Below are 57671 nucleotides of genomic sequence, written 5' to 3' on the forward strand. Positions count from 1 at the left end.
GAGACATCTTTTGCATTTGCTCTACGGTCGGCATCTGAATGAGGACGCTCGAGTGACCGCTTGATGATACGCGATCACACGCTGACAGGAACATTCCAAAAGAAAAGACCGCAAAAAGTCCGATGAAATAGTTATTTTTCACACCTAATTATTCGGCGTAAAGTGAACAAAGCTTAAACAGTTTCTCCACACTTTGGATTACAAATGCGCCTCGACCTGAGACGCCGTGATCTTATGGGGTGGACGCGGGCAAGCGAATGTCGCCGCGAGTTTCTCCCAAGAGTTGGGGACGACTTAAAAGCGTTTCATACACCCGGAAATTGCGTCGAACCAAACGAACATACTCACGAGTTTCACTGTAAGGAATCATCTCTACAAAGAGCTCGATATTGTCTGTTGGATATCTTTTTTGCCACTTACGCACAATCCCCGGTCCGGCATTATACGCAGCTAGTGCCAATTCCACCGACCCAAACTCTTCGATCAGCTGCCCAAGGAACTGCGAACCCGCTTGAATATTCTGATCGGGCTTTAACAACAAAGAAGGACGAGGCACACCGAAACGACGCGCCGTCGGATAAATCAATTGCATCAGTCCACTGGCTTTTGCACGGCTTCGAGCTTGAGGATTAAAGGCACTTTCTTGACGTATTAAAGCTTTTACTAAAATAGGATCCATGTCGTGACTGTTTTCCACGATTTCGTTCCAATAACGAGTCGGGAATAAAAGGGTCGTCACGTCCGGAGAAACCATTTCTGGATGATCGGCGATGTAGCGATGTAAGGTTTGGAAAACCGCTAGGTCCGCCCCCGCGTATGTCATCATAACCAAAACGGACGCTTGAAAAGAGTGAGGCAAAGAGCGTAAAGTTTCGTAATTCAATTTGCTCGCAATATATTGAACTGTGCTCTTTTTACCTTTTAGATTTAAATCAACAAACGTGGCCAACAAACGATCCCAGTCTTCAGAACCACTTTGAGTTGTTAAATACCATGCCGCCGGAGTGCGATTTTCTTTAGGCGCATCTTTTAAAAGAATGCCGTAACCACTCCACGGATTGCGTTGACTGACTTCGGAAGCGCCCACGCAGAAACTCTTCACGTAAGCCAAACGGTCACTTGTCCCCCGCTCTGCCGGAGGGAAGTCTTTTAAGTAACCCATGGCACGCGCACAATCATTTTTTTGGATAGAAAAAATCGCCAAGCGGAAATAACTTTCGGCTTTAGCCGCGTAATCACAAGAGATGACTTTTTCATGCAGTTGTTGAGACAATGTCGTCGCTGTTTCGGCCGGAAAATCAATTTCTAGAGTAAAGCCCAAAGCTTGCGCTTCTGGCGCATGTTCACAAGTAAACGTGCTTAGAACTTTTTCGCTTTGGTGCGCGCGACGTTCCGCAGTCCACACGCGGTACTTACGGATAAATCCTTGAGTTAGAGATTTTTCTTTTGGCAGTGCCGGCGCCTTAGACGCACGCAAAGAATCTGGCAAATGAGACGCAGGATCTGCAGAGTTTGACACGTCATAAAGTTCAACGCCCGAAACATGTTCTTTCAAGTAGGCCGTCGTTTCTTCGGGAGTCTGATGCAATGCTTTTTCCAAGGTCATCGCCCCTGCCGGAGCTTTTACCGGATAGGAAACGGGTTTTGAAGCGCAGGAAGCTAACACCAATAATGAAAGAATAAGCGTTTTTTGCATGAGTTCTTATCGGGCATTCTAAACTTTTTTAGCGGCCAGTTTCTTGGTTTCTTAACACGTTCCTAACATTACAAACCCGACCCTGACCTATCGACATGGCGCTCGTCCAAAGTCATAAAAATTCTTTGCCCGAGGCGCTGGAACCTGATCTGATATCTGCATGCAGAATTTCTTATTCCAACGTCTTGGTTTATGCATATGTTTTTTGGGTATTTTCTCAGGCGGGGCCTTTAGCCCAACTTCGGCCCTGGCCTCGGGCGGTTTAAGAAAAGTCCAGGTTCCAGAAAAGCTGATGAAGAAACTAAAAACTTTTGAGCCGTCTTCAGCCCTTTATCTGGGCGACTTAAATCGTTACGTTCTTTCATCTGATGACACAGACAAAAATGAAACGCCCTATCTTTTCTTGATGGATGACCGTGGTCAAGTGGATGAAACTCCCCTGCGTGTTCAAAACTTATCGCAAATGACAGACATTGAGTCCATGACTCAAGACGGTCAAGGAAACATGTATTTATTGTCGTCATTAAGCATTAATAAAAATGGCGCTAATAAGTTTTCACGCAATCTATTTTCCAAGGTATCTCGCCAAGGAAAAGATCTGGTGCTTCTAGAAAAAGTGGAACTGAGATCTCTACTGCTCCACGCGATCAAAAATTCTGATATTCCGGATATTCAAGCCATTCAAAACCAAGTGGATCAATCTTTAGATATCGAGTCTCATTTTATTTTTGATGGACAACTTTACCTGGGACTAAAAAATCCTCAGCCTCGTCCTAATGAAGCTTTGATTTTAAACCTGGGCCGCATCGAAGTGCTTTTGAAAGAACAACGTATTGAAGAGCTCTCCGTTTGGAAAACAGTGAATTTTGGCGGAGCTGGCACGGAGTGCCTGCTTTCTGATCTGCAGATGAGTGGTGATGAAATTTACTTAAGCACGACTTCCGATCGCGGCGAACCTGGTTATCTTTGGCATCTGCAAATTTCAACAGACACGCTTTCGCGCGTCGATACCTTTGATGACGTAAAGCCCGAAGGTCTTGCTTTACGTGCGAAAGACAACAAATTGATGATCGTCTTCGATCAAGGCCTGGAACCTGCTTTATTCCACATGCGTCCTCGGTTATGATGGGTGAATGCATTTTATCCGAGCTCTGATTGCTAGCTTCATTTTTGCTTTGATTACTTTCCCCGATGCTTATGCCCAAGAAGACTCTTCTGAGGCCTATTGGGATTATGGTTTTGGGGTGGGTGCAGTTCACTACGAACACTACCCCGCTTCCGATCAGTTTTCCGATCTTGTTCTTCCGGCTCCGACATTTCAATACCGCGGAAAAATCCTGCGCGCGGATGATCGCGAAGGGGCGCATCTTTATCTTTTGAAAGCTAAAGATCTGACCTTGGAGATGTCGGGCGTGGGATATCCCGCTTTAGATTCCGCAAATAATGAAGCCCGCCGAGGAATGGATAACCTGCCATGGATGTTAGCACTAGGACCTCAGCTGGTCTCTAGACACATTCCTTATATAGAACTGAGCCTTGGAGCTTATCAAGCCATCACAACCGATTTTGATATGACTCGTTTTAATGGTGGCATTTTTGAAGTCCAAGCCCAATACACTCACGACTATGAGTGGATGGAAAGCCAGGGCAAACTTTCAGCCTCTGTGAAGTGGGGCACCGCCGAGCTGCAAGAGCTTTATTATGGAGTTCCCGCAGATAAGGCAACGGCCGAGCGAGCGGCCTATATTACTAAAGACGGACTATTAAGCCAGGATCTGACCTATTCCCATAACTTTAAAAGCGGTCGACTTTCTTGGGTGGTCGGAGCTTCTGTGGGATTTTACGGTCAAGCGGCGAACAGTGACAGCCCTTTGCATAAGTCCGATATGAATGTGACGGGCTTTGCCGGAATGAACTATGTCTTAGGGGAATCTAAAAAACCCGCGGTGCCTCAAGAAGACACCTCAGGCTTAATTAACAGAATCAAACAGCGCCGCGACTTACGCGAGTACTAGTTTGCCGGTGCCTCTTCGGCGACTGCCGGGAAGAATACCCCCTTCGGATTGATCTTGTGACCCGCGGGAATGCCCGTACCAAGTTCCTCGGCGCGGAAAACAGACTCTGGCAAGTTTAATGACTTACGAACCTCATTCATGGTGTCGGGAACAAATGGCGCCAGCATGATCATCAGATTTTTAAGCACATAGAAGCATGTGAAAAGAGCATCTTTTCTTTCGGCTCCCGGCGCACGATCGTCGTGGGGCTTATATTGCGTAAAGAGCGAATTTACTTGGCGCGCGTAATTTTCAATTTGCCCTAACAAAATGGCATAATCCCCTTTTTGCATCGAACGCAGATACATTTGCACCAGCTTGACGGTTTCAGCTTCCGCTTTGCCGATCAATTTTCCTTCTGGCACAATTCCATTAAATTTTGAAATACAAGCGGACAGCGGTTTTTCCAAGGCCGCGTTCATCGGACCTGCTAAGAACTTGTTTCTTTCAGCGAAATGCTCAAAATCAAAATTCGACGCTTTCACGGGCAAGCTTAACAAGGCCAAGAAATACCGAACTTGATCGTTAGAATAACCCATCTCTAACAACTGATCGCCGGTATAAAAGTTCCCCTTAGACTTACTCATTTTTTCGCCGTTCACCATCAAATGGAACACGCTTAAAATTTCCGTCATCTGCAAGTCCCCTTTTTGCGGCAATTGCAGAGGATGTTCCTGCTGACCCAACCACATCGAGCCTTGCATGATCACATAGAAAAAAACATTGTCCTGGCCCAAAAACTGAACCACCGTCGCTTCCGGATCACACCAGAACTCTTTATAAAGATCTTTACTGCGACCCGATTTTTCTAAAGCCACTTGAGTAAACACGATCGGCGCGATGAGGGAATCCGGCCAAACATAAAGAGTTTTCCCCTTCATCTCTGGATCGATTTCTGGCGGAACCGGAATCCCCCAAGAAACGTCACGCGTGATCGGACGATAGGCCCATTTGTCTGTCGCGACCGACGGAATGCCGGCCGCTTCCAGGGTGCCTTGAGCTTTCGCCAGATCGGCTTTGGAATCAAACAGGCACTCTACTTTTTTTCCAGCGACGTAGCGAGATTTATGCTTCGGCAATGTGTCTTTAATAGTTTTATATTTATCTTCAAACTGATTTTCAAAACGGCAACCGATAAGCACGGTATTGATCACTTCTTGAACCACACCGGCACGCCATGCTTTTTGCTTGGTCTCAATCCAAGTTTTCAGTGGATCGGCAGTCTTCCACATATTGAGCCACCAGTGAGCCGTATCTTTAAGTTCGGGAATCGCATCACTCAATTGACTGCGCGGATCTTTTAATTGGCTTGGATCAAATTGAGTTCCGCAAGCGTCACACTCATCAGAATAAGCCTCGGTGTTACCGCAGTTCGGGCACGTGCCGCGCACGAAGCGGTCTTGAAGGAATCGATTCATTTTGGAATCGAACCACTGCTTGGTCACACGCTTTTCCAGGGCTCCGTTTTTATACAGGCGACGCAGAAAATCTTGCGAGTAAGCTTCGTGCAACGGATAAGTCTCAGGACGCGAAGTTCCCGTGAACACGTCGGTTTGAATTGAATATTTTTTTAAAGTGTCTTTTTGTTGTTCATGAATCGTGTCGATAAATTCGCGAATGCTTTTGCCGGCCTTCACCGCCGCCACTTCGCTGGTAGACCCATGGTCATCGTTGCCATTCACGAACAGAACATTTTCAGCCCCGATCAACATCCGCATCCAGCGTGCGTAAATATCGGCCGGAACATGAGCCCCTGCTAAGTGACCCAAATGCAAGGGACCGTTCGCATACGGCATGCCTGCGGTGACCACGACCTTTTTAGGTTTTTTAGCCATGGCTAAAACAGATTTAACGTCGGTCGGTTGCACAAATTTATTTTCTGGTTTTGATCCTGGCTGCATAAATGTCCCCTAGGGGGTTAATTTAACGAAAACTCCGCGTTGATGCATCAATTTAGGAGCTAATAACACGAGATTTTTCGGTAAAATAACAAAAGCAGCTACGGAGGTTGCGATGCATTAAATTTGAAGATGGCTCATAGATACCTGGAGGTGCGTCCAGGAAAGGTAGGGCTAGCGCGGAAAATCCCAAAAACGACACATCATTTCACTAGAATAAGGATCAAGCACCTTAGACCGGAGAATGAAATGCCCAAATGGCTTAATGCCCTAAAAGCCCGCGCTATCAAATTGCATGAAACAATCAAAGCCCTTGATGAAATGCCGATGCGCATGATCCAAGGCGAGTTTTACGAAGAGAAAAAAGCCGAAGTTCGAGCTCCTCGCAAAACGACCACCTCGGTGGAAGATCTCAGACCCAAAAGATAAGCCTGGGATCAGGCTTAAATACCTTATCAAGAGACCACCAACACCAAATTCTCTTTAAGCTGCAGATGCCCCGCCGTCTGCAGCTCTTTTAAAAGCAATCCCGGATCTTCTGCATATATCTCGGCCAGAATCTGTTGCGCTTTTTCTAAAGAATAAGACTTCTTTCCTTGAAAGCTGTGGCTGACTTTTTCTAACACCCACTCCCGCTTCTTTTTTTGCGTGGGGATCTTTATAAGCTTTCCGTATTTAAAGAAGCTTTTCAGTGTTTTTTCTTTAAATTGCTCTTCTTCTTTATCCTGCGCTTTTAAGTCGACCTTGGCTTGCGAAAGCAGTTGTTTCACGGAAAGCTCTAACACGTCCGTCTTTGCTGAATAAATCGTGTAATACTGGTCGCGATAAGACGTGACCAGTCCCACTTCATTCAGTTTTTTCAGATGAAACGACACCGTCGAGGGCGCCAGTTTTAGTCTTTCAGAGATGACTTCGATATAAGCGTTCCGCTCTATCAATAACTGATAAATGCTTAAACGCGATTCATCGCTAAGTGCTTTTAAAATCCCAATGACGTTCATTTTATACCTGAAGTGACATTAAAGCCCGACGAACGCCATCTAAAAAAGCTATCTTGATCTTGCCGATTTCGACATTGCGATGAACATCGTGCTGAATGTCTTTGGCTAATTTCATCGAAAAGTCGCACTCCATGCGCTCCACAAGATCCGTCATCGCGGCTTTTCCCACAAGTCCATGAACAGTGGGTTCTGGACGCGCGAACTTTTCGGACATTTTCAGAAAGATAGCCTCTAGCTCAGAGATGATTTTAAATTCGATATCTGCCGGAAGATCCCCACGACCTGAACTTTTCATTGTGCCCGCCATGGTTTTAATTTTTTCTTTAAATTCTTGGGTGTTAAACATAAACCCTCCTAAAATCTAATTCTATATTTATAGAATTAGATTTTAGTGTCAATTTGTTTTTATGTTTGTCGAATTAAATTCCAGTTCACCACCGATGCGGTTCTGCATGGAGTCATTTTTCATCCCATTTGCACGGCATATATCTTGTTTCACAGGGGCTTCTAAAACCTTGGTGCCAGCTTAGCCCCCTTTCTCCCCTGCTTAAGGTCGCACCTCGGACAGCCTTCGGACAAGGAATGGGTGAATGGAATGATCAAGAAATTATCTGATAGCGAACTCGAAGCAAATTTGAAAATCCTAGTCGCCCACGAGCGCCGAACGTTGCACAGTATTTTAGAACATATTAACGAAATTGATGTCAGAAAACTCTATTTAGAAAAAGCTTACTCTTCACTTTACGATTATTTGATTCAAGAATGCTCATATTCGGGATCAGCCGCCATGCGAAGAATTTCCGCCGCCCGACTTATGAAAGCCGTCCCCGAAGTCGGCGCCCAAATCGAGTCCGGGCACTTAAATCTTTCTCAGGTGTCAGAGCTTTCTCGCGCTATTAAGGAAAAAGAAAAAACGGGCGCAGTGGTCTCAAATATCCAAAAAGCTGATATAGCCCGGGCTATATCACAGAAAAACATCGGACAGACTCAGAGAGAGATTTCCAGGAGCCTGGATCTTGAACTCAAAGCTCCCGAAAAAACATTTGTACAAAAAGATGAGTCTGTTCATCTTCAAATAACGCTTTCTAAAGAGCAGTATCAGCAACTTTTAGAGTGCCGAGACGAAGCCGCCTCGATTTTACTCTCCGAGAATGGAGACGTGAGTTTGGCGAGTGTCATTGGCTTATTGACATCTTCATTTCTTCACGAAAAAAAGAAAACCGTGTCTACCACGGAAACATCCCCGCGTGAAAACAAAACACTCACACCGAAAACCCGAAGAAACATCCTTAAAAAGAATCCCTGCTGCCAGTTTAAAGACCCCGTTACCGGAAAAATCTGTGGCAGTACCTTTAACTTAGAAATAGATCACCGACGGTCGCAGTGGGCGGGAGGGAATCACCATGTCGACAACCTGCAAGTGCTTTGCCGAGCCCATAACAACCATAAATACAGGAAGGAATCGATGGTCCGTTTACTTTAAAATTTAGAAATAAAATCGCAGGTACGTCATGATTCCGTAATAACCAGCGTAATCAAAGTCGCGATTGAAATTCAGGTAAGGAACGACTTCATAGCCGAACATGTTTTTATACAGCATATGATTCCACGAAGGCTGTAAGATGTATTCCGCGAGCTGATAATTAGGCTCATTTGAAAAATTAAAGAACACACCGTAGTTCATAAGCTTGGTGGCGCTAAATCTTTGTCCTAAGCTCACCCCGTTGGTCACGGCAAATTGATGGGAACGATCCTTATAATCGCCTTCATTGATGAAGGTCAGGCTTAGATTATGACTTAAGTGAAAATTAAAGTTGAAAGAAGAAAAAATACCGGCCCCTTCTGCGGCATCGGCATAAAACTCTAACTTGGGGTTGACCCGATAACCGTTTGGCCTTTCCGCCACACTTTCAAACGTCAGGGAATGCGAAATTTGAAAGCGACCTGCAAAACCTAAACGCGGCTGAAACGAAGTCCGAATGTTTCCTAACTTTTTAAAAAACCCGACACGAGCCCCGTAATTCCGTTCACGGGCCTCTTGTCTTAGATAAGTTTGCGTGGCGCTGCGTTCTTTGGTTTCATCGTAAGAAGAAAAAGTCAGATGCCAGTATTCTTCAACATTCGGTAAGCGCAGATTTAAATTAAAACTGGTCGCATCGGAAAAAGCGGTTTTTTCCGAATAAAAAAGTCCTGTTTCCACTTCAAAACGTGTATCATTTTTTCGCTCTGAATATTTCTTCCCGGCTAAAAAAAGATCTAAACCCTCAGCCATCCCGTCAAACCATTCAGAGATTGCGCGATTGTCATCCATCAAAGACTCATCCCAAGCTTTGCGATGGGGATCTTCTTTAAGCAGCTGCGCCATTGCCGGCGGGCTCACCAAAAAAAGTGCTGATAGAAGAAAAACAAGTCGTCGCATAATCTCCGCTGCTCTGAAACTGCAAAGGCGCAGTACTTTTTCATTGTATTTTCTGAGGGAGCTTTTAATCTTCCTCTATGAATGACTTTAAACTGTCTTTTGGGATCATGTCGCTGATTATCTGCTTTTGGATTCCAAAAAATGCCTCTGCTTACAGTATTCAACGCGGAAACGTGTCAGCCATCTTAGGCAACTATGTCTATCGCACTCACTATCAGGGTTCTGATCCCGCCATTTCGACACCCTATCTTTCCGGTCCCGCGTTGACGGTTTTAGGGGACGTTAGCGATAACGGAAGCTTAGAAATCGTGACGATCTACATGAATAAGCTCTATATCCGGGAGCAAGGGGGCTTGAGTGTCGCTGAAAAAACTCAAGCTTTTCATATTACGATGGGTTATCGCCATTGGTTTGGATCTTATTTTTCTACGTCGCTAGGCGTATACACGTCTTATCCGATGGGGGAATCCATGATTGTCCATGACGCTTTTCCGACGGGGCAAAGAATCAACACTACGGCCACCGAGGCCAGCGAGTCAGGACTTGATTGGAGCATCCAGTGGGAAGCGTGGAATAATGGCCGCTGGGGAGCCGTTTTGGAAACGAAGTACTCGTACTCCTTAACCAAACAGTCCAACGAGTGGGCCGACCAATATGGGTTTAATCTTGGCGTACGCTACTTTATCCAAGGCGACGACACTGACGCCGCCATTCAGGAAAAACGCAAACAGAAATAGTCACTTTTTCGCCGTATTTTATAACAGCCTCAACACGTGAGCCTCGAAAGGCTCTAAATTTACTCCTGAATCACTCCACGTGCGCGGCGTTTTATTAGTCAAAAGCGTTTGCGCCCCGGACAATGAAACCTCATGAACAACACCTTCAGCCGGACGAGCCGTCATGTTACAAATCACCAAAACTTTTTCGCCATTTAAATTACGAACATAAGCATAGATCTGCGAATGTTCGGGCATCACAAGTTCATAGGTTCCATAGACAAAGACCGCATGTTCTTTGCGTAGCTGGATCATACGACGATAGAAATTAAAAATAGATCCAGGATCCTCAAGCTGCTGCTCAACGTTGATATGCGGAAAATTGGGATTCACCTTCAACCACGGCTTACCCGTCGTAAATCCACCTTGAGGAGAAGAATTCCACTGCATCGGCGTGCGCGCGTTATCGCGCGAAACATCAGCGAGCTGAGCCGTGATTTGCTCATCCGTAAAACCCTCTGCTCGGCGAATTTCAAATTGGTTTCGTGCGCGAACATCATCAAAATCTTCGCGGCCTTTGAAAACCGTATTGGTCATGCCAATCTCTTGGCCTTGATAAATAAACGGCGTTCCCTGCATGAAAAAGTACATGGTCGCGATGCACGTCGCACTGTCATGCCAATAGTTCTTTGGATCGCCCCATTGATTGATAATTCGTGGCACATCATGATTTTCAACAAACAATGCATTCCATCCCACTCCATGAAGTTGCCTTTGCCAACGCGTGAAGATGGATTTCATTTTTACGATATCTAAGACATCGTTCTTTTTCTCTTCCCACAAGCCCACGTGCTCGAATTGAATGAGCATATTCAGGCGCAAACGATCTTCCGCCACCCACTCCGAAGCCTCTTCGGCGCTGACCCCATTCGCTTCACCCACGGTCATGACATCGTATTTATTAAAAGTATTTTTCGAAAGCTCGGTGATATAATCCAAAATGCCCGGAACGTTACGATGCTTAGGTGTTGAATCCACATATTTCAAGCCATGAGGATTGGGCATGTCGGCCAAACCCGGTTCCTTGCGAGCATGGCTAATGGCATCGATACGGAATCCATCAATCCCTTTATCCATCCACCAACGCACCATCTTGTAAATGGCCTCGCGCATTTCAAGGTTTTCCCAGTTTAAATCCGGCTGTTTGCGCGAAAACAAATGCATGTAGTATTGCTTCGTGGTCTCGTCATACTCCCAGGCCGATCCCGCAAAAATACTTTCCCAGTTATTAGGTTCTTGCCCGTTCTTACCATCTTGCCAGATATACCAGTCTCTTTTCGGATTGCTTTTGGAAGAGCGCGATTCAATAAACCACGGATGTTCGTCACTGGTGTGATTCACGACCAAGTCTAAAACCAGTTTCATTCGGCGTTTGTGCATCTCCTTCAGGAGTCGGTCAAAGTCAGCCATACTACCGAACTCCGTATGTATGTCCTGATAATCACTGATGTCATAACCATTGTCGTCTTGTGGAGACTTAAACATCGGGCACAACCAAATCACATCAATTCCCAGACGCTGCAGGTAATCAAGTTTTTCTAAAATGCCATTCAAATCACCAACCCCGTCACCATTGCTGTCTTTAAAGCTGCGCGGGTAAACCTGATAAACAACGGATTCTTTCCACCATTTTTTCGTGATCTGCATATGATTTCCTAAGTTTTGAAGTGCCCTCCAAATATAGGAGCAGTTTTCCGCGGAGTCAAAGAAACGCAGTCCCATTTTACAAGTCTTGCTGGCATCATTTCCCCTTCGGATTTATAACAAATCTATGAGATCCTCGAAGCTGGCTTTTTTGTCCTTGTTACGACGTAATTTCGCTTTTGCGAAGCTCGCGATCGTCTCCAATTTGGAGTATCGACTGAACTATTTCGTCGACGCCATTTTGCAGCCCACATTGACTACTTGCATAGAAATGCTGCTTTGGTATGCGGTCTTTAAAAGTGCGGCGACAACGGAAATTGCCGGATTTTCAAAAGAGTACTACCTAGCTTATGCCCTGTGGGGGGCCTTCTTTGCCCGTATCTGCACCAGCTGGATGTATGAATATCGCATGATTCAAGAAATTGATTCGGGCAGTATCAACAGTCTTTTGACTCGCCCGATGACCTTCTATGAATACTATTTTTCCCAACTTATGGGATACAAAGTGATCACGACGGCCTGCTCAATGATGGTGCCTCTTTTGGCGGTCCTTATTTTTGATTTGCCAACGAAATTTTCGCGTCTGCCTCTGGCATTTGCTTTGGAATTTTACTATTTGATTTTGGTGCATTCGATCAGCTTTGTGATTGCGTCATGTGCCTTTTATTTAAATAAAGTTTATGCCTTCACGGGTGCTAAAAACTTAGCCCTGTGGCTTTTCACCGGCGAGCTTTTCCCGTTAGACCTGATGCCAGAACCGATGAAAACTATCGTCATCACCCTTCCGTTCAGTGCGGGTGTGTATGTTCCAGTCGGATACTTGACGGGACGCCTGGGTGTGGGGTCCGTCATGAACTCTTTTGTTTCGATTTCTATCGCACTGATTTTAGTCAACGCCCTGGGTTTATGGATGTGGCGCAAAGGGGTCCATATTTACGCCGGGACAGGGGCTTAGATGAAAACACTGATAAAGTATTTCTCTTTGTACGGCGCCCTGTTTCGCACAAGCTTTATTGCCGACCTAGAATATCGCGTGAATTTTTTGACTCGGATCGCGACGGATATCTTTTGGTATATCGCGCAGATTGTAACTTTCGAGGTTCTGTTCCTGCACACGCCTAAAATCGGCGACTGGAATTTAGAGCAAATGCGCGTTTTCTTAGGGGTGATGTTTGTTGTCGACGGGATTTATATGATCATCCTGTCAGAAAACCTTGATCAAATGTCCGAAAAAGTGCGCAAAGGAGATTTGGATCTTTTATTAGCCAAGCCCGTGAATTCGCAATTTATGATCAGCTTACAAAAAGCCTCCACCGCGATGATCGGGAATCTTTTAATTGGTCTTAGTTGGTTTATTTACAGTTTGATTCAGCTGCCCAGCTTTGAATGGATCCGTTTGGCGTGGTTATTATATTTAATCCCTTGTGGGCTCGTTGCACTTTACGCCATGCGATTTTTTATGGCGGCGACGGCCGTGATCTTTGCTCGCTCTGAAAACCTGCAATTTATCTGGTTTCAGCTTTATCGTTTGGGAATGCGCCCGGATTCAATGTACACGCCCTGGTTAAAATATTTCTTGCTCACAGCACTTCCCGTGGGCGTGATTGCCAGTGTGCCGGCGCGGGCGTTACTTGAACCACCGAATTTCGGTCTTTTTGCTTGGGTTTTTATTTTAGCCATCTTATTAGTTTATCTTTCTCACCGCTTCTGGAAATTCGCTTTAAGATTCTATTCAAGTGCCAGCTCGTAAATTTTCCGGTCCTTATTTGCTAAATAGCATCTGTGATATCAGATGCTCCGGGACTGATTTCCTGCTTAAATACGGAATACTTTAAAAGGAGTTTTTTGTATGAAGTCTGTTTTATCCCTGTTAATTCTTCTTTTGAATTTTAGCCCCTTTGCGTACGCTCAAGATTCTGCTGGCAAGGTTTATGAGTCAGCCGGTCTTAAATTTCGCTATGAAAACTTAATGAAACGTTCGGACGCCATTTGGGGCTTTGATTTTTTAAGCGACGGAAAAATCATTTTCACGGAACGCCGTGGAACTATAAACACTTTTGATCCCGCCACCAAGCAAGTCACCCCACTCACTGGCACCCCCGAGGTATGGGCCCAAGGACAAGGCGGCATGTTAGATGTGCGCGTTCATCCGACAAATAAAAACGAAATCTTTTTTACCTATGCGATGCCTTTAAATAAAGGTGGCACCACCGCCGTGGGGCGCGCCACTCTGGATAGCAACAAGTTAACTAACGTTAAGCGTCTTTTTATCGCTCATTCGGAAAGTAAAAATGGTGAACACTTCGGCTCACGCATTGAGTTTGATAATGCCGGACATATCTTTTTTGCGGTGGGCGATCGCGGTGAAAGACCGCGCGTGCAGGATTTAAGCTTTCATATGGGAAAAGTGATGCGCATCAAAGAAGATGGATCCGTTCCCCAAGACAATCCTTTTGTTAAAACTAAAAATGCCAAGCCTGAAATCTGGGCCCTGGGCGTTCGCAGTCCCCAAGGCTTAACCACACACCCCGAAACCAAAGAGCTGTGGGAAGCCGAAATGGGCCCGCGCGGTGGCGATGAAATCAATATCATCGCTAAAGGCAAAAACTATGGCTGGCCTGTCATCACTTATGGACGAGAATACTGGGGACCTAAAATCGGTGAAGAGAAAAAAGAAGGCATGGAGCAGCCCTTGGTCTACTGGGTGCCTTCGATTTCACCGTCTGCTTTGACCTTTTACACGGGCAGTTCTTTCCCCACATGGAAAAACAATGCTTTCTTAGCGAACTTAAGTGGTCAGCATTTGCGTCGCTTGGTCATCAAAGACAACAAAGTGATACAACAAGAAGAGCTGCTTTCTGGCATAGCCCGTTTTCGCAACGTGCGCACGGGCCCTGACGGACATTTGTATGTTTCGACCGACGATGGACAGATCTCTAGACTTGTTCCGGCTAAATAGCAAAGTACTTCGCATCCGGATGCATGAAATAATATCCAGACACGCTAGGCGGCGGATTCATCGCAAAGTTTTCCGTTAAGGAAACACCGATGGTTTCTGCGGGCTTTAAAAGCTTCCAGATTTTAAGTTTCTCGGAATGATCTGGACACGCCGGGTATCCTGGCGCGGGACGAATGCCCCGATATTTTTCGGCGATCAAATCTTCGCGAGACAAATTTTCTTGAATGCCAAAATTTTCCCGCATCCATTTGTGAGTGTACTCGGCGGCGGCCTCCGCCAAGCGATCCCCCACGGCTTTCACCAAGATCGAAGAATAATCGTCATGATCTTTTTCAAACTCTTTAGCCATGGCGTCGATTTCTGATCCCGCCGTGACGACAAAGAGTCCCAAGTGATCTGCGCGGCCCGATTTTTCCGGCGCAACAAAATCGGCCAATGAATAATAAATATCATTGTTCACGACTTTTTTACGCGTCTGACGGTCAAAGTGCAGGCTCATCGTTTCATTTTGATGTTTTACAAAAACATTTTCATCTTCCGCATGGGCCGGAAAAACCCCGACCAGTGCGCGCGGCTTCACGCGGTTTTCGCTGATCAAACGGTTTAATAACTTTTGCGCGTCATCATAAAGCTTTTGGGCTTCTTCGCCGTATTTGGGTGATTTTAAAATCTGAGGGAAGCTGCCTTTGAGTTCCCACGCCCAGAAAAATGGCCCCCAGTCGATATATTTTGCAAGCTCAGAGATAGAAAGCGGCACTTCAAAAACCCCTTGGCGGGAAGGTGTTTTAATATCCACCTGAGCCCAATCGCTTTGGAATTTTTTAAGTCGCGCCTCTTCTAGGCTGACACTTTCTTGGGCTTCAGAATTTTTTAAATAGTCTTCGCGCAAGGCCTGGTTTTTCTTTTTTGATTCCAGCGTGTAAGCCTCTTTGGTGTTCGGGCTTAAAAGCTTATTGCAAGCTTCCACCACCAGCGAAGCATCCGCCACATGCGCCACCACCCCAGAGTAATGTGGATCTAGCTTCACCGCCGTGTGCACTTTACTGGTGGTCGCGCCCCCGATTAGCACCGGGATTTTTAAGCCTTCTTTTTCAAAAACTTGCAGGTCAAAAATCATTTCATCTAGCGACGGCGTAATAAGACCACTTAAACCCACCATATCGGCGTTATGTTCTTTGATCGCCTTTAAGATTTCAGGCACCGGAGTCATCACTCCTAAGTCGACGACTTTATAACCGTTACAAGCCAGCACCACCGATACGATGTTTTTACCGATATCGTGGACATCCCCTTTCACCGTGGCGATAACAAAAGTTCCCTGGCTTTGTAAGCCACTTTTGGATTTCTTTTCTTCTTCCATAAAGGGCTCTAAATACGCCACCGCTTTTTTCATCACGCGCGCACTTTTTACCACCTGGGGTAAGAACATCTTCCCTTCACCGAAAAGTCGTCCCACGACCTTCATGCCCTCCATCAAATGGCCTTCAATGACATCCAAGGGGCGTCCCAAAGTTTTTCGAGCTTCCTCTGTGTCTTCCACGATGTAGGCATCAATACCTTTAACCAAAGAATGAGTCACACGCTCTTGCAAGGTTCCCTTGCGCCACTCTTCACTGACGACCTCGTGAGCCGTTTTTGATTCTTTAAAAGACTCAGCCATCTTTAAAAGATCTTCGGCCGCCTGCGGGTGTTTATTTAAGACCACCGCTTCCACAAGCTCACGCAATTTTTCCGGGATTTCTTCATAAACTTCCAACATCCCGGCATTCACGATCCCCATATCCAATCCCGCTTTATGAGCGTGATATAAAAATACGGCGTGCATGGCTTCGCGCACTTTATTATTTCCGCGGAAGCTAAAACTTAAATTTGAAACCCCACCCGAGGTGAGAACCCCGGGGCAACGTTTTTTGATTTCGCTGACGGCTTCGATAAAATCAACACCGTAACTATTGTGTTCATCCATGCCGGTGGCGACCGTCAGAATGTTGGCATCAAAGATAATATCATGGGGATCGAAATCTAATTTTTCAGTTAATAACTTATAAGCCCGTTCACAAATACGAACCTTATCGTCTTTGCTGACAGCTTGACCTTTTTCATCAAAGGCCATGATCACAACGGCTGCGCCATAACGTTGTAACAAGCGTGCCTGACGCAAGAATTCCTCTTCCCCCTCTTTAAGGGAAATAGAGTTCACCACAGGCTTGCCTTGAAGACATTTTAATCCCGCTTCAAGCACATCCCATTTTGAAGAGTCCACCATGACGGGAACTTTGGCGACATCAGGCTCTGCCGCTAACAAGTTTAAAAACTTCGTCATCGCCTCGGGGCCATCAATCATACCTTCGTCAAAATTGACGTCGATGATATTAGCACCATTTTCAACCTGGCTGCGCGCCACATTCACGGCTTCTTCGTATTTGTTTTCTTTAATCAATTTGGCAAACTTCGGCGAGCCAGTGACATTGGTGCGTTCACCCACCATCACAAAGCTGCGCACTTGATCCCAAGAAAGATTGTACGGTTCAAGTCCACTTAAGCGCTGCGCGCCCGCAATCTCTGTGCGTGCGTGGGGCTTATGCTTACCTAAAACTTCAGCGATCTTGGCAATATGCTTGGGTGTGGTCCCACAACACCCCCCCACCACATTCACAATTCCCTCTTCGCTCATCAGGCTTAACTGATAGGCGATGGATTCTGGAGTTTCATCATAACCCGTGGGACTTAGTGGATTAGGTAAACCCGCGTTGGGATAACATGAAATATAACAATCCGCCACGCGAGCGAGCTCACGAATATAGGGATGCATTTCTTTAGCTCCTAAGGCGCAGTTGATCCCGACACTCAAAGGTTTTGAATGGCGGACCGAATTCCAGAAAGCTTCGACGGTTTGACCTGACAGTGTTCGACCGGAAAGATCTGTGATCGTTACCGACAGCATCAAAGGCAATTTTTCGCCACGCTCTTCTTCGATTTCAGAAATTGCAAACAAGGCCGCTTTCAAATTCAAAGTATCAAAGGTGGTTTCCGGTAAAAGAATATCCGCGCCACCTTCTAAAAGTCCCAGGGCTTGTTCTTTATAAGCCGTTTTTAATTCATCAAAGCTGATCGCACGAAAACCGGGGTTATTCACATCCGGACTTAAAGACGCGGTTTTATTTGTCGGCCCCAAGGCGCCGGCGACATAAGCGCGTTTGCCCGTTTTTTTAAAATGATCATCACAGGCTTTCTTGGCCAAACGTGCCGCTTCTACATTCATCTCGTAAGCAAGTGCAGAAAGCCCGTAGTCCGCTTGAGAAATCGTTGTGCCATTAAACGTGTTTGTCTCGATGATGTCCGCACCGGCTTGCAAATAATGAGTGTGGATTTCATAGATCACTTCGGGCTTAGTTAAAACCAAAAGGTCGTTATTACCTTTTAAATCACTCGGGTGATTTTTAAAACGCTCGCCTCGGAAATCCGCTTCTTGAAGTTTATAAAGCTGCACCACGGTCCCCATGGCGCCATCCAGGAATAAGATTCTTTCTTTCAAGGTTTGCTCAAGCTCCTTGAGCAATACGGATTTTTTCATAGGACCTACTTAATTTTGCGAACGATTTCGGCCACCGAGTGAACGTCATTAAGAACATAAAAGTGCACGCCCGGTGCGCCTGAATTTAAAAGATCTTCGGCTTGTTTCTGTGCCCAACGCTTGCCGATCTCTTCGGCGTGTTGCGGATTTTGGTGAACTTCCTCGGCCAGCGTATCTGGCAGATCTATATAAAAATTCTTAGGAACACTTTTTAGCTGATTTGCGGATTTTAATATCTTGATCCCTGGAATGATCGGTACGGTGATCCCTGCCTCTCGGCAGGCTTCCACGAAAGCGTAATATTTTTGGTTATCAAAAAACATCTGTGTGACCACGTAATCAGCGCCGGCATCGACTTTCTTTTTTAAGTTCATGATATCCAGTTTTAAACTAGGCGCTTCGAAATGCTTTTCGGGATACCCGGCCACACCGACACAGAAACCCAATGCATCCGCGCGATCTAGTTCATCTAAAAAGCGCCCCTCGTTCAGATCACGAATCTGCGCCACTAAATCGGCGGCATAAGAATTTGTGGTACGATCCATACGCGCTGGCTTCTGAAAGTTCGGCATATCGCCACGCAAAGCCAACACGTTCTCAATACCTAGGAAGCTCAGCTCAATCAAAGCATCTTCGGTCTCTTCACGACTAAAACCTAAGCACAAAATATGGGCGACGGTGTCGATTTTAAAGCGATTCTGAATAATGCCGCAAATACCTAAAGTCCCCGGACGCTTACGCAGCGTGCGTTTTTGAATCGAACCATCCAACTTTTCTTGATAGTAGGTCGTCGAGCTATGGGACGTCACATCAATCCAGGGTGGCTCAAGGGGAGCCAAAACTTTCACGACTTCGATAATGTCTTTAACGCTACGTCCGCGCGGGGGAGGAACGATTTCATAACTGAATAAAGGCCCTTGGGCCTTCGCAAGATGCTCAATAACTCTCATGCCGCTAATCTAGATGATCTAGATTAAAACTTCAATGCATATTGCCCTTTAAAAAAACTAGAGCAATTGATTTAGCGATTTGAGACGGATACATTGCAAGCATGGAATTTGGTAAGCTTGCAAACATCGATGGCATAGATTGGAGTCTTCCTAAAGATCGTGAAGAATCGATGACATTTCTTAGGGGCCTCCCTCGCAAAACCGCGCCTAAGTTTTATATCGGCACCCCTGCGTGGGGCCACAAGGAATGGGTGGGTAAGATATATGCGATTGGCACCAAGCCCGCCGACTATCTCTCTCGTTATGCAAAAAGCTTTAATACCATTGAGCTCAATACAACTCATTACCGCATCCCCACAGCCGATCAAGCCACGAAGTGGCGCGAGCAAGTAGCCGATCGCTCTGACTTCATCTTTTGCCCTAAAGTATTCCAAGGCATCTCCCACGCTGCGGGCGGGCTTTTAGATAAAAAACTTCTGCAAGAATGGTTTTATTTTCTAAATGAACTTAAAGACAACCGGGGGCCTTGTTTTATTCAGATGCCTCCCTATTTTGATTATTCTAAAAAAGCCACGCTCTTTCATTTCTTAGAACAGTGGCCCGGGGAATTTGAATTGGCCATCGAATTTCGTCACGCCTCTTGGTTTGAAGGACCCCGCATTTTACCGGCTCTTGAAAAATATCTTCGCACTAAAAAAATCAGCGTCGTCATCACCGACGTGGCCGGGCGCCGAGATCTCTTACACACCTCACTCACCGCCGATTTTGTGATGCTGCGATTCATCGGCAACAACCTGCATCCTACGGATTTTACTCGTGCTCTGGCATGGTCTGAAAAGTTTGCGGCGTGGTGTGCGCAAGGCCTTTCCCGCGTGTTCTATTTTGCTCACGAACCAGACGACATCAACGCTCCTGAGATCTCTCAAGCGATCATTCGACATCTCAACGAAGAAGGCGGCGCAGAGTTGCCCCCGCTCCAATGGCAAACTTAAGGCCTCACATCCCAGATCTCAATGAATTTTAAGATCTAAAAACGAATCCACTCATATTTGTTAATACCTCTGTCGCGTGCTTCCTGAGCCATTCTCCGAACCTTCCCGTAGGAAGGTCATGATCTTTGCAACTTTGTTATGAAATTTACCCACACGTAATGAACCTCTCGTAGTCTTTGTCCACGCACACAAGACTTTAAACGGAGGAAATTTAGTGACGAATGAAAATCCACAAACATTCTTCTCACGTTTCAGCATCGCGCTCCTTATGACAGCTTCCCTGGCCTTAGCCGCCTGCGGAGCTCAACACGGTGACACCGTGACTCTTCCTGACGATGAAACCGTCGAACAAATCGTTGATACGCCCGATACAACTGAAAAAATAACGGGAGCAGATCCCGACTATAGCGAAGCTGAAGAAGACGCCATTCTTGCTTCTTACGCGCATATCGATCCAACAAACATCGTTCCAACTCAAGCCTTAAAAGACGCACTTTTGTACTTTAATAAGAACAAGGCAAAGTTTAATAACCAAAACTATATTTCGGTCATCAACTTCGCGCAGAGTTCAAAAGAAAAACGCTTCTATATTATCAATATAAAATCGGGCGCTGTTTGGGCCATTCACGTCGCTCACGGCAAAGGTTCGGACTCAAACCACGATGGATTCGCGGAAAAATTTAGTAATGTTTCAGGCTCAAATGCCAGCTCCCTTGGAGCTTACAAAGCCGCAGAAACTTACACCGGCAGCCACGGCCTTTCACTTAGGTTAGACGGCCTTTCTGCGACGAACTCAAATGCGCGTCGTCGTGCGGTGGTGATCCACGGAGCATCTTACGTTCAAGAATCTAACGTCATTCAAGGCCGCAGCTGGGGATGCCCGGCGGTCTCCATGGACAATCGCGATGCGGTTGTTAAATATCTTAAAGGCGGAAGCTTGATCTGGGCCGTTACCGACAAAGGAGGGACGGGACCGGTGGTAAAGCCGACCCCCACTCCGGCACCCACAAATCCACCCGCGAGTGGCTATAAGGTCATGGATTTAGCTTGGACCAACTCTTCTTACCCAGAAAGAGATGCTTGGTCCAAATACCTGGTAAAGCTTGTTATGGAAGATTGGAACACTTTGCTTGCCGGATCTTCCGACATCAAAGACTTTTGCCCTCATTATTATGAACTCGGGTCGCAAGATCGCGCCAATGTTTGGGCTCAACTGGTCGTGGCCATGGCTAAGTACGAAAGTGGTTACAAAGCGACTTCTCGTATGAGAGAAACCACTATGGGTATTGATCCCGTGACCGGCAGCCAAGTTTGGTCTGAGGGTTTACTGCAACTTTCCTATCAAGATGAAACGGGTTACACATTCTGTGATTTTGATTGGAGCCAAGATAGAAACTTAAGCGGTACAGATCCAAAGAAGACCATTCTTGATCCTTATAAAAATCTTCACTGCGGAGTTGGAATCTTAGCTCGTCAGGTCGCACGAAAAGGGTCGATAAAATTAAGTTCTGGCGTTTACTGGGCCGTCCTTAAAGTGGGCGGTAAGTACGGGAAGACAAACGAAATCGCATCCATGGTTCGCGCTCTGCCTATTTGCCAATAAATAGGTCCCTTCAGAACAATGAAAAGACCGAAGACTGGCTCTTCGGTCTTTTTTAATGTAAAGATTCGCGCAGCTGCACGACGTTGCTGATAAGATTTTTCACATTAAATGGTTTTCCCATAAATCGATCAAAGCCTTCTTCCAGAGCTTTTTTTTCATTAGCTTTATCCGTAAATGCCGTCAAAGCCACCAGCGGGATTTTCATTCCAAATTGAGTGCGTCCTTCACGAATTTTATGGGCTAAAGAGAAACCATCTTCTTCGGGCATACTCAAATCACAGACAATGACCTCATAATCATCTTTCGCCTTTAAAGCCTCCGACACCGACTCCACACCGGCAACCTCTGCGCCATAGTTTTTCAAAACCCTTTCAACAATGTGACGGGAGTCGTTGTCATCATCTACTACCAAAACCTTAATTCCTTGCAGAGCTTTTTTATCCAAAACATCTGCGGCAGGTGCGACGGCCTTCAGATCAAAATCATACAAAGGAAACTGCAAGCGAAAAGTCGCCCCTAAACCTGGCCCGGCGCTTTCCGCCTTAATTTCACCATCAAAAGCTTCTGTAAGATGTTTGGCAATCGAAAGGCCCAATCCCAAGCCGCCATACTTGCGGGTGCTTGAGTTATCGCCTTGTTGCAATCTTTCAAAAACGTGAGGTAAAAAGTCGGATTCAATACCACTCCCCTCATCTTTGATGGCTAACTCAACATCAGGTCCTTTTTTATCAATATGGACCCACACGGAACCACCATTAAAGGAAAACTTGATCGCGTTCATAATAACGTTATCAATGATTTGACGAACTCGTACGAGATCGGCCTTAATCACCGCGGTATTTAAGGAAGATCGGACCTCGAACTTCAATTGTTTTTTTTGAATTTCAGACTTCAGAGCCATGATGGATTGATTCACAATCTGACAAAGATCAATCGGGATTTTTTCTAGATGGACACGCCCAACCAGGATGCGCGAAGAATCCAAAAGATCTTCGACAATTTTTAACTGATTGCGAGCATTGCGTTGAATGGTATCTAAGCCTAAGCGTAATTCTTCGCCCTCTAATTGATCTTGAACCAAAATGTCAGACCAGCCCAAGATAGAATTTAACGGCGTTCTTAACTCGTGAGAGACGTTCATTAAGAACTCATCCTTGGCTTGATTGGATTTTCGAAGTTCTACAATTTTTGAATTCAAACTTTCATAAAGATTTAAGTTTTCCATGGCAACGGAAACCGAATCGGCCAAGGCCTGCAAAAGTTCCTTTTGTTCTTCGCTCGGCGCACGCACAGTCTTCCAATAAGTGCCGATAGCGCCGATAGGAGCTTCTTTACGAATCGGCGTCATCGCCATGCTTTTCACGAATGTCGGGCGATAAGCATCTATAGGAACGCGCGCGTCTTTATATATGTCAGGAATGACCGCTTGGGCCTTATTGAGCATCGCCCAACCACTAACGCAAGCACTCATGGGGAATTTCTGCCCTTTCCACAAGGGCGCAATGGCATCTTCATCAACGTAAGAACACATATCGCCGTCGCGCAAAACAAATGTAGCGCCATCGGCTTCCGCGATTTCTCGCGCGGCTTTTCTTACCAAGGACGTGACATCATCTAAGGTGCGCGCTGCTGACAAGTCTTGAATGACTTTCACCAGGGTCTTAGTTCCGCCCACGAAGTTCATAGATTCCCCCTAAAACAATTCAAAGCAAAACATGTTTTTATATAATTATTCTACTCCAATTCATGAAAAGGGGTACGGCATCGAGGGCAAAAATGAAAAAGCATGCAAGGTAACAGTTTGCTATCGCGCAACATAGGGATAAATAATAATTTATTTTGAACTCACAAGGCTATTGGCTTAAAACGTTCGTTTTGCACGGATCCAAAGTCTTAATGGAGATAATTCTTTCTCTGTAATCCCAACAAAATGGGTGGTGATTTTATAAAATCCGTCCACACCCGTAATCTCTTCGCAGTGATCTACCCGGACCGCCACTTCGCGAATACCAACGTCCCCGAAAATGCTAGAGTGAACGCGCAGAATTTTACCCAAAGGCATCGGGACGAGACTTTTAAAGTCCATCCCCAGTTCCGACACCGAAGTGATCTCGGTTTTCGTGTCCCACTCGGCTTGATAATGAACGCGGGCCTGGGCAAAGTGGGCCGATTCTTCGGGCTTAGTTTTTAAAAGATTCTGAATTTTTGCCAACAGAAGTTCTGGATCTAGAGGCTTCACGACATAATCGTTCACCCCAGATTCAATACCTTTTTCAACGTCTTCTTTTTCACGTTTCCCCGTCAACAAGATCACCGGAAGTTTCGCCAAAGCGGGTTCTTTACGAACAGTGCGGGTCAAGGCATAACCATCAGCACCACCAGGCATAATCGCATCCGTAATAAGCAAATCCATAGGTTCGCTGGTTAAGACTTTAAGAGCATCCAGCGCATTGGTACAGGCAATAACAGCGTACCCCGCCCCCGTCAACAAAGCTTCCAATGTCAGAAGTACACTTTTTTGATCGTCTACGATAAGTATCCGTGCCAAAGCTTCCTCCCTTCATCCTTCGCGAAGCTTTATATTAACTTGCTTTTTGCATTCGATAATCTTTTAAGTCCGCCAAGCTTTTTTTGAATTGAGCCTGGATTTGTGAAAGCAGTTGGTCGCCGATTTTTAAATCTTTAAGGCCTTCCGCCGTTTCACATAACTCTGCTAATTTTTTTGCCCCCAAAGTAGCGCTCGCCGATTTCAATGCGTGCGCCGCTTCCGAGAAGGTTTGTACGTTCCGATCTTGAAGCGATTTTTCCATGGCATCAATTAATTCAGGCGCCGAATGCTCTAAATCATGAATCAATGCCGAGATCAGACTTTGATCTTTAACCATGTAAGTTTCAAGCTTGCCTAAGACCGCAGCATCTAATGAATTTTGGGCTAATCCCACCCAGTTTTCTAAAGCACGCACCAGATGCGGAAGCTCTAAGGGTTTCGCTAAATAATCATCCATACCGGCTTCTTTATATCGGGTCAGATCTTGACCACCACCATCGGCCGTCAAAGCCAGAATCGGCATCTTATGACCTTTAGCGCGGATGTGTTTGGTAGCCTCAAAACCATTTAGTACTGGCATCTGGCAATCCATCAAAACTAAATCATAAGAATTCTGTGCGACCTTTTCACAAGCAACAAGACCGTTAGAAGCCACATCGACCTTCAATCCCAGTTTTTGCAAATAACTTTGCGCGACTTTTTGATTCACGATTTGGTCTTCAACTAAAAGCACGTGTCCTTGAAAAAGCTCTTCAAATTTGACTTCTTGAGCGCGCGGAATATCTTGTGCCGCCGCGGTCGGTAAATGAATCTCAAACCAGAATGTAGACCCTAGACCGACCACACTCTCCACACCGATCTGACCTTTCATCATGTCCACCAACTGCTTAGAAATGGAAAGACCTAAACCGGTCCCCCCATATTTAAGACCCGCCGTGGTTTGAAAGTATTTTTGGAAAAGCGCGCGACGCTCTTCTTCTTTCATACCTGGCCCAGTATCGCGAACTTCAAAACGCAAGCGCATGGAGCCATCTAAGCCCAAAGCTTGAGTGATCTCTAAATTCACGGACCCTTTTTGCGTGAACTTCACCGCATTCCCCATCAGATTTGTCAGGATCTGGCGCAAGCGCCCCCCATCCCCAACAAAATACCAAGGGCGCAGTTTCGCCATTTCTACGGACAGCATCAGATTTTTTTCACCCGCTGCAGGTTTAAAGATCTCTATAAGATCTTTGACCATAAATTCTAAATCAAAAGGTTTTGGATCTAGTCGAACTTTACCCGCTTCGATTTTGGAATAATCTAAAATATCATTGATCAGCATTAATAAGGATTCAGCCGACCTTTTCACCACGCCCACGTATTCAGACTGCTCTGAACTTAACTTCGTTTCGGCAAGAAGTGTCGTCATGCCGATGACACCATTCATGGGCGTGCGGATTTCATGGCTCATTGCCGCTAAGAAGTCTGATTTTTTTAATGATGCTTCGACTGCCGCTTCACGCGCACGTTGCCATTCTTGTTCAACCATTTTACGACGAGTCACATCGCGGAAGACCACCAAGGCCCCGCCAATGCCACCTTCGATCGTTCCAATCGACCGGCTGCTTAAACTGATATAGACACCTGTCGGGTGCGTTTCGTTTTGCACAAAGAACTCGGCGTCATCTAAAGTCTCGCCATGCAATGCTTTATGAAATGGCAGCTGACGCAGGCTCAACGCTTCACCTTCGGGAGCCAAGTGGAAACCCATTTCTTCGGCACTGACTTCACTGGCGATTTCTTTTAAACGCGGGCCGATGATTCTCTGGGCCGCGGCATTGTAATGCGTGAAGTAGCCGTTCTGATCCACGACGATCAAAGCCTCACTCATACTATTTAGGATCGTATCTAAAAGGATGGATTTTTGCCCCAAGGACGAAAGCTTTTTAATCTGCCGTGCTTGATCTTTGCGCTGCCAGAATCTGCCTAGCAAAGCCAAAGCAAAAAGTCCCGCCACCACGGAGAGAATAATTTTAGATCGCGGCGAAAAATCATCCGTGGTCGGAATACTTATGGCCGATGGTTCTTGGCTAAATATCGCGTCCACCGACACACTGGCTGGCATGCGCACTTTTTGTCCCTGTTGACGGCGCTTTAAAGCCCCGTTGACCTCCTCAAAATGGCCATGCAAAGCTTGATTTAATCGCGAAATTTTCTTTTTAAAGAGAGGTTCTTGTTGGGCATGCTTAGTTAACAGGCCCATCTCATAGTTCAGCGTTAAAACGATCTCGTTATACTTTTGCAATTCTTTTTCTTGCGGAGTCTTTACGAACCTATCTGCCGAAGCTTGCGCCTCCGCCACACTGGATTTAACTTTCGCTAAAACTTGAGAAAACGCCTCGCTAGGTTCGCGCGAAGTAAAGCTGAGCGGTTTAAACTCCGCAAAGAAAACCACCACGGCGCAAAACAAAGCCGTTAAAAATAACTCCACACCAAAACGGGTGACTATAGATCGAAATACAGATGCGTAACTCATGATCTTCTTTTCGGAAGGTCGAGGAGCGATATGAATAGATTTTCCCGACTTTTAGACCTAGGTCATCAGTGGAGGGATATGACTTAGACCTAAGGCTAAAGACCTTTGGACATGCGACGGAATTCTTCCTGCATAGATTTAGGATAAAACCGTTCATGGATCGCGGAAAACTCTTTATCAAGCTTGTGCTTAACGCGTATCTCTTCGGTCTTAGCAATCACTTCTTCCCCAAACGGCGTTTTCTCGCACCCGATACGAGGCTCTAAAAGCTCGTGATTGCCCCCGACAAAATAGAACTGCGCCTTGGGGTTACCTTCGGCTTCAAAGGGATATCCGAAGTAGATATCGATACGCCCAAGTTTTAAAAGATTGCGCAGCTCTCGGTCCGCCAAACTTCCCTGTCGCAACAAGACTCGCGAAGACGCGTGCTTTTGTAAGCTGTCAGAAATTTTTTTGCCGTAAAAGCGATCGGCCACACTTCCAAACTGCAAGTTTTTATCCGCGAGCATTTTGTCGATGTCTTCGATTTTAGAATTCTTAACGTATTTTAAAACCCTTGCGTTGTCTTTACCCGCGATCACCCCGGCCGGCATTGGCGCCATGTACGGAGTTCCAAAATACATATACCGATCGCGATCCGGGTTTTTTAAAATCATCAGGGAACAGACACTTTTTTTTCGCTTCATTTGCTGCAAGCTGCGGTGAAAAGGAACTTCGATGACCTGATGCTTATATTCGGGCATCTTGTCTTTAAGCAGGTAATAGATTTCCATGATATAACCCGGAGGTTCGTTTTGCGCCGTAAGATTCACCGCTCCGGGTAATTCAAAAAAAAGCCAGTAGATGGTCTTTTTTTCTGCCGGAGGTGAAGTTAAAGCCACCGCCGCAAATCCCCAAAGAAATACCAACAGACCGACACTAGAAAATCTCATCCTCGGGCCTTACGGAGTTTAACTGCGTGTTTAAAGAAAAGATTCTCCTCACCCAGAACTTCGCGCAGTTTCTTTTCCGCTTTTTCGGGCTCTAGCTCTTGCGCTTTCAGCCACAAGTCTTCAAAGATGTTTTGGGTGGCCGCCATATTAAGGGACGGAAAACTTGAATCTTGAACTTCACCAAATCCCACCAAGAAAAGATAATTCCATAATGGCTTTAAGGCCCGGTTGTAATGGCTTTCCATCATCTTCCCCTGCCAGCCTAAGTTTTCCTTAATTACTTTTGTTGATTGGGGAGAATCCATTAAAAAACTATCTAAAGCTTCTTTGGAATCTCGAGTTAAAGGCACCTCGTCCCGCGCCGAACCCAAATAAGAAAGCAGAAAAATAAAAATTTCTTTAGAAAAAAACGTGGCGCGATTGCGAAACCATTTGGCATAAACCACGTCTTTGCTGCGCGAAAGTTCTTCGCGCCAAATCCATAAGTTGGAAACGCGCTGATCGCCATTTTGATCCCATTCCCAGCGCATTTTGGTTTTCGGAAAGAGTTCTGACCACAGACTGGCAGGTTCTTTTTGATTTGCCAGGGGATAGACCAAAAGACATCCGCGTCTTTCAATGGCATCTATCATTTTCTTCTGGGTCGCTTTATTCATAGATAAAGCCTAATTGACGTCGTCTTCTGAATCAAACTTAAGATCTAAGAAATCAAAAAGAGGCGTGTTGTTTTCTTTGGGCATTTCAGGCGACACTCGACGCAAGATGCGCCGTTGCCGAGCCATCACGTAAATGGAAGGCTTTTCGATGCGATAGCGCCGGGGATTGGGCAGAACCGCCGCTATCAACGACGCTTGATGTGAGTTCACAGATTTCGCCGAACGCTTAAAGTACTTTTGTGACGCGGCCTCAACCCCGTACACCCCCGGTCCCAACTCAATCACGTTCAGATAGACTTCCATGATGCGCTCTTTAGGCCAGGTGAACTCTATCAGAACGGTGAAGTAAGCTTCCAGCCCCTTGCGCAGCCAATCTCTGCGAGGCCACAAAAACACATTCTTGGCCGTTTGTTGACTGATGGTGCTCGCCCCTTTTTTCTTACCGGGATGAGTTTTATTATAAATCATTGCTTTTTGAATGGCTTCAAAGTCAAAACCATTGTGCTCAAAAAATCGATAGTCCTCGGCCTTTAAAACCGCGCGCAAGATTGAGGGGGAGATTTCTTCTAACGGAACCCAGTCCTTGTTGATACCCACCCAACGATCGCCCCACAAAGACTCCACGGATCTTTGCACCATCAACGGCGTGATGATGACGGGTACGAAGCGATAAAGTAAGACCAAACCCAGGCTGCCGACCATAAAGATCAGTCCCAAACGAAAGAACCAGCGCTGGATAAACAGAAAAACTTTTTTCATCAAAGAAGGCCGGGTTGTACCACCTCGACCCAGTAATTGTCAGGGTCTTTTATGAAAGCGATGTTCTTCATCCCCCCCTCCCCTAGTTTTTTTTGGAAGTTCACGCCCATTTTTTCAAAACGCGCACAGGCCTGACGGATATCCGGGACCGAAATACAGATATGCCCAAAACCGCGAGGCTCGGTATTGCCGTTATGATAAGGGGTCGTTTCTTCACTTTCGGTTCCCCAGTTGTGGGTCAATTCTAAGACCGCCTCACGCCCAAAAGTATAGGCCGCATTTTTTTCATTGTCCTGAGGGATCGCAGTGCCTTCCGGAACATAAGCTAAGAAAAAAAGAGAAAACTTCCAATCCGCGAAGTCCAACTTTCGTAACAAGGTCATTCCCAGCACGTCCGTGTAAAACCGCAAAGAGGCTTGCGGGTCGCGCACTCTTAACATCGTGTGATTAAAAACATAGCCGCGAGTTTCTGACTGTGACATTTTGATCCTCCCCACCCTGGTATCTTTGATCTTTGAGTTCATGAATATCATATTTTTGACTGCGAGACCAATACTTGCATGCGCCGGATTTTGCGATACGATCTTGGTTTATGACTCAAACCATAACTCGGTCTTGGATGCTTCAGGTTGCCCTGTTTGCTTTGATCTATTTCATCGTAGGAAAGCTCGCGCTTTTATTAGCGATCGAACCCGGGTATGCCACACCCATCTGGCCTCCCACCGGCCTGGGCATCGCTGCTTTATTGATTTTTGGCACCAATCGGGGGTTGGGTTGTTTACTTGGAGCGCTTGCCATCAACATGACCACCACTGGATCCTTAGGATTTGCGACGTCCTTGGGGTTGGCCTTCGGCAGTTTGTTTGGTATCCTAGGAGCGGTTTTTTTCGTTCGACGTTTTTTACAATATCCTAAGTCGTTTTACTTAGAAAAAGACATCCTGCTTTTTCTTTTTATCTGCGGCCCCTTGACCGGATTTATTTCAAGCACGTGGTGTGTTTCGTTGTTGTATTACGTGGGACGAGTTCATCCAGAGTCCTTTTTCCTAAATTGGCTCCATTGGTTTATTGGGGATGCGACGGGCGCCATTATATTTTCCCCGCTGGCTTTGGTATTTTCCTCCAAGTCACGCCGTTACTGGATGGGTTCCATCACCAAAGTTCTTGCTCCGTTAGCAATATGCATGCTGCTGGTGTTCTTTGCTTTGCAGTACATCAACAAAGTCGAAAACAAGCAGCTCAAAGAAGACTTTCAGCGCCAAGCCGAACTTTCTTTCGATCTCTTAGAAAAAGACCTTCATTCTTTTCAGGCTTTATTGGGGACTTTGCAAAGCTTCTTCGACAACTCTGCCAATGTCAGTCGGGACGAATTTAAAAACTTCAGTTATCATCTTTTAACTCGCTCTTCGGGGATCGAAGCGTTGCTATGGATCCCGCTAATATCTGAAAGTACCTACACGTTTAAAGTCTTATATGCCGAACCCCTGGACCAAAACTCACACCTGGTGGGCACAGATTTAGGGCGGCATCTTGAATATAAAAATCTGATGCTTAAAACTTTGCGCTCAAAAAAAATAACCGGCACTTCGCCATTGACCATTGAAGAAGATGAAAAAGTTTCGTTAGCTTTGGCCGTAGCCCATCCGCTAGGCCTATTGGTTGAAGTTATAAACCCCAAAAAGATTTTAAGTGCCCTTATGGCCTATAACGATGACGGTTCATATCGAATGCGCGTTCAGGATGTGACCTTACCGCAAAGGCCTTTAGAAATTATCTCGAGCTGGAAAAATGGAAAAGACGAGCCTTTTTTTAAAGGCTCCTTACGCTGGGTGAAGATTTTGCCCGTGGGCGATCGGCTGTGGCAGTTTGAAATCGAACAAGATCCTTCATTAAAGCCAAGTTCGATGATGAACACGGTGGTCGTTCTTTTTATTTCTTTAATTTTTGCGTATTTGACGTGCGCTTTGCTTCTAACCACTGCCAATCGCATCATCACCACCCAAGCTTTGGTGGAACAAAAAACCGAGCACCTGCGCGATTTAAATATGCAACTCGAAAGAGCTTCGAAAACTAAATCCGAATTTCTGGCAAATATGAGCCACGAAATTCGCACGCCGTTAAACGTGATCATTGGCATGGCCGACCTTTTAGAGGAAGCCCCCTTGCGAGATCACCAACGCCACTATCTTGAGATTTCACGCAAAGCTGGCGACAATCTTTTAAATATCATCAACGATATTTTAGATATTTCAAAAATTGAATCCGGCCTGATCACCTTAGAAAAATGCGCCCTGGATCTGCCCGAAGTCGTCACCGAGGTTTATGAAATGTTCTTGCCTAAGGCCACGGAAAAAGGCGTTGACTTAAAACTTCACATCAACGACGAGGTCAAAAATATTTATTTAGGTGATCCGACACGCACGCGGCAAATTCTTTCTAACTTGGTCAGCAACGCTTTAAAATTTACTGAAAAAGGTTTTATCGAAATTCGTGTTTCGGCATTTGCGGACGACACCGTACCTGGTAATATTTTATTTGAAGTTCAAGACAGCGGGATTGGCATCGCTCCCGATGTCCTGTCAATTTTATTTAAGCCGTTCACCCAAGCAGACTCGACCATCACACGCAAGTTCGGAGGCACGGGCTTAGGCCTTTCCATTAGCAAACGTCTGACGGAGATGATGAATGGACATATTTCCTTAGACAGTGAAGTCGGCGTGGGCAGCACCTTCCGGTTCACCTTAACCTTGCCGTATGTGCGACCCGCCCATCAAAAAGTACAGGTAAAAAAATCGGACCCCTCCGCCCCGAAACTGGCGTTAAGAATTTTGATTGTCGATGATGCTGATGATAATCGCATGTTGCTGCGAGCTTACCTTCAAGGAACCCCTCATCATATCATGGAAGCGGACAATGGCATGGAGGCCTTGGATATTTACCGACGCCAAGAATTCGACATCATCTTGATGGACATGCAAATGCCCGGCATGGATGGATTTACAACCGTGCGAAAGCTTCGAGAATTCGAAGCGCAAAACCGTCGCAAGCCTGCCCACATCTGGGCGTTGACAGCCTATGCATTGAAGAATGAAATTCAACGCAGTTTAGACGCTGGATGTGAGCGCCATTTGACAAAACCCATACGTAAACAGGCCCTATTGGCCGAAATCAATAGCTACAATCAGACGCGTCATTAAGCGGGCTTTAGATGCCTCCACGATTTTTTTATCGTATATTCCAGAGGGTAGGAGTCGCACATGTCGAAGAGCCCCCACGCCGCAAAAAGTCTTGAAGTTCGTCATGCCCTTTGGGGTTTGCAAAAAGAATTATTAAGTTCACTCAAAGATCAATACGACGCTGAAAATGGTTATGAGTCCGCTCCCACGGAATGGTTCCAAGTTCTGATGGGATCAGAACGCTATGCGTGGTTAAGAGAACTGACGTCGTTGATGGCCGACATCGATATCATGACCGAACTTGATTTTATCACCGAAGGTCACGCCGGTATTGCGCGGGCAGAAATCGAGCGCCTGCTATTTGCGCAAAGCGAAGAAAACTTTAACAAACAGTACCGCAACTTTTTGATTTCAGGGGTGAACCTCATGCCTCTGCACAATCAGCTTAAAGCTCACGTCCAACAACTGCCGCAAGTTAAAACTGAACGCGAGCAATCTTTGGCCGAAAGAAAAAACTGGCACGAAGAGCACCGTCACCAAGCACGAAAAAAACGCAACTAGTTGCCTGGAGATGATTCATGGGACTGCGCTATCATCTCCAGGAAGCTCTTAAAGTCGCACCCGCCCCGTGGCCATGGACCCGCATGATTGTTTGCGGTGGTGCCACGATCCTGCCCCTTATCTATGGTCTTCTTACCCAACAGCTGTCGATTTCAATTTTTGGTGCGCTGACCGGATTCTTACTTGTGCTGAATGATCACTTAGGGACTTTGGCTCATCGACTGATCGTGATCTCTTTAACTTTTATTTTTATGGCATTCAGCCTTAGCGTCGGTGTGCTGGTTCAGGGACAAGAGCTTATCTTTATCCCCCTGCTTTTAGTTTTAGTTTATTGGATGGCGCTGATGTCCGGCGAAGGGGCCGAGCTTGAGCGCGGACTTCTCTTTGGTATTTTCCAGTTGATCGCCGGCGCTTACACTCCGGGGCTTAAACCTCATTTAGGACAGGTCTTTGTCTTTGCCTTGATGGGTTATATTTGCGTGATCGTCTTGTTGTTGCTCATTGTGTTTTTGCGTCGACACACTCCGAATCCTTTTGCGCGATTGCGCGCTACTTTGAAAAAAAGCCTGACCCGTGAAAAACATCGCCATTTATTTGCGGTGATTTATTGCGCGACCGTTTTGGTCAGCATCTTGGTTGTCCAAGAACTAGAAATGTCCCATGGCTATTGGGCCGTGGGCACCGTCTTAATCATCCTTCGCCCTGATACCAAACAAAGCATTTACCGAGGCATCCAAAGATTCATCGGCACACTTTTGGGCGTGATCATCGCCGAAGGCATTATTTATAGCGTGCATTCACCGTGGGCCGCCATTCCCATCATTGGCGTCGTGGCGTTCATATCTCCATGGGCCCTGGTGCGCAGTTACTGGTGGGGCTCAGGCATGATTGCCATCATGCTGCTTTTACTTTTAGATCTACCCAGCATTCAAAATGGCGACTTCCACACGCCCTTGATTCGCTTGCAGGCGACGGGTATCGGCTGCCTGCTAGCGCTGATCGGGGTGGCTCTGATGAACACGCATTTTATACGCTCTGTCATGGCAGGATTGTTTGCCTTCAGGTCCTCGAAATAATACGACAATTCCTGATTTATTTTCTTTCCCGAGGTGCCCATCATGATTCGTGAATTTTGGAAGCAACAAAGTCTTTCGCAAAAAGTAGTGTGGCTGTTTCTTTTTACCTTGGTTTTTCGCGCCACTTTCGCCTTAAGCATCGGCCTGATTGACGACGAAGCTTTTCACTGGTCATGGACGAAACCCTTACAACTTTCCTATTACGATCATCCGGGGATGATCGCATGGCTTGAATCCCTAACGACGTCTCTTTTTGGTGACACAGTCCTAGGCGTAAGACTGCCGGGCTTCTTGTGTTATGTGGGCACCGTGATCCTGCTTTATAAACTGACACGTGATTTGTTTGACCAATGGGCCGCAATCTTCGTGGGGTTTATTTTATTGTGGTCGCCGTTCTGGGGGTTTGGTGGTTACGTCGCTTCTCCAGAACCGCCGTTCATGCTTTGTTGGGTGGCGGCCGCTTACGTCTTTTGGCAAGGAGCCCGTGAAGACGACCAGCGCTGGTCGACCAAGAAAACCTGGCTGTGGCTTGGCGTCCTTATGGGACTAGGACTTAATTCTAAGTTCATCATCGCATTGCTAGCACCAGGATTTGGTTTGTATTTGCTAGCCTCACCTTCACGGCGCCGTGATTTACTAACACCATGGCCATGGGTGGGATTCTTAATAGCGACCGTGATCACCACACCGGTCTTTATGTGGAACATCGCTTACGACTGGCCGGGATTTAAGTACCAGTTCCATGATCGCCATGCGGGCTTTTCGTTTAGCATGACCCGTTGGCTGACATATTTTGCGGCACAAATTCTTTTCACCACGCCGTTTTTGTACGTGATGATTGTCCTAGCCTTCATCACTTCGGCCGTTAAAATCAAAGAAGCGCGTTGGAGATTTTTATTTTTCTTAACGCTTCCTTCAATTGCGATCTTTTACCCGCAACCGTTTTTTGCTGACTATAAACCTCACTGGGTGGGCGCGGCCTATACGTTGCTGTTGATGGGTGCTGGTGCCATCTGGTCACAAGGTTTGGTTTGGGGCAAACGCCAGGTCATTAAAGCGCGCAGCAAGGTTTTCACCCGTGGGATCTTAGCTTTCTTTATACCGCTCGCTTTGATTTGTTACACCCCGTTTGCTTATCCGTGGATTCCGAAAGTTTATAAATTCATTAATCCGAACGGCCACTGGGAAACTAAGTTTGATCCCTCCAACGAATTCACGGGATGGGAAGAGCTAGGTCGTTACGTGAATCGCCGTCAACGCGAGATCCACGCTGAAAGCGGGCGCAAGCCTTTCATCGCGGCTCATCGCTATGAAACCACCGCACAAACTTTTTGGGGCGTGAAACAAAAGGTGTACATGCTAAGCACCACACGCAGCCATTATACCGTGATTCAATCACCGGAAGAGATGAACAATCTTAAGGGCGAAGATGCGATCTTTGTGAGTACTGAAAAGTATGAAGCCAATCCCGTCGAATGGGCCGCTTGGGATGGCGGATGTGAAAAAGAAGAGCTGAAAACCTTCCGCCAGGGAGTTCATGCCCGGACGTTCTTTATTTATTACTGCAAAGGTTTTCAAAAGATCATCAACTAACAAATAAAAAAAAGCGAAGATAAGATCTTCGCTTTTTTTATTTCCACGGTCTTAGGAAAAACTATTTCAAAGTATACTCAATAGGAACCGTGATGCTCCAAGAATCCTTACGAATTTCTTGGGGGAAGGGTTTCATCCCATTGATCCCTTCAACTAACGTCACGGCCGCTTGGTTTAAAGACTCATAGGGGGCTTTACCGACCACCTCACTGCCCGCCAATGTTCCGTCCGGTTTCAGCGTGAAGCGCATGGTGACGGTGCCGGTGTGACCCATTTTTCGCGCCATCAAGGGATAGTTCTTACGACGTTCTAAAAGTTTTTTTAGCTCGTACAAATAACGATCTTCCGGTGACACTTCAGAACCCGTCGCCACACCTTCGCGACCCGAAAGAGCTCCGGATTGGGCGACGGTTCCAACGGACGAAGCCGCTTGCGGCGCGACCGCCACAGGAACGACTTCTTTGGCTTTGGTGGTGATGTCGTCTTTTTCAATCACCACCGGGGACGTCACTTTTTTCAACGCGGATGAAGCTGGAACCGATTTTGGAGTTGACGGAACCGCATCGTAAGCAAGCTCGACCCCTAAGGGCAGCGGCTTAATCACTTTTGCTGAAAACAAAACCGCCGCCGCAAAAAATCCGGCATGCAACAAAGTGGAAGCGATCAGGGTCTTATTTATGTTCATAGAAAAGGTGTTTGTCATTGGGGTGCTCTTAAGCCCGTTATACGGAAACTGAAAGTGAAACTCAACTCAAGCACCCCAAAGGGCCTTTAAATCGAACCTATTGCTTAATAGGCTCATAATGAAAGCGAGATGAAAATAAAAAACCCGGGTTTCCCCGGGTTTTTTATCGTTAGACGTAAGATCCGCGTTTGATCTTTTCTAAGATCAATTTTTCGGTCTTGATCGGATCGTTCGGATCCACCGAGAAGAAAGATTGCTGCTCGCAACGAATCTTTTCTTTGATCAACCAGCGCAAGATGTCCGCCAAGTTTTTATTCTTTTTATCTAAGAAGAACGGATCGTTTTCCAAAGCGTCTTTCGCTTTTTTCAAAGCACGTGCTTCAGCTGGATCAGATTCTTTAACTTTATAGTGAGGAAGGTCGTATTTTTTTACGTCTTCTGGCAATACGCCCAAGAACTTTACTTCCGGTGCAGAGAAATCGGCATTACGAACTAACGAAGCCGCAGAACCCGCTTTCAAAGTACGGAAGATATTTTGCATGGTGTACGCATCGAGATCCCCGAAGAAGTACAATGGAATATCCAGTTCGTGCTGGATCAATTTACACCAACCGCGAACACCATTTGAAGGAACGCCCCCGGCACCCATCAAGATACAGTTGTTACGTTTAGTGAAGCCCATGCTCACCAAAGTATTCGCCGTACCTTCGGATTCTACGATGAGGCAGAAATCGATTTTTTTCTTAGCTTTTAAACGCAAAGCTTGAGGTCTATTTTTTGGCTGAAAAGCCGCCGTACCCAAAGTCGAAAGATCAACCACCGCTTTATCGCCATCAGGCATAGTTTCGGTAACAATCAATTGTTGAGAATATGTCTGTCCACCACGCTCATTGGCAAAACAGTTCAACTCTTCACGGTAGACTTCTAACATGTCACCAATGAAATCGATGATCGCATCTGACTCTGGTTGGTCTTCAAAATCCAAGGGCTTCAAACGCGAGTTGCCTTTAATTAGACCTTTACAGATGTAGTACAGCTCCCTTTTGGTATTCACCGAACCGATATCCATGTTACGCAAAAGGATTTCCAGCATGAAAACCACACGTGCTAATTTCTGTACAGAAGAAACATTTAATTCGGTGCGAACAACTTTATCACCCGGAGTCAGATAACCTACTTTGGAGTTATAAATAGAGTTATCCAAAGATGTCTTAACGGCTTCTAAAACCGGACGTTTAGAGTTTTCAAGGTCTCTCAACATCTTGTCAGCCAAAATGCGGGCCTCTTTGGGGATATCAATTTTTAGTTCACGAATACTAAGTAGTTTTGCCATTACGCTTTTTTCCCAGTTGTTTTCTTAGTAGCTACAGTTTTCTTCGTGGTTGCTTTCGCCGTCGTCTTTTTAGTTCCTTGCGGTTCAGACGCTTCTTCAACCAAATCTTCCGAAGAAATTACATCAATTTCCTCATCACCGTGATCGATGCCCTTTTTCTTTTCGCGTTTTTTCTGCTCTAAAAGCTTCATTTCTGCCGCTTCTAAATCCGCCATGGCATCTTCCGAATCACGTCCAAGAAGTTTTCTTAATCCTTCTTCCGCTTTTTTCTTACGAGCTTCAGGCGCCTTCACGATTCTTGACAAACCTTCAACCAAGATCGGACCAAATTGCTCGATATGGGCTAATTTTCTTTCTAAATCCGCCTCTTTCACTTCTTTTTTGATATGACGAGACAGTTTTTGACCAGCTTGGATCAGGGCTAAACGGATTTCCGCAACCAGTTCTTCCGAAGCATCAATTGTTTCTTTCGAAGCATTTTTAAATTTGATGAACGGAGAGACAATGGAAACCGCAAAGATATAAGGGCCCGATGGCAAGCTGTCTTTAGGTTGCGCTAGCCCATAGGATTTCCAGTTCACAGACTCAATCGCCCACGTGATCGCACAGCCCGACTTATCAAACTGCAACGGAACACGATTGGCAAAACGAAGCAAAGTCACCGGAGAATCTGCATCTTGATTACGATCTTTGAAACGCGCCAAAGCCACTTCGACAACGACAGGTTTAAAGTCACAAATAGTTGGTTTACGAGTCATCACCGCAAAAAAGTCGATTTCTCCTAAACGCGTGATTGATTTTGATAAAGCCTCTTCACCAACGGTCAAAACGGACTTCGTTGATGGCGACATCAAATCTGTGTTTTGCACCGCTTGGAAAACTTTTTTGAAGTCTTCTTCAGACAATGACGTGATCGGTTTTTCCAAAAGGTTTTTTGGCAGACCTTTTTTTACGAAATCACTGATTGATTGATCAGAGATACGAGAGAAACCTGTTTTTAAGAACTTCGAAAGTGTCGTTTTACCGAATAAAGTTGCGTGAGTGATAAATTCACCCAATTTAAACGTGTGTGGGTGAGGTAACGAAGCCTCTGGAACTTTAGGAACCTCCGTGCTGACACGATTTACAGTTACAAAATCATTTTCCATCAATTTGTAAGTGATGGTCATGTGCGGATTTACCAGAATAGTTCCCTCTAAATAAGTAACTAATCCACCGTCACCGTTAAGTTGAATACGTCCATCAAGAATGAATTCGCAACGAGTTCCATGTTCACGATCCCAATCGAAGGTTTCTTTGTTTTTCAAGACCCCTGTATTGGATTTAATGTCCACATCCACTTGTGCAGAGATGGCTTTACGCATTTTTTTAGTTTTAGAAACAACGTTCACCCCGCGGGCATTCGTCATCTGCGCCCAAGTCGTGGCTGCGGAAATACCGATACCTTGTTGACCACGAGAACACGTCCCACGGCCAAACTTAGAGGAGGCTAAATACTCCCCGTAAACTTTGGCTAAATCTTCACCCTCAATGCCGGGGCCATTGTCTTCAACCACGATTCTGATCAGGTCCGTATTTTTAGTGGAGCCTGTTCCCACTTTAGAGATTTCAACTAAAAGATCTGGAAGAATACCCGCTGCTTCACACGCATCCAGAGAGTTATCAACGGCCTCTTTTAAGGTCGTTAAAACGGCCTTTAAAGGGGACGAGAAACCTACTTGCTGGAGGTTCTTCGCAAAATATTCAGCGGTACTACTTTTGGTAATCTTACTCACGGTCGCTGTGTCCTTACGATGTTAACTAATTTTGTCGAGGGCTCCAGCCCTCGCCCCCTTCGGGGCCTCGCGAAAATTCGCCTTCCTGGCTAATTTTTAATGAATAACTTTGATAGGTTAACGTGAACGCGGGGGGTCAAATCAAGACTAAAGGCTTCCGCCGCATGGCGAAACGCCAAATGTCAAAAGACCTCGGGTTTAAAATGAGGGGTTCAAACGCATTAAAAACCCACCTTTTTCGTGCGTTTTAACCCTCATTTTCGGGGTCTTTTTTGCAGTCAGACACCGCATTTTCGGGGGTTTTTAGATCTTCCAAAGCCATTTCGGCCCGGGTTTTATAGCCTTTTTTGGTGTTACAGTCCTTACAAGACGTCACACAGTTATTTTTATTAGATTTGCCACCACGAGCGATCGGGATCAAATGGTCCATGGTGAGCTCACTAGGTTTAAACTTCTGCTCACAATGATAGCAAATTCCTTTTCCCAACTCTTGCTTCCACCACTGACTCATCCGCAATTCACGGGCTTTTGCCTTTTCGCGCTTTTGATGTTCCGGGGAAGCCGGGGAGAAAAAATAATCCATGGAGCCTTATACCCAGGCTTCATGGATTTGTCGAGTTTTCGGCCGCCCACAAAAATTCTTCAAACCTGAAATCTAGGCGGCTTTTTTCTCGTCTTCCCCGTCGACCAAATTCACCAGCCCTTGCACGCCTTTTCGCATATTTGAAGCCTGCGCGGAAAGCTCTTCAGAGGAAGCCGCCATTTCTTCCGACGAAGCTGCATTGCCTTGAACGTTTTTATCTAAAGACGAAAGCGCGATCGAAAGCTGATTAACGCCGTTACTCTGTTCTACACTGGCCGTCGAAATCTCTTGGTTCAGGTCTGATATTTTCTTGATCGCCGTTAATAAGTCTTTCATTGATTCGCTGTTGCTTTGAGCAATCGCCACTCCCGAGGAAACCTGCTCTACAGAGATTTTAATCAGATCTGCGATTTCTTTTGCGGAGGCCGCACTTTTCTGCGCGAGATTTCGGACGGCGTCGGCCACCACCGCAAAACCTTTTCCTTGCTCTCCGGCGCGAGCTGCTTCCACTGCCGCGTTCAACGCTAAAAGATTGGTCTGAAACGCAATATCATCAATCAGCCCAATGATTTCTTCAATTTTTTGGGAAGACTTCTGAATATCTCCCATTTTCTCTACCAAACTTAGCACCTCGCGCACGCCTATTTCCGCTTTTTCGCTTCCTTGCCGTGAAAGGGACGCCGCTTCTTGCGCATGCCCCGAGTTTAACTTCACCATGCTAGAGATTTCTTCGATCGTAGCCACGCCCTCTTCCAAAGAAGCCGCGGAACTGGCAGAGCCTGAGGCCAATAACTGCGAGCCTTCAGAGAGCTGACCTGACGCCCCCGCAATTTGTTCCACTCCTTTGAGTAACTCTTGGGAAGTGTTGCGAATATGGTTTGCGAGGTAATTGGCGATAAAATATCCTACCGCCAAGGACAGGAGGAAGCCCAAAACAATTGAGATCACCAAGCTATTGTACATTATCGTGGCCGCTGACTTCGCGTCGCCCATACGCTCTTTGGTCTGATTTAATTGGGCTTCGATCATCTTGTCGAAATCCGCCAGATTTTGTTTTCGGGTCTCGGCAAATTCTTTATCCCAGATCGAGTCTCGCAAATCTCGATCCGCCTTTTGTCCCGTCGCTGACAGTTGAATCATTTTTAAAGCCAGTTCGGTGAAGTGCGCATAAGACTTTTTAAAGATATTATAGAGATCCTCTTCACCCGGAGCAAAAGGAGTCGCTTCGTAATCTTTTGCCGCCTGATTAAAAAGTTGCTCTGCTTTTTCCAAATCCGTTTTGGCTTTGGCAGCTTGCGCCTCGGTCGTTTCGCTACCAATCAGCAACGCGATCGGTATGACCATTCGCGCCCGCTGCTCTTTCATGGTTATAAAAGCAGCAAGATTCGGCACATTCCCCGTAGAGATTTGCTCATAATCTTGAATGGCTTTGTTAGAGAAATAATAAGAGCTCGCCCCTACAACCAGTAAAAAAGAGCTAGTAAGAGAGAACGCCAACAACAACTTAAACTTGATACCGAAACGTTTCATATTGTGACTTCCTTTTTTCAAACTTGTGTAAAAGATCGGTTAAAATTTGAAAGATATAAGCCCTCCATAGCGGTGTTGCGATCATTTAATGTATCTATCTCCGTCTTAGAACTCTTAGCTCCGTTTAAAAGGACCTTTCATAATAGTTTCCAGCCGATGAGTCGGAATGACTCATCCATTGGAAAGCGAGTAATTTCCGGGTCTGGAAATCTGGACCTTCGCGTGGCAGACCTCGCCTTCAAAGAAGGCCTAACAAAACCGATACAGATTTGTGAATTTCTTTGAAGGAGCAGGAACTTATGTCGGTAAAAACGTTCAAAAAAGGCGAAGTGATCTTTAAGGATGGCGACAAAATCACGTCGGTTTTTCTGATCCAATCCGGGGGCGCCAATCAATGCTTGATCCGCGGTAAAAAAAATATCGACCTGTTCCAACTGGGCGCGTCCCACATCCTGGGTGATCAAATCATCTTAGGTCAAGCCACGCATCCCACGTCAGCTATCGCCACGGCTGAAACTAAAGTTTTAGAAATTCCCGTTGATACCCTAAAGCAACATTATGAAGCCGCTCCGCAAATGCTGAAAGTGATCATCAAGTCTTTGGCCGATCGTTTGCGCTTAGCCGTGAATGATGTTCGCTCAAGCCGCTTAGAAAAAGACTCTTCCCCATGCCCCGAAGATCAAGTCGCCAAAGCTTTCGGATCCGTCTTTCACACCGCCAATCACAAAGGCGACAGATCCCAAGCCGGTCGTGTGATTGTTGACTGGAGCATGATGAAACAGTATTGCCAACGCGTGATGGGCGAATCCCCCAAACGCATGGAGCAAGCCGTAAATATCTTGGTAAAACTAAAACTGGCTTTGTATGAAATGGGAAAATCTCCGGACAATCCAGATGGACCGGATGAAATCCAAAAAGTTCACTTCTTGGATTTAGGTTTGGTCGAAAGCTTTTTTGAATTCTATCAGTATTATTATTTCAAAGGCGGCCGCTCAGAAATTCTGAAAGTCGATGAACTGTGCCAACAAATGCTTAATGGTTTGTTAAAACTGACGGAAACCGAAACCCCAGATCGTTTCGGCGTCGTGGGCGTAGACTTTGCCAAATTCGGTGAATACTGCCAAAACGAAATTGGTTTTAAGTTAAATAACGATCACTTTTCCCGTTTAGAACAAAAAGGCGTTTTTATGAAACGTCGTACGGTCGGTAATGGAGTTTTATTACAATTTGAATTTAAAGAATTCCGTTCGATCGCGCAAAGCTGGCGCATGCTTCGTGAAATCGATAAATGGAACGAAAAAGGTTTCGTCGATATGGATGAAAAAGAAGAAAAGCCAAAGAAAAAATCCGGCGGCCCTTCTTGCCCGGCTTGTGCTGCAGAATTGCAAGCATCGGCGAAGTTCTGTCACGAATGCGGTCATAAAATAACGGCGGCGGCTTAAGCGTGAGTCAACCGCTGGTGATCTTTAAAGCCATTAATAACAGCGAGCAACAGCACATGTTGCTGCAAAAATTATTGGCTGATCAGATCCCCGTGAGCATCAGAATGCCTGATGAGTCCGACCTAGAACTGATCCCCATGAGCCTTAATTCCAGTCTGCAAGTAAAGTGTCAGTACCAAGGCACTGTGTTTATCGAAGATGTGCCCTGCAATTTGATGATGAATTTCACGTCAAATGGCGAAAGATACATGGCCGAGGTGCAAGCACGCCTTAAAGGCAACGTTTTATCTTTGGGAGTTTTAAACCTGTTCCACTTGCAACGCCGTAAGAATTTTCGCTATATCTTGCCCCCCAATCATCCCGGTTTTTTTAGAGTCAAAACCTTAGGGCTCCAGCCCGTGAAAACGACCATGCGCTTGATTGATATCAGCACGGAAGGATGTGCGGTGTTACTCAAAGATCAGAATTTAGATTTAAACGTCGGTCAGGAGTTAGCTGGTGAAATCGTTCTTGAAGGTCAAAAGAGCATTCTGATCACGGCTTTATTGCAAAATCTTCGCCCCAATGAAGATCAGTCTTTAACTTTAGGTCTGAAGTTCCTGCACACTGCCCAAAATCGTGAGGGCGACATTGTGCAGGCTTTGACCATGTTACAGCGCAGTCTTTTCCTTAAAAAAGTTTCTTAGACTTATTTTGCCGGATAATAAAGTTTATTATCCCACATGCCTTCGTTGAAGTATTGAATATGAGCTTTCAGCTTTCTAATCAGCAACTCCTTACGCTCCCCTTGCAGTTCACGTTCAGAATCCAAGTCCGTGATGGCGTACATCTGCGGCTCCCCATGCCCCGGGGTCCAGCGCATATAAGCATCGCGCGCAAAAAGCAAATAACGACCGTCGATGAAGTTCACCGCGACTTTATCACCTTCTACAAAGATGGAACTGCCCAGATAATTTTTATCCTTGGGCGAGATATTTAAAAAATCTAAAACCGTGGGTGGAACATCGATTTGTTGCACGACCATGGAGGTATCAACTTTCGGTAAAGTCATCGTCGGGTGATATAAAATAAACGGGATGCGATAGCTGCCGATATCATTTTCATATTCTTTACGGTAATGAATCGAAGTATGGTCAGCCATGATTACAAATAAAGTGTTTGGATACCAAGATTTCTTTTGCGCGGATTCAAAGAACTTTTGCAAAGAGTAATCGGTGTATTCGATCGCCTTTAAAATCTCGATGGGTCCTTCGGGGAATTTATCTCTGTACTGCGCCGGGATCTTATACGGCTGATGCGAAGTCAACGTAAAGACCGAGGTCATAAACGGCTGCGGTTGGTTATCTAGCTTGGCAACCATCCACTGCAAAAAGGGCTCATCCCAAATTCCCCAGACGCCGTCATCGTCGGCCGGATTGTTATATTCCGTAGCACCGTAATACTTTTCCACCCCCGCACTTTGCATGAAGGAATCAAAATACATCGTGCCGTTATGTCCACCGTGAAAAAAACTTGTGGAATATCCCTGTTGTCCTAACAAAGTCCCGAGGCCTAAAAAATAATTCGAAGTAAAGTGCGAAGAAATAAACGGCTCAGCCATCAATGCCGGAATGCCTCCCATGATCGCGCCCACGCCTTCAATGGATCTTCGCCCGTTAGCATACCCATTTCGGAAAACCAATGCGTTCTGGCTAAGACGATCTAAAAACGGCGTGTAGGATTTGCCGTTATGAGGCCCAAGATACTCTTCGCCAAAACTTTCTAGCATGATAATGACGATGTTTTGTTTTTGGGTCGGACGTTTGCCTTCCATATGGGAAGGCCCCAAAGAACCATTTAAAAGAGAAAGCATTTCTTCTTTATCGCTGAAATACTTTTCTTGTTTTAAGGTCTGTGCTCCGTAACTTTTAATCAGCGTGAATGTCGAATTTAAAACAAGGTTATTTAATAACGGGGCGGTGAAGACGTTGGCACTCACAAAGTTCACCGGTTTTTTCTGTAGGCCTCCACGAATTCCGATGACGGCAAGAGCAATACAGCCCAAACAAATCAAAGCATGCCCCATCCCCGCTTTAACTTTTTTGCCAGGAGAAAGTTCTTTGAACCAATAAAGATTTTTGGGCGTGCGGCGCAGAACTGCCACGACAGTGATCACAAAAAAGATCACGAGCAAGGTGTTGATCAGAAAAAGCAGCCAGTAACTGGCCACAAAGTTCCAAAATTTACCCGGCACTTCATTGGCGATAAAAAGACCGTCATAAGAAAAACGACGGCCCACAAAATTGATAAATTCGGTATCCACCAAATTCAGAACCAAAAATGGGACATGTAAAAGACAGAAAAAAAACCCCGTCACCCACATCCAAGCGCGATTCCCATTTTTGGGCCAAGGAAAGAAGGAGAGTAGCAAAATCGGCGCTGACACCGAAAGAACCCCGGCGATATCAAATCGCAGTCCCACCACGAAAGACCACAAAATATCGAGGAAAGGTTTGGTTTTAAACAAAGCCCAGTTCCAAATAAGGAACTCGGCACGGGCAAAGGAGTAAAAAACCAAGGCTACCAGAGCCAAAGAGAAGACTTTCAAGGGGCGATATGACGGTCCAAACATGGGGACCACTCTATCCTTAATACAATGCATCATTCAAGATGACTTAAGGGAGGGTTTTTGTTACTTTCCCCCTCCTATGACACCAGTACAAATGAAAGAGCGCTTAGAACAGAATTACCCCGATTGCAAAGTCGAGGTTTACGACTTAACCGGAACTCAGGATCACTATGAAGTTTTCGTGGAAAGCCCGGTGTTTGCTGGCCTGTCTCGCATTCAGCAACATCAGCATGTGATGGCCTGCTTTGGTCCAGAATTAAAAACGGGAGAGGTTCATGCGCTCTCAATTAAGACTAAAATTAAATAATTAATTAAAGAGGTATCTCATGTCTACGACTCACGACAAAATCAAGGGTATTTTGGATCAAAACAAAGTTGTTCTTTTTATGAAAGGAACACAACAGTTCCCGATGTGTGGTTTTTCTGCGCGTGCTTGCGCCATCTTGCAGGACATCGGTGTGCAATTTCACGATGTGAACGTGCTTGAAGACGAAGAAATTCGTTCCGGCATCAAAGAGTTCGGCAACTGGCCCACTATTCCACAACTTTACATCAACCAACAACTGGTCGGTGGTTCTGACATCATGATGGAAATGTACCAATCTGGTGAACTGCAAGAGCTTTTAAAATAACATGAGATGTAATGTTGCCCTGTGGGACCGCATCCTCCGCTTTGTTTTTGGCGTTTTGCTGACGGCATACGCCATCGCGGGTGGTCCGTTTTGGGCGTACATCGGTCTCTACGGTCTGGTCACCTCTGCTTGGGGCTTGTGTCCGGCCTACGCCTTCTTTAGAATCAGAACATTAAGAGATTATCACCGCAGTGTCCCCGACGAAGAATAGGAGGGTCCATGTTACCGCAGGCCTTTTCGGAAATTGATTTTTTAGCCAAAGACCAAATCAAAACCGACGAAGAGAGCTTGAAGTACTGGGGTAAAGATTGGACCACTTATTTTGATATCAAAGCTTCCGCCATTCTTTTTCCGCGCACCGCGGATGACGTTGTTAAAACTGTAAAATGGGCCCGCAAAAATAAAATCGCATTAGTCCCTTCAGGGGGCCGCACCGGCCTTTCCGGCTCCGCGGTCGCCACTCAAGGTGAAGTCGTCGTTTCTTTTGATCAAATGAATAAAATCAAAGATTTCAGCCCGGTGGATCAATCCGTGGTGATTGAACCCGGCGTGGTCACTGAAGCCTTGCAAGAATTTGCGCACAAACAAGGTCTCTTTTATCCTGTGGATTTTGCCGCGACGGGTTCATCGCAAATGGGTGGAAATATTTCCACCAATGCCGGCGGTATCAAGGTCGTTCGTTATGGTTTAACTCGTGACTGGGTGATTGGCTTAAAAGTTGTGACTGGCACAGGCGAGCTTTTGGAGCTGAATAACGGTTTGGTAAAGAATGCCACAGGCTATGATCTGCGCCATTTATTTATTGGTGCCGAAGGTACCTTGGGCTTTATCGTGGAAGCGACAATCAAATTGGCCCCAGCACCTCCGCCAATGAAAGTGTTAGTGATGGCAGTCCCCGGTTTAGATTCCGTGATGAAGATCTTTGCCGAATTTAAAACTAAAACTTCGCTCGTCGCATTTGAAATGTTTTCGGACAAAGCTTTAGCAAAAGTTTTAGAAAATACAGGATTAGCGGCTCCATTAGAAACGCAAAGTCCATTTTATGTTTTAGCGGAAGTTGAAACTCGCAATGAACAAGATGAAGAACATGCCTTGGGCGTTTTTGAAAAATGCCTTGAAGAATCTTGGGTCACAGATGGAGTGATCTCGCAGTCGGAAGTGCAGGCCGCCACATTCTGGCGCTATCGCGAAGACATTTCTGAGTCGTTAGCGAAATACTCTCCATACAAAAACGATATTGCGGTGACGATTTCAAAAGTGCCAAACTTTATGGCCGATCTTGATAAGATTTTGGCCAGCGCCTATCCCACCTGGGAGGTGGTATGGTTCGGGCATATCGGCGATGGCAATTTGCACATCAATATCTTACGTCCCCCAGGAATGAGCAAAGAAGAATTCGTCAAAGAATGCCGCAAAGTGGACGTCATGGTTTTTGATGCCGTTAAGAAAAATCAAGGATCCATTTCGGCGGAACACGGCGTGGGACTGACTAAAAAATCATTCTTAAATTATACACGCTCCGAAGCCGAGATCGGCTTTATGCGCGGGATTAAAAAAGTTTTTGATCCAGACAATATTATGAACCCAGGAAAAGTTATTTAGAATTCTGGCTTGTTTGGCGCGGTTCAAAAAGAAACGAAGCCCAATAAAAAGGCCTGCTCATCAACCGGAAGCGAGTTTTTAAAAAAGCTTCGTGTTGGTGCCAAATGCCGTGCCGCTGAATTAAAAGCTCTCCGTTTTTTCCCAAAGCTAAACGCTGACCATTGACGTAAACAATCGTTTTAAAGTCTTTAAGAACGTTATCAATAGTCTTTACGTCCACGACCCGACCATAAATGGTACTGACTTTGTATAAATTCTGATGCTCATCCAGAAGAAAAATGGCGGCGTCTGTTCCTTGCCCCGCCTCCATAAAATCAAAAGTCTGAATTACTTTAAATGGCAGGGCCGTTCTTTGCTCAAAAGAAGTTCCGGCATAACTGATTATCTCATGCTCGGTGATGACAAAGCCAGCCAACAGACCGTCATTAAAAATTCTCAAGACCCGAGGCTTCTGGCTTTGCGGCAGTGAATTAAAACTTGCGGCGTAAGATCCAAGACTGATCCTTTTTTGAAATGAGCTTGATAAAACGTCCACGCTATAAGAGTCCCCTTCCGACAAGGGAAAAGCGCTAAGAGTGGTTAAACGACTCACTAAGTTTTCTTGCCGATGATCCACTTTCCGTACCGGATAAAGCTTCCAAGAACTAGGATCTAAAACAAACCCCTGATCATGCTGATCAACGAGATAAAGACCGCGCAGTTCGTGCGAAAATAGAGGCTTATTGAATTTTTCATTCGCTAAAACCAGGGCTGCTGACTTGGCTTGGCTTCTTTCCAATTTAGAAATTATTCCCTCTGGCAAGGCCGCAAAACGTGCCAGGGCCTCCATTTCAACCGCATAGCCACCGGCTTCTTCTCTAGATCCATCACAAGCACCTTTGGATGCTTTATTTCTGCCCTGTGCACAAGTGACATGAGGATAATAATGAGCATTTTCATCGAGATGCCGGACCTCATGAATGAGAGTGGCCGCCCTTTCTATGGATGAATGTATCGCGGTGTTGAAATAATCCGGACAAAGATGGATGGCGCCAGGGCTTTCTTCCTTCACGTAAGCCAATTGTTCAGGTTCACATTTTGCGACTTTCACAATGGTTTTTACTGCCGAACTTATGTAAGACCAAATGTTTTCGGGAAGCACATTCTGATCTAATGGATTCGTGGTGGCTGGAAGTTTCGTGTACTTTAAAAATAACAATGTAGAGGCTAATTTGTAATCGACAGATTCAGGCGAGCACAACTGCTCTAAGTCTAATTCTGGACGAAAATGAAACTGCTTTTGTAACTGAACCACTGCGGTGACCGGAAGACACATCGCCGAGGCCCACGAACCACTCAAAATCACAAAAACGAAAATCAAGAAGTGTCTTATTTTGAGACGCTTTTTCATCAGGCGCGTAATTTGGTGGTCACTTGGCCATTTAGTACATGCAACAGAATCATTATAAAGCAAAAGAGAGTCAAGAAGGCGCATGCCTTCTTGATCTGCAAACCTTAAACCACCACTCGTATATGAGTTCTTTAAGCGGCACGTCCCTCGACGATGCCGCGCAAGTCTTGCACCAATCCCGTAAGAACTTCGCCTTGACCTTCCATCTTTTTGGAAGACTCCGCCACCTCATGCGAAGAACTGGCATTGCCCTGGGAGGCTTGGTCCAATAGGTTCATCGCTTTAGAAATCTGCTCTAATCCGCGGAACTGTTCATCGCTGCCGTCAGCAATATCAGTATTCAAAGCCGCCACTTTCTTCACCGAGGAAAGAATTTCCCGAAGAGCATCGCCACTGCCTGTCGCGATGTTCGCCCCTTTGTGCAGCTTTTCAACGTTGTCTTTGATCAGGCCCGAGATATCTTTAGCCGCGACCGAACTGCGCATCGCCAACGTCCGGACGGCCTCGGCCACCACGGAAAAACCTTTTCCCTGTTCACCGGCCCGTGCCGCCTCCACCGCCGCATTTAACGCCAGCAGATTCGTTTGGAAAGCGATGTCATCGATGACGTTGATAATCTCTTCGATTTTTTTAGAGCCCGCCGCCAATTCTGACATTGAAGAAATCAAGTTCGTAATAGACACTTCCCCCTGTTCGGCCGTCTCGCACGACTTCTGCGAAAGCGCTTTTGCTTCTTTGGCAGAGTTGGTATTGAGTTTCACCATGCTGGTGAGTTCTTCTAAAGACGCCACCGTCTCTTCTAAAGAAGCCGCCGCCTGAGTGGAGGTTGAAGAAAGCTGCTGACTTGACAACGAAAGCATATTCGCCCCGCTTTGCGTGTCACCCGCCGCCGTGGATATTGACTGAATCACTCGATTTAATGACTTAGATAAAGATGTGGAGAAAAATAATCCTACCAAGATCCCCAATAAACTTCCCACGGCTCCGACTGTCAAAATGATTTCCAAACCGAAGTGCGAGATCGACTGCGCGGCCGCATTTTTTTCGTCCACCTCTTTTTCATGAAAAGCTAACAACGCCTTCGTCGCCGCGGCAAATCGTCCTGCAGTTTCTGGGCAAGAAGAGAAGAAAATCTCGATCATTTTTGCTTTCGCTTCCGGCGTGCCCTCTTCATAAAGGGACATCACCTTACCCCCGATACCTTCAAATTCCTTCCATGTGGCAAGCTGGACCTCATAAAGTTCTTTCTGCCCCTCCGAAAACCCTAGAGCCTCATATTTTTTTCGGATGTTTTTCACTTCGGCCAACCCATCCCAGACGGCTTTTTCAGAAATCTTCGCGTCCTTTTCTGAAATCCCCGGCAAGCCTAAATTACGTACATTCATACGAATGGATAAAAAGGTTTCATAAATTTTATTGATATGGGTGGCCTTCGGAAAGGTCTTAGAAATAAGAAATTCGTATTCATCGCCGACACCGCGATTGGATTTAATGGCAACGGCACTGACCACTCCGGTTACGGCGATCAATCCCAAACATAGGCCGACTAATTTAATTTTTAAGTTTAACTGCTTCACTGCAAGATTCTCCTGATCTTGGTAACAGGTTCCTTAAGCAGTTCGACAGTTCTCCATACAAACTTAAAATAGATTTACAACATTTAATTGTTTAGCACTGAAGTCCAGGGTTTCTTCTGCGGACAATTCAAAGATTCTTGAACTCTCAATATATTCAATAAACCACTCGCGTGCGAATAGATCGATTTAATTCACCAATCGCATCGGCCAAGCTTTGGGCTTGGGCCGAATGCAGGTCCATCACCAGGTAACCGATTTTCTCGTCGGTTGAAAGGTACTGCCCTTCGATATTAGCACCGGCTTTAGAAATCAAACCATTGATTTCCCCTAACACGCCCGGTTCATTTTTATGCACATTTAAAATCCGCGAAGTTCCCTGCTTCACTGGCAGATCCACGTTCGGGAAATTCACCGCGCCCGATGAAGAACCGATTTTTAAGTAGCGACGAAAGCTTTCCGCCACCTCGATACCAATATTTAATTGAGCCTCTTCAGTACTGCCGCCAATATGCGGAGTCAGAATGACGTTAGGCAAACCTTGCAGTGGAGTTTTAAATTTTTCTTTATTCGAAGCCGGTTCTTCTGGGAAGACGTCAATTGCGCATCCCCCGATTTGTTTTTCTTTAATCGCCGTCACCAAGGCCTCAATATTCACCACCGTCCCGCGGCTGGCGTTGATAAGGTGAGCACCCTTTTTCATTTTACGGAACTCAGGCTCACCAATCATATTCATAGTTTCGCTGGTTTCAGGGACATGTAATGTCACAAAATCCGAAACCTCCAGCAATTCATGCAAAGAAGTCTTTACAACGGCATTCCCTAAAGGCAGCTTTTTGATCACATCAAAAAAAACAACTTTTAATCCCATCGCTTCGGCCAAAACACTCACCTGTGATCCGATATGACCGTAACCGACAATTCCCAAAGTTTTCCCACGAACTTCCTTAGAGCCTTCAGCGGATTTTACCCACTCCCCGACATGCGCTTTGGTATTGCGGTCCCCCAATTGACGGGATAACGAAATCATTTCCGCAATCACAAGCTCGGCGACAGAACGAGTGTTCGAATGAGGAGCATTAAAAACAGGCACACCTTGTTCACGCGCAGTCAGAAGATCCACTTGGTTTGTACCAATACAAAAACAGCCAATGGTGAGCAAATGAGGATTGGCTTTGAGCACTTTGGCCGTGATTTCAGTCTTAGAGCGAATGCCCAGAACATCATACTGCGGAAGCAATTTTAAAAGCTCATCTTCACTGGGCGCGTGAGAGATCGCATCGACCTTAAAACCCTCAGAGATCAAAGCCTCTTTCGCCACAGAGTGAATGTTTTCTGCAAGTAAAATTCTAAGTGCGCTCATCAGGCCTCCATCGCATTAAATTGTAATCTAAAAATGGGCTTGGGGTTAACTAGAACCTCGACTGACGATGCGCACCAAGTATGGCCAAACCAAACTCTAACAGTCAGACTTAAGACTATGACAAGCACTCGAGTATTTTCTCTATTAATCGTCGACGATGACCCCCTGGTGCATCAATCCTTGAAACTGGCACTTCCATCGCACTGGAAAGTTTTTTCCGCGACCAAGCTTGAAGCGATCCAATACACGCGGTTTTATCACGCGGCTTTCGTGGACATGCATTTATCACCGGGCGCCAATAAAGCGGATGGCCCCGCGGTGATTGAAAAACTCACCAAACACAACAATCAACTTGAGGTCGTGGCGATGTCGGGCGACTTAAGCCGCGAGTTGATGGAGACCTGCCTTAAAGCCGGAGCACAAAGATTTTTAGCTAAACCTTTAATGCCCGAAGAAATCCTTTTAATTTTAGAAAAAATCGAAGCCCTTTGGGATTTACGCAATGTCGACCCTAGTGCGGACCGCGGCGAGATCCGCTGGGTCGGAACTTCGGAAGCGTCCCAAAAAATCAAAAAACGCATTGCTGATTTGCGCGGGGAAACGAGCCCTGTTTTGCTGGAAGGTGAAACCGGTTGCGGTAAAGAAGTGATTGCAAGGATTTTAAACCAACAAGAAGGCGAAAGACCTTTTATCGCGGTGAACTTAGCCAGCATCCCCGACAATCTTTTCGAATCCGAGATGTTTGGTCACGTCAAAGGAGCGTTCACGGGGGCGGAACAAAACAAGGTCGGCCTGACCGAAGCGGCCAATGGCGGCGATCTTTTCTTAGATGAAATCGAAGCCCTGCCATTAACTCAGCAAGCAAAACTTTTACGCTTCCTTGAAACGGGGGAAGTTCGTCGCGTGGGTGCAAAAGAAAGCACGACCGTCAAAACCCGCGTGATCGCCGCGACAAACAAGCCGCTAGACAAAATGGTTGCAAACGGAGAATTCCGTGAAGACTTGTTGTATCGTTTAAATTCTCAACGCGTAGAGCTGCCGCCTTTACGTCAGCGCTTGGATGATATTGATGAGCTGGCAAAACACTTCCTCGCGGCCGAACGTCCTCGTCGCAACAAAACGATCGCCGATGATGGCTTAGCCGCGATGAAAAAATACAACTGGCCCGGAAATGTGCGTGAGTTAAAGCGTGTGTGTGAACAGTTAAGTTTGACCTCGCCATTGCCTTTTATCCGTGCCGAAGATGTTTTAAACTGGTTACGCCCGACGGCGGTTTTTAGTGAAGGCGTACCTTCTTACACGGCTATTGATTTTAACAAGGGTTTTAACACTTTGGTTGAAGAGTTTGAAGCCCACGTGATTCGCACCTGCTTAAAACAAACCAAAGACATCGAAACGGCAGCAAAGATTTTGCAAATCTCGCGCTCGAATCTGTATAAGAAAATCAAAGACTACAAAATTGAAGAGGAACCTTCGTAAATGGATTTTTCTAATCTTTCACTTCCACTACGTATTGCCATCCCCACCGCTTGGGAAAGTCCGATTTACCGCCAAACAGTCTTGATTGTTCTTTCGATCATCTTTGTTTCCGGCGCTATCGTCTTTTTTTTCAGAAAGAAGAATTATTACTTCGTCCAATCTTGGGCGAGTATTAAAAGCTGGCTTTTTGCCGCGCCATTGATGTTTATCGTGATGGGTTTACCTGAGCCTTGGCCGTTGGTGGCCTTGACCGCTTTAGCCATCCTGGGGGCCAAGATCTTCTTTCAGATCATGGGCATGTTTCATCGCAGTTACTTTGTTTTGATTTGTTATGCGGGGATCATCGGCCTGGGTGTTTGCACATGGCTTGATCGCTTAGATATTTACAATTTCATGCCGATGATGGTTTTAGGTATCAGCTGCTTAGTACCGCTGGCACGCAATAACTATAAGCGCATGATTCAGTACATCTCCTTGACCCTGCTCGCGTTTATTTTCTTAGGCTGGTCTTTCATGCACTTAGGCTTGATCTTAAAATTCCCCAATGGGGTTTTCCAAGTCATGTACTTAATTATCCTGACTGAGTTCTGTGACAACACGAACTTGGCTTTAAGTCGTTACATCGGCGGATGGAAATTGTTCCCTGGTATCAATCCCCGCCGTACCGTGGGCAGTACCGCAGCTTCGATGGCGTTAACGCTTTTCTTGGCGGGCTCGATGAGATTTTTACTGCCCGATGGATCTGAAAAATACTGGCTGGCATCAGGCCTGGTGGCAGCTCTGGGCGGCTTCTTAGGAGATCTCGTCATGACGGCCGTGCGCCGGGATGCGGGCATGAAAACCGTGGGGCCTTTCATCTTGGGTCGCGGTGACTTTCTTCATCGTGTGGATAGATTGATTTTCGTAGCGCCTATTTATTATTATGTGATGACGGTTCTATTATGAAGGATTGGAAGTACGATAACGAGCAGTGGACGCAACTGCCGACTTACTTAAAACATCTGCCGCTTTTTACGCGCAACATAGATATGTTCAGTATCTTTTGGCGCTTTATCTGGTCCATTTTTTTGAAAAATCTGGCTTTTAAGTTTTATATTCGTTTGAAAGTTAAGGGCACTCCTTTTAGTGAGCTCTATAAAACTCAACCCAAGCTTATCATTATCAGCAATCACGCCAGTCACTTAGATGCGGTTTCCATCGCAGCCTCCATCCCCCGCCGTTTTTGGTTGAATCTATATATCGCCGCGGCCAAAGACTATTTCTTTTCCAATTGGCTCTTCACATTTTTTTCGCAGCATTGCTTAGGCGCCATTCCCATTGATCGTAAAGATCGCAAGGGTGAAGCCATTAATTTAATTTTGAAACTGTTAACCGATTTGCCACGCATGTGGTTGATTATTTTTCCTGAGGGCACACGTTCTAAAGACGGAAAGATTCACGAGTTTAAGCGCGGCGTTTCTATTTTTTCTGAACGCACAAAAACACCGTTGTTATTTACGTACCTAGAAGGCAACACCGAGCTTTGGCCCAAAGGTCAGCCGATTCCATTACCAGGAAAGCTGACTTTGCACGTTGGTCCGGTTCATCCACCGGGCCCCATCCATCAGGTGTATACTGCCTATAAAAGCTGGGTTTTAACCATCAATCCAGACGCCTTTGCCGTTGATGAAACGACCGCTGTGCCGGAGGAAGGTAAGAAAGATGACCAAGAGCAAATTTGAAGTCGAAAAAAGAACTTTAAAAATCGGCCCCTATGAAATCTGCCCGATTCCCACAGGACAATTTGGCTTAGACGGGGGCGCGATGTTCGGCACTGTTCCCAAGGTTCTTTGGGAAAAAACCAATCCTACGGACGAAAAAAATCGCATCGAAATGGAAGCGCGGGCTTTGTTACTAAAATCTCCCGGCTGCAATATCTTGATTGATACCGGCAATGGCCAAGATTTCGTGGCAAAGTATGGCGAAAAATTAGGAACCAAGTTTGCCGAGATGTACGGTATTGATCAAAACGGACCTTCGCTGGAAAAATCTTTAAAAGCTCACGGCTTGAAATTTGAAGACATCAATCACGTGGTGCTGACTCACCTGCATTTTGATCATGCGGGTGGTGCGACCACAGAAGTCGGCGGACAACTGGTCCCGACCTTTCCTCACGCTCAGTACTGGGTGCAAAAAGGAAATTTAGAGACCGCTCGTAAGCCCAACTTGCGCGAGCGAGCGAGTTATTACCCGGCGAACTTTCAACCTCTTTTAGAAAAAGGGGTTTTAAACATCATGCACGGGGAACAAGAAAATTTCTTACCCGGCATTTCCGCAATCATTTCAAACGGTCACACTTTGAATCAGCAAGTGATCAAGGTCAGCGACGGCCAGACCACGCTGCTTTATTGTGGCGACATGGTTCCGACCAGCACGCACGTGAAAATCCCATGGCTGATGGGGTATGATTTGCACCCGCTGACACTGATGGAAGAAAAAGAAAAAAACCTTAGCGAAGCCGCGGATCACTCTTGGTATCTTTTCTTTGAGCATGATCCTTATTGCGATGCCGCGCTCATTGAACGCAACGGCCATGATTTCGCTGTGACGAAAAGGTTTTGGCTGTAAGTGTCCTGGGCCAAAGTGGGGCCGCCAACAAGGACTCCTGGTGATTTTTTTCCAATTTTAAGAGATTATTAGGATATGAAGTTCGGCCAGATAGTTCCTTTAACTGAAGTCTCCGCAAAGGATTTAGACTCTTGCGACAATCTGCAAGAGTTTCTAGAAAAAATTATGGTTCTGGCAGAAAAAACGACCGATCTGCGAACGCAACAAGCTTACCTTTCAGTCTACATGGCTTTCAGAGATCACTACCCCAGCTACTTAGAAAAAACGGATAAAGAAATTCTTCAAAATTTAAACCGTATGATTGAAGAAGCAGATCCGAAAATCATTAAACTTCGCCGCATTGCCTTAGCGGCTCTTTCGAAAGTCGCATGATATCGCAAGAGCAATACCAGAAATTTTTAGAGGCGGTCACAAACGACATTGAAGGCGATTGGGTCTTAGTCGGCGGGGCCTTGATGGCCGTGCTAATTCCAAACTCAAGAGCGACTGCAGATATTGATCTTTGTCCGATCGGGGAACTTACCAACGAGCGACGCATCAGCTTGATGAAGCTAGCACAAAAAAGTAATTTAAGTATTGAAGCCATCAATCCTTCTGCCGACTTCTTTCTGCGACAAATTCCTCAGTGGCAAGCATCTTTGGTTCTTTTCATCAAAGGAACAAAAGGAAATCTATACCGCCCCTCTCTGGAGCTCTACATCAAAATGAAATCAGAAAGAGCCACCGAAAGCGACATTTCTGACTGCATCGCATTTTGGCAATGGCATACGGACAATGGATTAAAGTACGACTCTGCCCTTATAAAAGATTATCTGACCCAAAAGATTGCCCAAGAAAATCAACCTCAGAAAAAAAAGAATTTGCACCGCTTGCTTTCATTTAAGGACCATGCTTAAAAAAATCACCACCGTCTTAAAAGACACTCTTCAACAAATGCGCGATGGCGAACTACAACTTGTGGCCGCGTCATTGGCTTTTTCAACGGCGATTGCCTTGGTCCCCTTTATCGCCGTGGTGCTAGCGACCTTTCAATCGATTGGTGGTTTAGAAATTCTTTATCCCAAGGTCGAAGCGTTTTTACTGCGCAACTTGCGTGAAGCCGCCGGTTCCACCGACGTGACGAAGTTCATGCGTATTTTTTTAAAAAACATCAGTGCCGGCAAAATGGGTTCCTGGGGAGCCATCTTACTTTTTCTGACCTCTTTGCGTCTTTTGCATGATATGGAGGTCGGCATTCATCGCGTGTGGAATTTAAAAAACACCCGACCTTTTTACAAACGCCTCATCTATCAATGGGCCATCATTTTAGGGATCCCGGTATTTTTAGCGATCTATGTCGGCTTTTCGACTTTGGAACAATTTAAGTTTGTTCATCGCGTGATTCCGGCTTCGGCTTCGAACTCTTTGGTTTTAGTGGGGTCTTTGTTCGTCATTTATAAGTTTGTGCCCGACGTTTACGTGAGAAAAAGCGCAGCTTTTATCAGCGCCCTGATTGCTTCGGTCGTGGTCTATGGGGTGCACAAGGTCTATGCGGTGCTGGTGGTAAACTTCTTTAACTACAATAAGATCTATGGATCTTTCGCGGCGATTCCCCTTTTACTACTATGGATTCTCACAATGTGGTACGTGATCTTGGGCGGAGTTGCTCTTTGCGCTTCTCTTCAGAAACGACACGTTGCATAAA

52 protein-coding genes (1 of these 52 cut by a window edge) are annotated in these 57671 nt (G+C 45.8%); 27 read left to right on the forward strand and 25 right to left on the reverse strand.

Annotated features, from left to right (window positions below; genetic code table 11):
• Together AZI86_RS01385 and AZI86_RS01390 are read right to left on the reverse strand one after the other, a co-directional pair.
• Positions 1–142: the beginning of a hypothetical protein gene (locus AZI86_RS01385; protein ID WP_061833301.1), read on the reverse strand. The gene continues 560 nt to the left of window position 1, outside the view; 142 of the gene's 702 nt are visible here — the first part of the coding sequence; it begins with the start codon at positions 140–142; its stop codon lies beyond the left edge, outside the window.
• Positions 143–232: 90 nt separating this feature from the next.
• A complete protein-coding gene (locus AZI86_RS01390) occupies positions 233–1696 on the reverse strand; it encodes a lytic transglycosylase domain-containing protein (RefSeq protein ID WP_061833302.1) in 1464 nt (487 codons plus the stop codon).
• A gap of 292 nt (positions 1697–1988) precedes the next feature.
• On the opposite strand from AZI86_RS01390, the gene AZI86_RS01395 reads away from it, so the two are divergent.
• Positions 1989–2822: a hypothetical protein gene (locus tag AZI86_RS01395; protein ID WP_216635882.1), complete on the forward strand. Its 834-nt coding sequence runs from the start codon at positions 1989–1991 to the stop codon at positions 2820–2822.
• 7 nt (positions 2823–2829) lie between these two features.
• Entirely contained in the window at positions 2830–3711 is an 882-nt protein-coding gene (locus AZI86_RS01400; protein WP_061833304.1) for a MipA/OmpV family protein, read from the forward strand.
• On the opposite strand, the gene AZI86_RS01405 is transcribed toward AZI86_RS01400, so the two are convergent.
• A complete protein-coding gene (locus AZI86_RS01405; RefSeq protein ID WP_061833305.1) occupies positions 3708–5651 on the reverse strand; it encodes a methionine--tRNA ligase in 1944 nt (647 codons plus the stop codon). The two genes, AZI86_RS01400 and AZI86_RS01405, sit on opposite strands and share 4 nt — an antisense overlap.
• A gap of 246 nt (positions 5652–5897) precedes the next feature.
• Here AZI86_RS01405 and AZI86_RS01410 point away from each other — a divergent pair, with 246 nt between their 5' ends.
• Positions 5898–6077, forward strand: coding sequence for a hypothetical protein (locus AZI86_RS01410; protein ID WP_061833306.1), 180 nt, complete (start codon positions 5898–5900; stop codon positions 6075–6077).
• Positions 6078–6103: 26 nt separating this feature from the next.
• On the opposite strand, the gene AZI86_RS01415 is transcribed toward AZI86_RS01410, so the two are convergent.
• A complete protein-coding gene (locus tag AZI86_RS01415; protein ID WP_061833307.1) occupies positions 6104–6649 on the reverse strand; it encodes a metalloregulator ArsR/SmtB family transcription factor in 546 nt (181 codons plus the stop codon).
• A gap of 1 nt (position 6650) precedes the next feature.
• Entirely contained in the window at positions 6651–6995 is a 345-nt protein-coding gene (locus AZI86_RS01420) for a hypothetical protein (RefSeq protein ID WP_061833308.1), read from the reverse strand.
• 249 nt (positions 6996–7244) lie between these two features.
• On the opposite strand from AZI86_RS01420, the gene AZI86_RS01425 reads away from it, so the two are divergent.
• Positions 7245–8132: an HNH endonuclease gene (locus tag AZI86_RS01425; protein ID WP_061833309.1), complete on the forward strand. Its 888-nt coding sequence runs from the start codon at positions 7245–7247 to the stop codon at positions 8130–8132.
• A 3-nt stretch (positions 8133–8135) separates the two neighbouring features.
• Here AZI86_RS01425 and AZI86_RS01430 read toward each other — a convergent pair whose 3' ends face one another.
• The gene (locus tag AZI86_RS01430; protein ID WP_061833310.1) at positions 8136–9068 is read right to left on the reverse strand and encodes a hypothetical protein; all 933 of its coding nucleotides are present in this window, start codon (positions 9066–9068) and stop codon (positions 8136–8138) included.
• A gap of 77 nt (positions 9069–9145) precedes the next feature.
• On the opposite strand from AZI86_RS01430, the gene AZI86_RS01435 reads away from it, so the two are divergent.
• Complete coding sequence (locus tag AZI86_RS01435; RefSeq protein WP_061833311.1) at positions 9146–9805, forward strand: hypothetical protein; 660 nt, start codon at positions 9146–9148, stop codon at positions 9803–9805.
• 18 nt (positions 9806–9823) lie between these two features.
• Here the strand turns inward: AZI86_RS01435 and AZI86_RS01440 are convergent, their stop codons facing one another.
• Entirely contained in the window at positions 9824–11491 is a 1668-nt protein-coding gene (locus tag AZI86_RS01440; RefSeq protein ID WP_061835010.1) for a glycoside hydrolase family 13 protein, read from the reverse strand.
• Between the two features lie 124 nt (positions 11492–11615).
• Here AZI86_RS01440 and AZI86_RS01445 point away from each other — a divergent pair, with 124 nt between their 5' ends.
• From AZI86_RS01445 to AZI86_RS01455, 3 genes are all read left to right on the forward strand, one after another.
• Positions 11616–12443: an ABC transporter permease gene (locus AZI86_RS01445; protein ID WP_096000869.1), complete on the forward strand. Its 828-nt coding sequence runs from the start codon at positions 11616–11618 to the stop codon at positions 12441–12443.
• Positions 12444–13238 carry an ABC transporter permease gene (locus AZI86_RS01450; RefSeq protein ID WP_061833312.1) on the forward strand — a complete coding sequence of 265 codons (795 nt, stop codon included), beginning with the start codon at positions 12444–12446 and terminating at the stop codon, positions 13236–13238.
• Positions 13239–13337: 99 nt separating this feature from the next.
• Entirely contained in the window at positions 13338–14447 is a 1110-nt protein-coding gene (locus AZI86_RS01455; RefSeq protein ID WP_061833313.1) for a PQQ-dependent sugar dehydrogenase, read from the forward strand.
• On the opposite strand, the gene metH is transcribed toward AZI86_RS01455, so the two are convergent.
• Together metH and AZI86_RS01465 are read right to left on the reverse strand one after the other, a co-directional pair.
• Positions 14440–18021 (reverse strand): methionine synthase, encoded by a 3582-nt coding sequence (gene metH, locus AZI86_RS01460; protein ID WP_081111743.1) that lies wholly within the window; start codon positions 18019–18021, stop codon positions 14440–14442. The two genes, AZI86_RS01455 and metH, sit on opposite strands and share 8 nt — an antisense overlap.
• 5 nt (positions 18022–18026) lie before the next feature.
• Positions 18027–18971 carry a methylenetetrahydrofolate reductase gene (locus tag AZI86_RS01465; protein ID WP_061833314.1) on the reverse strand — a complete coding sequence of 315 codons (945 nt, stop codon included), beginning with the start codon at positions 18969–18971 and terminating at the stop codon, positions 18027–18029.
• Between the two features lie 101 nt (positions 18972–19072).
• On the opposite strand from AZI86_RS01465, the gene AZI86_RS01470 reads away from it, so the two are divergent.
• Both AZI86_RS01470 and AZI86_RS19405 read left to right on the forward strand, forming a co-directional pair.
• A complete protein-coding gene (locus AZI86_RS01470) occupies positions 19073–19963 on the forward strand; it encodes a DUF72 domain-containing protein (RefSeq protein ID WP_061833315.1) in 891 nt (296 codons plus the stop codon).
• A gap of 268 nt (positions 19964–20231) precedes the next feature.
• A complete protein-coding gene (locus AZI86_RS19405; RefSeq protein WP_253715568.1) occupies positions 20232–21566 on the forward strand; it encodes a murein L,D-transpeptidase catalytic domain family protein in 1335 nt (444 codons plus the stop codon).
• Positions 21567–21618: 52 nt separating this feature from the next.
• On the opposite strand, the gene AZI86_RS01480 is transcribed toward AZI86_RS19405, so the two are convergent.
• From AZI86_RS01480 to gloA, 7 genes are all read right to left on the reverse strand, one after another.
• Positions 21619–23250: a hybrid sensor histidine kinase/response regulator gene (locus AZI86_RS01480; protein WP_061833316.1), complete on the reverse strand. Its 1632-nt coding sequence runs from the start codon at positions 23248–23250 to the stop codon at positions 21619–21621.
• A gap of 177 nt (positions 23251–23427) precedes the next feature.
• Complete coding sequence (locus tag AZI86_RS01485; protein ID WP_061833317.1) at positions 23428–24114, reverse strand: response regulator; 687 nt, start codon at positions 24112–24114, stop codon at positions 23428–23430.
• Between the two features lie 34 nt (positions 24115–24148).
• The gene (locus tag AZI86_RS01490; protein ID WP_061833318.1) at positions 24149–26632 is read right to left on the reverse strand and encodes a response regulator; all 2484 of its coding nucleotides are present in this window, start codon (positions 26630–26632) and stop codon (positions 24149–24151) included.
• Between the two features lie 95 nt (positions 26633–26727).
• Positions 26728–27564, reverse strand: coding sequence for a hypothetical protein (locus AZI86_RS01495; RefSeq protein ID WP_061833319.1), 837 nt, complete (start codon positions 27562–27564; stop codon positions 26728–26730).
• Positions 27561–28220 carry an AlkZ-related protein gene (locus AZI86_RS01500; protein ID WP_061833320.1) on the reverse strand — a complete coding sequence of 220 codons (660 nt, stop codon included), beginning with the start codon at positions 28218–28220 and terminating at the stop codon, positions 27561–27563. The genes AZI86_RS01495 and AZI86_RS01500 overlap by 4 nt, the downstream gene beginning before the upstream one ends.
• 9 nt (positions 28221–28229) lie before the next feature.
• Entirely contained in the window at positions 28230–28979 is a 750-nt protein-coding gene (mtgA, locus tag AZI86_RS01505; protein ID WP_061833321.1) for a monofunctional biosynthetic peptidoglycan transglycosylase, read from the reverse strand.
• Positions 28979–29461 (reverse strand): lactoylglutathione lyase, encoded by a 483-nt coding sequence (gloA, locus tag AZI86_RS01510; RefSeq protein WP_081111744.1) that lies wholly within the window; start codon positions 29459–29461, stop codon positions 28979–28981. The genes mtgA and gloA overlap by 1 nt, the downstream gene beginning before the upstream one ends.
• 110 nt (positions 29462–29571) lie before the next feature.
• Here gloA and AZI86_RS01515 point away from each other — a divergent pair, with 110 nt between their 5' ends.
• Genes AZI86_RS01515 through AZI86_RS01530 form a run of 4 tightly spaced genes read left to right on the forward strand, consistent with a single transcriptional unit; the run spans position 29572 to position 35384 of the window.
• Complete coding sequence (locus AZI86_RS01515) at positions 29572–32175, forward strand: ATP-binding protein (protein ID WP_061833323.1); 2604 nt, start codon at positions 29572–29574, stop codon at positions 32173–32175.
• Positions 32176–32235: 60 nt separating this feature from the next.
• A complete protein-coding gene (locus tag AZI86_RS01520; protein ID WP_061833324.1) occupies positions 32236–32715 on the forward strand; it encodes a hypothetical protein in 480 nt (159 codons plus the stop codon).
• A 17-nt stretch (positions 32716–32732) separates the two neighbouring features.
• Positions 32733–33791, forward strand: coding sequence for an FUSC family protein (locus tag AZI86_RS01525; protein ID WP_061833325.1), 1059 nt, complete (start codon positions 32733–32735; stop codon positions 33789–33791).
• Between the two features lie 42 nt (positions 33792–33833).
• Positions 33834–35384, forward strand: a complete 1551-nt coding sequence (locus tag AZI86_RS01530) for an ArnT family glycosyltransferase (protein WP_061833326.1) — start codon at positions 33834–33836, stop codon at positions 35382–35384.
• 61 nt (positions 35385–35445) lie between these two features.
• Here the strand turns inward: AZI86_RS01530 and AZI86_RS01535 are convergent, their stop codons facing one another.
• From AZI86_RS01535 to AZI86_RS01555, 5 genes are all read right to left on the reverse strand, one after another.
• Positions 35446–36069 carry an energy transducer TonB gene (locus tag AZI86_RS01535; protein WP_253715570.1) on the reverse strand — a complete coding sequence of 208 codons (624 nt, stop codon included), beginning with the start codon at positions 36067–36069 and terminating at the stop codon, positions 35446–35448.
• A 169-nt stretch (positions 36070–36238) separates the two neighbouring features.
• Positions 36239–37402: a DNA topoisomerase VI gene (locus tag AZI86_RS01540; RefSeq protein WP_061833328.1), complete on the reverse strand. Its 1164-nt coding sequence runs from the start codon at positions 37400–37402 to the stop codon at positions 36239–36241.
• On the reverse strand, positions 37402–39177 hold the full coding sequence (locus AZI86_RS01545) for a DNA topoisomerase VI subunit B (protein ID WP_061833329.1): 1776 nt from the start codon (positions 39175–39177) through the stop codon (positions 37402–37404). The genes AZI86_RS01540 and AZI86_RS01545 overlap by 1 nt, the downstream gene beginning before the upstream one ends.
• A 247-nt stretch (positions 39178–39424) precedes the next feature.
• Positions 39425–39760: an HNH endonuclease gene (locus tag AZI86_RS01550; protein WP_061833330.1), complete on the reverse strand. Its 336-nt coding sequence runs from the start codon at positions 39758–39760 to the stop codon at positions 39425–39427.
• A gap of 72 nt (positions 39761–39832) precedes the next feature.
• On the reverse strand, positions 39833–41290 hold the full coding sequence (locus AZI86_RS01555) for a HAMP domain-containing methyl-accepting chemotaxis protein (RefSeq protein ID WP_061833331.1): 1458 nt from the start codon (positions 41288–41290) through the stop codon (positions 39833–39835).
• 299 nt (positions 41291–41589) lie between these two features.
• Between AZI86_RS01555 and AZI86_RS01560 the strand changes: the two genes are divergently transcribed.
• The gene (locus AZI86_RS01560; RefSeq protein ID WP_061833332.1) at positions 41590–42732 is read left to right on the forward strand and encodes a cyclic nucleotide-binding domain-containing protein; all 1143 of its coding nucleotides are present in this window, start codon (positions 41590–41592) and stop codon (positions 42730–42732) included.
• A 2-nt stretch (positions 42733–42734) separates the two neighbouring features.
• On the forward strand, positions 42735–43418 hold the full coding sequence (locus tag AZI86_RS01565) for a PilZ domain-containing protein (RefSeq protein WP_061833333.1): 684 nt from the start codon (positions 42735–42737) through the stop codon (positions 43416–43418).
• A 2-nt stretch (positions 43419–43420) separates the two neighbouring features.
• Here AZI86_RS01565 and AZI86_RS01570 read toward each other — a convergent pair whose 3' ends face one another.
• Complete coding sequence (locus AZI86_RS01570; protein ID WP_061833334.1) at positions 43421–45343, reverse strand: LTA synthase family protein; 1923 nt, start codon at positions 45341–45343, stop codon at positions 43421–43423.
• 76 nt (positions 45344–45419) lie between these two features.
• On the opposite strand from AZI86_RS01570, the gene AZI86_RS01575 reads away from it, so the two are divergent.
• From AZI86_RS01575 to AZI86_RS01590, 4 genes are read left to right on the forward strand one after another with little or no spacing between them, the layout of a single operon-like run.
• Positions 45420–45647, forward strand: a complete 228-nt coding sequence (locus tag AZI86_RS01575) for a BolA/IbaG family iron-sulfur metabolism protein (protein WP_061835012.1) — start codon at positions 45420–45422, stop codon at positions 45645–45647.
• 19 nt (positions 45648–45666) lie between these two features.
• Entirely contained in the window at positions 45667–45972 is a 306-nt protein-coding gene (gene grxD, locus AZI86_RS01580; protein ID WP_061833335.1) for a Grx4 family monothiol glutaredoxin, read from the forward strand.
• A gap of 1 nt (position 45973) precedes the next feature.
• Positions 45974–46183 carry a YgaP family membrane protein gene (locus AZI86_RS01585; protein WP_061833336.1) on the forward strand — a complete coding sequence of 70 codons (210 nt, stop codon included), beginning with the start codon at positions 45974–45976 and terminating at the stop codon, positions 46181–46183.
• A gap of 8 nt (positions 46184–46191) precedes the next feature.
• Positions 46192–47574: an FAD-binding oxidoreductase gene (locus AZI86_RS01590; protein ID WP_061833337.1), complete on the forward strand. Its 1383-nt coding sequence runs from the start codon at positions 46192–46194 to the stop codon at positions 47572–47574.
• Here AZI86_RS01590 and AZI86_RS01595 read toward each other — a convergent pair.
• From AZI86_RS01595 to serA, 3 genes are all read right to left on the reverse strand, one after another.
• Positions 47567–48964 (reverse strand): M35 family metallo-endopeptidase, encoded by a 1398-nt coding sequence (locus tag AZI86_RS01595; protein ID WP_157684599.1) that lies wholly within the window; start codon positions 48962–48964, stop codon positions 47567–47569. The genes AZI86_RS01590 and AZI86_RS01595 overlap by 8 nt on opposite strands.
• A gap of 131 nt (positions 48965–49095) precedes the next feature.
• Positions 49096–50541: a methyl-accepting chemotaxis protein gene (locus AZI86_RS01600; RefSeq protein WP_061833339.1), complete on the reverse strand. Its 1446-nt coding sequence runs from the start codon at positions 50539–50541 to the stop codon at positions 49096–49098.
• 154 nt (positions 50542–50695) lie between these two features.
• Positions 50696–51901 carry a phosphoglycerate dehydrogenase gene (gene serA, locus AZI86_RS01605; RefSeq protein WP_061833340.1) on the reverse strand — a complete coding sequence of 402 codons (1206 nt, stop codon included), beginning with the start codon at positions 51899–51901 and terminating at the stop codon, positions 50696–50698.
• A 117-nt stretch (positions 51902–52018) separates the two neighbouring features.
• On the opposite strand from serA, the gene AZI86_RS01610 reads away from it, so the two are divergent.
• From AZI86_RS01610 to AZI86_RS01640, 7 genes are all read left to right on the forward strand, one after another.
• Positions 52019–53380 (forward strand): sigma-54-dependent transcriptional regulator, encoded by a 1362-nt coding sequence (locus AZI86_RS01610; protein ID WP_061833341.1) that lies wholly within the window; start codon positions 52019–52021, stop codon positions 53378–53380.
• On the forward strand, positions 53381–54325 hold the full coding sequence (locus tag AZI86_RS01615) for a phosphatidate cytidylyltransferase (RefSeq protein ID WP_061833342.1): 945 nt from the start codon (positions 53381–53383) through the stop codon (positions 54323–54325).
• Positions 54322–55101 (forward strand): lysophospholipid acyltransferase family protein, encoded by a 780-nt coding sequence (locus AZI86_RS01620; protein WP_081111745.1) that lies wholly within the window; start codon positions 54322–54324, stop codon positions 55099–55101. The genes AZI86_RS01615 and AZI86_RS01620 overlap by 4 nt, the downstream gene beginning before the upstream one ends.
• Positions 55082–55987 carry an MBL fold metallo-hydrolase gene (locus AZI86_RS01625; protein WP_061833343.1) on the forward strand — a complete coding sequence of 302 codons (906 nt, stop codon included), beginning with the start codon at positions 55082–55084 and terminating at the stop codon, positions 55985–55987. The genes AZI86_RS01620 and AZI86_RS01625 overlap by 20 nt, the downstream gene beginning before the upstream one ends.
• 75 nt (positions 55988–56062) lie before the next feature.
• Positions 56063–56359 (forward strand): hypothetical protein, encoded by a 297-nt coding sequence (locus AZI86_RS01630; protein WP_061833344.1) that lies wholly within the window; start codon positions 56063–56065, stop codon positions 56357–56359.
• On the forward strand, positions 56356–56883 hold the full coding sequence (locus AZI86_RS01635) for a hypothetical protein (protein WP_061833345.1): 528 nt from the start codon (positions 56356–56358) through the stop codon (positions 56881–56883). The genes AZI86_RS01630 and AZI86_RS01635 overlap by 4 nt, the downstream gene beginning before the upstream one ends.
• A complete protein-coding gene (locus tag AZI86_RS01640; protein ID WP_253715573.1) occupies positions 56876–57670 on the forward strand; it encodes a YihY/virulence factor BrkB family protein in 795 nt (264 codons plus the stop codon). The genes AZI86_RS01635 and AZI86_RS01640 overlap by 8 nt, the downstream gene beginning before the upstream one ends.
• Position 57671: the final 1 nt, after the last annotated feature.

Origin of the sequence: Bdellovibrio bacteriovorus, assembly GCF_001592735.1 — a bacterium.
In the GTDB taxonomy this organism is placed as follows: domain Bacteria; phylum Bdellovibrionota; class Bdellovibrionia; order Bdellovibrionales; family Bdellovibrionaceae; genus Bdellovibrio; species Bdellovibrio bacteriovorus_D.

What these genes read in the sequence shown, in the direction of transcription:
- AZI86_RS01390 (WP_061833302.1), bottom strand. Translation starts at nt 1,696, where the DNA reads ATGCAAAAAACGCTTATTCTTTCATTATTGGTGTTAGCTTCCTGCGCT.
- AZI86_RS01395 (WP_216635882.1), top strand. Translation starts at nt 1,989, where the DNA reads ATGAAGAAACTAAAAACTTTTGAGCCGTCTTCAGCCCTTTATCTGGGC.
- AZI86_RS01400 (WP_061833304.1), top strand. Translation starts at nt 2,830, where the DNA reads ATGCATTTTATCCGAGCTCTGATTGCTAGCTTCATTTTTGCTTTGATT.
- AZI86_RS01405 (WP_061833305.1), bottom strand. Translation starts at nt 5,651, where the DNA reads ATGCAGCCAGGATCAAAACCAGAAAATAAATTTGTGCAACCGACCGAC.
- AZI86_RS01410 (WP_061833306.1), top strand. Translation starts at nt 5,898, where the DNA reads ATGCCCAAATGGCTTAATGCCCTAAAAGCCCGCGCTATCAAATTGCAT.
- AZI86_RS01415 (WP_061833307.1), bottom strand. Translation starts at nt 6,649, where the DNA reads ATGAACGTCATTGGGATTTTAAAAGCACTTAGCGATGAATCGCGTTTA.
- AZI86_RS01420 (WP_061833308.1), bottom strand. Translation starts at nt 6,995, where the DNA reads ATGTTTAACACCCAAGAATTTAAAGAAAAAATTAAAACCATGGCGGGC.
- AZI86_RS01425 (WP_061833309.1), top strand. Translation starts at nt 7,245, where the DNA reads ATGATCAAGAAATTATCTGATAGCGAACTCGAAGCAAATTTGAAAATC.
- AZI86_RS01430 (WP_061833310.1), bottom strand. Translation starts at nt 9,068, where the DNA reads ATGCGACGACTTGTTTTTCTTCTATCAGCACTTTTTTTGGTGAGCCCG.
- AZI86_RS01435 (WP_061833311.1), top strand. Translation starts at nt 9,146, where the DNA reads ATGAATGACTTTAAACTGTCTTTTGGGATCATGTCGCTGATTATCTGC.
- AZI86_RS01440 (WP_061835010.1), bottom strand. Translation starts at nt 11,491, where the DNA reads ATGCAGATCACGAAAAAATGGTGGAAAGAATCCGTTGTTTATCAGGTT.
- AZI86_RS01445 (WP_096000869.1), top strand. Translation starts at nt 11,616, where the DNA reads ATGAGATCCTCGAAGCTGGCTTTTTTGTCCTTGTTACGACGTAATTTC.
- AZI86_RS01450 (WP_061833312.1), top strand. Translation starts at nt 12,444, where the DNA reads ATGAAAACACTGATAAAGTATTTCTCTTTGTACGGCGCCCTGTTTCGC.
- AZI86_RS01455 (WP_061833313.1), top strand. Translation starts at nt 13,338, where the DNA reads ATGAAGTCTGTTTTATCCCTGTTAATTCTTCTTTTGAATTTTAGCCCC.
- metH (WP_081111743.1), bottom strand. Translation starts at nt 18,021, where the DNA reads ATGAAAAAATCCGTATTGCTCAAGGAGCTTGAGCAAACCTTGAAAGAA.
- AZI86_RS01465 (WP_061833314.1), bottom strand. Translation starts at nt 18,971, where the DNA reads ATGAGAGTTATTGAGCATCTTGCGAAGGCCCAAGGGCCTTTATTCAGT.
- AZI86_RS01470 (WP_061833315.1), top strand. Translation starts at nt 19,073, where the DNA reads ATGGAATTTGGTAAGCTTGCAAACATCGATGGCATAGATTGGAGTCTT.
- AZI86_RS19405 (WP_253715568.1), top strand. Translation starts at nt 20,232, where the DNA reads ATGACAGCTTCCCTGGCCTTAGCCGCCTGCGGAGCTCAACACGGTGAC.
- AZI86_RS01480 (WP_061833316.1), bottom strand. Translation starts at nt 23,250, where the DNA reads ATGAACTTCGTGGGCGGAACTAAGACCCTGGTGAAAGTCATTCAAGAC.
- AZI86_RS01490 (WP_061833318.1), bottom strand. Translation starts at nt 26,632, where the DNA reads ATGAGTTACGCATCTGTATTTCGATCTATAGTCACCCGTTTTGGTGTG.
- AZI86_RS01495 (WP_061833319.1), bottom strand. Translation starts at nt 27,564, where the DNA reads ATGAGATTTTCTAGTGTCGGTCTGTTGGTATTTCTTTGGGGATTTGCG.
- AZI86_RS01500 (WP_061833320.1), bottom strand. Translation starts at nt 28,220, where the DNA reads ATGAATAAAGCGACCCAGAAGAAAATGATAGATGCCATTGAAAGACGC.
- mtgA (WP_061833321.1), bottom strand. Translation starts at nt 28,979, where the DNA reads ATGAAAAAAGTTTTTCTGTTTATCCAGCGCTGGTTCTTTCGTTTGGGA.
- gloA (WP_081111744.1), bottom strand. Translation starts at nt 29,461, where the DNA reads ATGTCACAGTCAGAAACTCGCGGCTATGTTTTTAATCACACGATGTTA.
- AZI86_RS01515 (WP_061833323.1), top strand. Translation starts at nt 29,572, where the DNA reads ATGACTCAAACCATAACTCGGTCTTGGATGCTTCAGGTTGCCCTGTTT.
- AZI86_RS01520 (WP_061833324.1), top strand. Translation starts at nt 32,236, where the DNA reads ATGTCGAAGAGCCCCCACGCCGCAAAAAGTCTTGAAGTTCGTCATGCC.
- AZI86_RS01525 (WP_061833325.1), top strand. Translation starts at nt 32,733, where the DNA reads ATGGGACTGCGCTATCATCTCCAGGAAGCTCTTAAAGTCGCACCCGCC.
- AZI86_RS01530 (WP_061833326.1), top strand. Translation starts at nt 33,834, where the DNA reads ATGATTCGTGAATTTTGGAAGCAACAAAGTCTTTCGCAAAAAGTAGTG.
- AZI86_RS01535 (WP_253715570.1), bottom strand. Translation starts at nt 36,069, where the DNA reads ATGAACATAAATAAGACCCTGATCGCTTCCACTTTGTTGCATGCCGGA.
- AZI86_RS01540 (WP_061833328.1), bottom strand. Translation starts at nt 37,402, where the DNA reads ATGGCAAAACTACTTAGTATTCGTGAACTAAAAATTGATATCCCCAAA.
- AZI86_RS01550 (WP_061833330.1), bottom strand. Translation starts at nt 39,760, where the DNA reads ATGGATTATTTTTTCTCCCCGGCTTCCCCGGAACATCAAAAGCGCGAA.
- AZI86_RS01555 (WP_061833331.1), bottom strand. Translation starts at nt 41,290, where the DNA reads ATGAAACGTTTCGGTATCAAGTTTAAGTTGTTGTTGGCGTTCTCTCTT.
- AZI86_RS01560 (WP_061833332.1), top strand. Translation starts at nt 41,590, where the DNA reads ATGTCGGTAAAAACGTTCAAAAAAGGCGAAGTGATCTTTAAGGATGGC.
- AZI86_RS01570 (WP_061833334.1), bottom strand. Translation starts at nt 45,343, where the DNA reads ATGTTTGGACCGTCATATCGCCCCTTGAAAGTCTTCTCTTTGGCTCTG.
- AZI86_RS01575 (WP_061835012.1), top strand. Translation starts at nt 45,420, where the DNA reads ATGACACCAGTACAAATGAAAGAGCGCTTAGAACAGAATTACCCCGAT.
- grxD (WP_061833335.1), top strand. Translation starts at nt 45,667, where the DNA reads ATGTCTACGACTCACGACAAAATCAAGGGTATTTTGGATCAAAACAAA.
- AZI86_RS01585 (WP_061833336.1), top strand. Translation starts at nt 45,974, where the DNA reads ATGAGATGTAATGTTGCCCTGTGGGACCGCATCCTCCGCTTTGTTTTT.
- AZI86_RS01590 (WP_061833337.1), top strand. Translation starts at nt 46,192, where the DNA reads ATGTTACCGCAGGCCTTTTCGGAAATTGATTTTTTAGCCAAAGACCAA.
- AZI86_RS01595 (WP_157684599.1), bottom strand. Translation starts at nt 48,964, where the DNA reads ATGAAAAAGCGTCTCAAAATAAGACACTTCTTGATTTTCGTTTTTGTG.
- serA (WP_061833340.1), bottom strand. Translation starts at nt 51,901, where the DNA reads ATGAGCGCACTTAGAATTTTACTTGCAGAAAACATTCACTCTGTGGCG.
- AZI86_RS01610 (WP_061833341.1), top strand. Translation starts at nt 52,019, where the DNA reads ATGACAAGCACTCGAGTATTTTCTCTATTAATCGTCGACGATGACCCC.
- AZI86_RS01615 (WP_061833342.1), top strand. Translation starts at nt 53,381, where the DNA reads ATGGATTTTTCTAATCTTTCACTTCCACTACGTATTGCCATCCCCACC.
- AZI86_RS01620 (WP_081111745.1), top strand. Translation starts at nt 54,322, where the DNA reads ATGAAGGATTGGAAGTACGATAACGAGCAGTGGACGCAACTGCCGACT.
- AZI86_RS01625 (WP_061833343.1), top strand. Translation starts at nt 55,082, where the DNA reads ATGACCAAGAGCAAATTTGAAGTCGAAAAAAGAACTTTAAAAATCGGC.
- AZI86_RS01630 (WP_061833344.1), top strand. Translation starts at nt 56,063, where the DNA reads ATGAAGTTCGGCCAGATAGTTCCTTTAACTGAAGTCTCCGCAAAGGAT.
- AZI86_RS01635 (WP_061833345.1), top strand. Translation starts at nt 56,356, where the DNA reads ATGATATCGCAAGAGCAATACCAGAAATTTTTAGAGGCGGTCACAAAC.
- AZI86_RS01640 (WP_253715573.1), top strand. Translation starts at nt 56,876, where the DNA reads ATGCTTAAAAAAATCACCACCGTCTTAAAAGACACTCTTCAACAAATG.